General features: G+C 71.7%; 51 protein-coding genes and 7 tRNA genes (2 of these 58 only partly in view). 18 read left to right on the forward strand and 40 right to left on the reverse strand.

Features of this window, described 5'->3' with window-relative positions; all coding sequences use genetic code 11:
• Both ACQPXS_RS11480 and ACQPXS_RS11485 read left to right on the forward strand, forming a co-directional pair.
• A protein-coding gene (locus ACQPXS_RS11480) for an elongation factor G-like protein EF-G2 (RefSeq protein ID WP_433449139.1) crosses the window boundary here: on the forward strand, positions 1-26 show its 3' end. 2,176 nt of this gene lie to the left of the window's left edge; the window shows 26 of its 2,202 coding nt (coding positions 2,177-2,202); the start codon falls outside the window, past its left edge; the stop codon is at positions 24-26.
• Positions 27-238: 212 nt separating this feature from the next.
• Positions 239-1,885 carry a hypothetical protein gene (locus ACQPXS_RS11485; RefSeq protein ID WP_433449140.1) on the forward strand — a complete coding sequence of 549 codons (1,647 nt, stop codon included), beginning with the start codon at positions 239-241 and terminating at the stop codon, positions 1,883-1,885.
• Positions 1,886-1,915: 30 nt separating this feature from the next.
• On the opposite strand, the gene ACQPXS_RS11490 is transcribed toward ACQPXS_RS11485, so the two are convergent.
• On the reverse strand, positions 1,916-2,473 hold the full coding sequence (locus tag ACQPXS_RS11490; protein WP_433449141.1) for an HIT family protein: 558 nt from the start codon (positions 2,471-2,473) through the stop codon (positions 1,916-1,918).
• A gap of 67 nt (positions 2,474-2,540) precedes the next feature.
• Between ACQPXS_RS11490 and ACQPXS_RS11495 the strand changes: the two genes are divergently transcribed.
• On the forward strand, positions 2,541-3,194 hold the full coding sequence (locus ACQPXS_RS11495) for a potassium channel family protein (RefSeq protein WP_433449142.1): 654 nt from the start codon (positions 2,541-2,543) through the stop codon (positions 3,192-3,194).
• 36 nt (positions 3,195-3,230) lie between these two features.
• Here the strand turns inward: ACQPXS_RS11495 and thrS are convergent, their stop codons facing one another.
• From thrS to ACQPXS_RS11510, 3 genes are all read right to left on the reverse strand, one after another.
• Complete coding sequence (thrS, locus tag ACQPXS_RS11500) at positions 3,231-5,207, reverse strand: threonine--tRNA ligase (protein ID WP_365332254.1); 1,977 nt, start codon at positions 5,205-5,207, stop codon at positions 3,231-3,233.
• Positions 5,208-5,306: 99 nt separating this feature from the next.
• Positions 5,307-6,551: a hypothetical protein gene (locus ACQPXS_RS11505; RefSeq protein ID WP_351804449.1), complete on the reverse strand. Its 1,245-nt coding sequence runs from the start codon at positions 6,549-6,551 to the stop codon at positions 5,307-5,309.
• Complete coding sequence (locus tag ACQPXS_RS11510; protein ID WP_351804447.1) at positions 6,548-7,114, reverse strand: DUF4365 domain-containing protein; 567 nt, start codon at positions 7,112-7,114, stop codon at positions 6,548-6,550. The genes ACQPXS_RS11505 and ACQPXS_RS11510 overlap by 4 nt, the downstream gene beginning before the upstream one ends.
• A gap of 168 nt (positions 7,115-7,282) precedes the next feature.
• Here ACQPXS_RS11510 and ACQPXS_RS11515 point away from each other — a divergent pair, with 168 nt between their 5' ends.
• Complete coding sequence (locus tag ACQPXS_RS11515) at positions 7,283-8,008, forward strand: 3'-5' exonuclease (protein ID WP_356307361.1); 726 nt, start codon at positions 7,283-7,285, stop codon at positions 8,006-8,008.
• Between the two features lie 33 nt (positions 8,009-8,041).
• Here the strand turns inward: ACQPXS_RS11515 and ACQPXS_RS11520 are convergent, their stop codons facing one another.
• The 11 genes from ACQPXS_RS11520 to ACQPXS_RS11570 form a co-directional block, all read right to left on the reverse strand.
• A complete protein-coding gene (locus ACQPXS_RS11520; RefSeq protein WP_433449143.1) occupies positions 8,042-9,847 on the reverse strand; it encodes a DUF2207 domain-containing protein in 1,806 nt (601 codons plus the stop codon).
• Positions 9,848-9,904: 57 nt separating this feature from the next.
• Positions 9,905-9,976 (reverse strand) — tRNA-Val (locus ACQPXS_RS11525).
• A gap of 39 nt (positions 9,977-10,015) precedes the next feature.
• A complete protein-coding gene (locus ACQPXS_RS11530) occupies positions 10,016-10,462 on the reverse strand; it encodes an SRPBCC family protein (protein WP_433455791.1) in 447 nt (148 codons plus the stop codon).
• Between the two features lie 141 nt (positions 10,463-10,603).
• On the reverse strand, positions 10,604-13,339 hold the full coding sequence (locus ACQPXS_RS11535) for a Tat pathway signal sequence domain protein (RefSeq protein WP_433449144.1): 2,736 nt from the start codon (positions 13,337-13,339) through the stop codon (positions 10,604-10,606).
• A 98-nt stretch (positions 13,340-13,437) separates the two neighbouring features.
• Positions 13,438-14,028 (reverse strand): hypothetical protein, encoded by a 591-nt coding sequence (locus ACQPXS_RS11540; protein ID WP_433449145.1) that lies wholly within the window; start codon positions 14,026-14,028, stop codon positions 13,438-13,440.
• A 10-nt stretch (positions 14,029-14,038) separates the two neighbouring features.
• Positions 14,039-14,917 (reverse strand): carbohydrate ABC transporter permease, encoded by an 879-nt coding sequence (locus tag ACQPXS_RS11545; RefSeq protein WP_433449146.1) that lies wholly within the window; start codon positions 14,915-14,917, stop codon positions 14,039-14,041.
• Complete coding sequence (locus tag ACQPXS_RS11550) at positions 14,914-15,873, reverse strand: carbohydrate ABC transporter permease (RefSeq protein ID WP_433449147.1); 960 nt, start codon at positions 15,871-15,873, stop codon at positions 14,914-14,916. The genes ACQPXS_RS11545 and ACQPXS_RS11550 overlap by 4 nt, the downstream gene beginning before the upstream one ends.
• Before the next feature lie 11 nt (positions 15,874-15,884).
• Positions 15,885-17,171 (reverse strand): ABC transporter substrate-binding protein, encoded by a 1,287-nt coding sequence (locus ACQPXS_RS11555; protein ID WP_433449148.1) that lies wholly within the window; start codon positions 17,169-17,171, stop codon positions 15,885-15,887.
• Positions 17,172-17,418: 247 nt separating this feature from the next.
• Entirely contained in the window at positions 17,419-18,408 is a 990-nt protein-coding gene (locus ACQPXS_RS11560; protein ID WP_433455793.1) for an alpha/beta fold hydrolase, read from the reverse strand.
• Between the two features lie 1,012 nt (positions 18,409-19,420).
• Positions 19,421-19,492: transfer RNA gene (locus ACQPXS_RS11565), tRNA-Val, on the reverse strand.
• An 84-nt stretch (positions 19,493-19,576) separates the two neighbouring features.
• Positions 19,577-20,050 (reverse strand): TIGR02611 family protein, encoded by a 474-nt coding sequence (locus ACQPXS_RS11570; protein WP_433449149.1) that lies wholly within the window; start codon positions 20,048-20,050, stop codon positions 19,577-19,579.
• A 191-nt stretch (positions 20,051-20,241) separates the two neighbouring features.
• Here ACQPXS_RS11570 and ACQPXS_RS11575 point away from each other — a divergent pair, with 191 nt between their 5' ends.
• Together ACQPXS_RS11575 and ACQPXS_RS11580 are read left to right on the forward strand one after the other, a co-directional pair.
• A complete protein-coding gene (locus ACQPXS_RS11575) occupies positions 20,242-20,655 on the forward strand; it encodes an SsgA family sporulation/cell division regulator (RefSeq protein WP_004002642.1) in 414 nt (137 codons plus the stop codon).
• 282 nt (positions 20,656-20,937) lie between these two features.
• Complete coding sequence (locus tag ACQPXS_RS11580; protein ID WP_351619923.1) at positions 20,938-21,498, forward strand: CGNR zinc finger domain-containing protein; 561 nt, start codon at positions 20,938-20,940, stop codon at positions 21,496-21,498.
• 131 nt (positions 21,499-21,629) lie between these two features.
• Here the strand turns inward: ACQPXS_RS11580 and ACQPXS_RS11585 are convergent, their stop codons facing one another.
• Positions 21,630-21,782 carry a hypothetical protein gene (locus ACQPXS_RS11585; protein ID WP_165289388.1) on the reverse strand — a complete coding sequence of 51 codons (153 nt, stop codon included), beginning with the start codon at positions 21,780-21,782 and terminating at the stop codon, positions 21,630-21,632.
• Between the two features lie 212 nt (positions 21,783-21,994).
• Positions 21,995-22,432 (reverse strand): hypothetical protein, encoded by a 438-nt coding sequence (locus ACQPXS_RS11590; RefSeq protein WP_365332238.1) that lies wholly within the window; start codon positions 22,430-22,432, stop codon positions 21,995-21,997.
• Between the two features lie 233 nt (positions 22,433-22,665).
• On the opposite strand from ACQPXS_RS11590, the gene ACQPXS_RS11595 reads away from it, so the two are divergent.
• A complete protein-coding gene (locus ACQPXS_RS11595; protein ID WP_433449150.1) occupies positions 22,666-23,190 on the forward strand; it encodes a DsbA family protein in 525 nt (174 codons plus the stop codon).
• A gap of 26 nt (positions 23,191-23,216) precedes the next feature.
• Here ACQPXS_RS11595 and ACQPXS_RS11600 read toward each other — a convergent pair whose 3' ends face one another.
• The 3 genes from ACQPXS_RS11600 to ACQPXS_RS11610 form a co-directional block, all read right to left on the reverse strand.
• Positions 23,217-24,041: a GNAT family N-acetyltransferase gene (locus ACQPXS_RS11600; protein ID WP_433449151.1), complete on the reverse strand. Its 825-nt coding sequence runs from the start codon at positions 24,039-24,041 to the stop codon at positions 23,217-23,219.
• Positions 24,042-24,120: 79 nt separating this feature from the next.
• On the reverse strand, positions 24,121-24,942 hold the full coding sequence (locus ACQPXS_RS11605) for an aminotransferase class IV (protein WP_351804420.1): 822 nt from the start codon (positions 24,940-24,942) through the stop codon (positions 24,121-24,123).
• Entirely contained in the window at positions 24,939-25,994 is a 1,056-nt protein-coding gene (locus ACQPXS_RS11610) for a chorismate-binding protein (RefSeq protein WP_433449152.1), read from the reverse strand. The genes ACQPXS_RS11605 and ACQPXS_RS11610 overlap by 4 nt, the downstream gene beginning before the upstream one ends.
• 178 nt (positions 25,995-26,172) lie before the next feature.
• Between ACQPXS_RS11610 and ACQPXS_RS11615 the strand changes: the two genes are divergently transcribed.
• The 5 genes from ACQPXS_RS11615 to ACQPXS_RS11635 all read left to right on the forward strand — a co-directional run bounded on the left by ACQPXS_RS11615 (position 26,173) and on the right by ACQPXS_RS11635 (position 26,650).
• A tRNA-Gly gene (locus ACQPXS_RS11615) sits at positions 26,173-26,245 on the forward strand.
• A gap of 38 nt (positions 26,246-26,283) precedes the next feature.
• A tRNA-Cys gene (locus ACQPXS_RS11620) sits at positions 26,284-26,357 on the forward strand.
• 1 nt (position 26,358) lies between these two features.
• Positions 26,359-26,430 (forward strand) — tRNA-Val (locus tag ACQPXS_RS11625).
• 47 nt (positions 26,431-26,477) lie between these two features.
• Positions 26,478-26,549 (forward strand) — tRNA-Val (locus tag ACQPXS_RS11630).
• Positions 26,550-26,578: 29 nt separating this feature from the next.
• Positions 26,579-26,650 (forward strand) — tRNA-Val (locus ACQPXS_RS11635).
• A gap of 47 nt (positions 26,651-26,697) precedes the next feature.
• On the opposite strand, the gene ACQPXS_RS11640 is transcribed toward ACQPXS_RS11635, so the two are convergent.
• From ACQPXS_RS11640 to ACQPXS_RS11650, 3 genes are all read right to left on the reverse strand, one after another.
• Complete coding sequence (locus ACQPXS_RS11640) at positions 26,698-26,982, reverse strand: zf-TFIIB domain-containing protein (protein ID WP_351804416.1); 285 nt, start codon at positions 26,980-26,982, stop codon at positions 26,698-26,700.
• Between the two features lie 80 nt (positions 26,983-27,062).
• On the reverse strand, positions 27,063-28,025 hold the full coding sequence (locus ACQPXS_RS11645) for a phosphotransferase family protein (protein WP_433449153.1): 963 nt from the start codon (positions 28,023-28,025) through the stop codon (positions 27,063-27,065).
• A 233-nt stretch (positions 28,026-28,258) separates the two neighbouring features.
• Complete coding sequence (locus tag ACQPXS_RS11650; RefSeq protein ID WP_228618820.1) at positions 28,259-28,435, reverse strand: hypothetical protein; 177 nt, start codon at positions 28,433-28,435, stop codon at positions 28,259-28,261.
• A 603-nt stretch (positions 28,436-29,038) separates the two neighbouring features.
• On the opposite strand from ACQPXS_RS11650, the gene ACQPXS_RS11655 reads away from it, so the two are divergent.
• Positions 29,039-30,457, forward strand: a complete 1,419-nt coding sequence (locus tag ACQPXS_RS11655; RefSeq protein ID WP_433449154.1) for a protein kinase domain-containing protein — start codon at positions 29,039-29,041, stop codon at positions 30,455-30,457.
• On the opposite strand, the gene ACQPXS_RS11660 is transcribed toward ACQPXS_RS11655, so the two are convergent.
• From ACQPXS_RS11660 to ACQPXS_RS11700, 9 genes are all read right to left on the reverse strand, one after another.
• On the reverse strand, positions 30,424-31,242 hold the full coding sequence (locus tag ACQPXS_RS11660; protein ID WP_433449155.1) for a TrmH family RNA methyltransferase: 819 nt from the start codon (positions 31,240-31,242) through the stop codon (positions 30,424-30,426). The genes ACQPXS_RS11655 and ACQPXS_RS11660 overlap by 34 nt on opposite strands.
• Before the next feature lie 73 nt (positions 31,243-31,315).
• Positions 31,316-32,560 carry a uroporphyrinogen-III C-methyltransferase gene (gene cobA / locus ACQPXS_RS11665; protein WP_433449156.1) on the reverse strand — a complete coding sequence of 415 codons (1,245 nt, stop codon included), beginning with the start codon at positions 32,558-32,560 and terminating at the stop codon, positions 31,316-31,318.
• Between the two features lie 153 nt (positions 32,561-32,713).
• Positions 32,714-36,676 carry a nicotinate-nucleotide--dimethylbenzimidazole phosphoribosyltransferase gene (gene cobT / locus ACQPXS_RS11670; protein WP_433449157.1) on the reverse strand — a complete coding sequence of 1,321 codons (3,963 nt, stop codon included), beginning with the start codon at positions 36,674-36,676 and terminating at the stop codon, positions 32,714-32,716.
• A gap of 345 nt (positions 36,677-37,021) precedes the next feature.
• Positions 37,022-38,245 carry a precorrin-6y C5,15-methyltransferase (decarboxylating) subunit CbiE gene (gene cbiE / locus ACQPXS_RS11675; RefSeq protein ID WP_433449158.1) on the reverse strand — a complete coding sequence of 408 codons (1,224 nt, stop codon included), beginning with the start codon at positions 38,243-38,245 and terminating at the stop codon, positions 37,022-37,024.
• Positions 38,246-38,331: 86 nt separating this feature from the next.
• Entirely contained in the window at positions 38,332-38,970 is a 639-nt protein-coding gene (locus ACQPXS_RS11680; protein ID WP_351804401.1) for a GNAT family N-acetyltransferase, read from the reverse strand.
• A gap of 131 nt (positions 38,971-39,101) precedes the next feature.
• Positions 39,102-39,932 carry a MetQ/NlpA family ABC transporter substrate-binding protein gene (locus tag ACQPXS_RS11685; RefSeq protein ID WP_365332221.1) on the reverse strand — a complete coding sequence of 277 codons (831 nt, stop codon included), beginning with the start codon at positions 39,930-39,932 and terminating at the stop codon, positions 39,102-39,104.
• Positions 39,933-39,998: 66 nt separating this feature from the next.
• On the reverse strand, positions 39,999-40,736 hold the full coding sequence (locus ACQPXS_RS11690) for a methionine ABC transporter permease (protein ID WP_365332219.1): 738 nt from the start codon (positions 40,734-40,736) through the stop codon (positions 39,999-40,001).
• Entirely contained in the window at positions 40,733-41,767 is a 1,035-nt protein-coding gene (locus ACQPXS_RS11695) for a methionine ABC transporter ATP-binding protein (RefSeq protein WP_351804395.1), read from the reverse strand. Before ACQPXS_RS11695 ends, ACQPXS_RS11690 begins: the two co-directional genes overlap by 4 nt.
• Before the next feature lie 379 nt (positions 41,768-42,146).
• Complete coding sequence (locus ACQPXS_RS11700) at positions 42,147-42,797, reverse strand: HAD family hydrolase (protein ID WP_433449159.1); 651 nt, start codon at positions 42,795-42,797, stop codon at positions 42,147-42,149.
• An 88-nt stretch (positions 42,798-42,885) separates the two neighbouring features.
• On the opposite strand from ACQPXS_RS11700, the gene ACQPXS_RS11705 reads away from it, so the two are divergent.
• Together ACQPXS_RS11705 and ACQPXS_RS11710 are read left to right on the forward strand one after the other, a co-directional pair.
• Positions 42,886-43,245, forward strand: a complete 360-nt coding sequence (locus ACQPXS_RS11705) for a hypothetical protein (protein WP_433449160.1) — start codon at positions 42,886-42,888, stop codon at positions 43,243-43,245.
• Positions 43,246-43,252: 7 nt separating this feature from the next.
• Positions 43,253-43,672, forward strand: coding sequence for a hypothetical protein (locus tag ACQPXS_RS11710; protein ID WP_365332312.1), 420 nt, complete (start codon positions 43,253-43,255; stop codon positions 43,670-43,672).
• Between the two features lie 98 nt (positions 43,673-43,770).
• On the opposite strand, the gene ACQPXS_RS11715 is transcribed toward ACQPXS_RS11710, so the two are convergent.
• The 3 genes from ACQPXS_RS11715 to ACQPXS_RS11725 all read right to left on the reverse strand — a co-directional run bounded on the left by ACQPXS_RS11715 (position 43,771) and on the right by ACQPXS_RS11725 (position 46,088).
• The gene (locus tag ACQPXS_RS11715; protein WP_351804494.1) at positions 43,771-44,268 is read right to left on the reverse strand and encodes a GNAT family N-acetyltransferase; all 498 of its coding nucleotides are present in this window, start codon (positions 44,266-44,268) and stop codon (positions 43,771-43,773) included.
• Between the two features lie 45 nt (positions 44,269-44,313).
• Positions 44,314-44,820, reverse strand: coding sequence for an RNA polymerase sigma factor (locus tag ACQPXS_RS11720; RefSeq protein WP_365332213.1), 507 nt, complete (start codon positions 44,818-44,820; stop codon positions 44,314-44,316).
• 92 nt (positions 44,821-44,912) lie between these two features.
• Positions 44,913-46,088 (reverse strand): glycerophosphodiester phosphodiesterase family protein, encoded by a 1,176-nt coding sequence (locus ACQPXS_RS11725; RefSeq protein ID WP_433449161.1) that lies wholly within the window; start codon positions 46,086-46,088, stop codon positions 44,913-44,915.
• A gap of 365 nt (positions 46,089-46,453) precedes the next feature.
• Between ACQPXS_RS11725 and ACQPXS_RS11730 the strand changes: the two genes are divergently transcribed.
• The gene (locus ACQPXS_RS11730) at positions 46,454-47,125 is read left to right on the forward strand and encodes a lysophospholipid acyltransferase family protein (protein ID WP_433449162.1); all 672 of its coding nucleotides are present in this window, start codon (positions 46,454-46,456) and stop codon (positions 47,123-47,125) included.
• An 84-nt stretch (positions 47,126-47,209) separates the two neighbouring features.
• Here ACQPXS_RS11730 and ACQPXS_RS11735 read toward each other — a convergent pair whose 3' ends face one another.
• The 5 genes from ACQPXS_RS11735 to ACQPXS_RS11755 form a co-directional block, all read right to left on the reverse strand.
• Positions 47,210-48,733, reverse strand: coding sequence for an MFS transporter (locus ACQPXS_RS11735; protein WP_433449163.1), 1,524 nt, complete (start codon positions 48,731-48,733; stop codon positions 47,210-47,212).
• On the reverse strand, positions 48,730-49,281 hold the full coding sequence (locus ACQPXS_RS11740; protein ID WP_433449164.1) for a TetR/AcrR family transcriptional regulator: 552 nt from the start codon (positions 49,279-49,281) through the stop codon (positions 48,730-48,732). The genes ACQPXS_RS11735 and ACQPXS_RS11740 overlap by 4 nt, the downstream gene beginning before the upstream one ends.
• Positions 49,282-49,364: 83 nt before the next feature.
• On the reverse strand, positions 49,365-50,336 hold the full coding sequence (locus ACQPXS_RS11745; RefSeq protein WP_433449165.1) for an aldo/keto reductase: 972 nt from the start codon (positions 50,334-50,336) through the stop codon (positions 49,365-49,367).
• A 162-nt stretch (positions 50,337-50,498) separates the two neighbouring features.
• Entirely contained in the window at positions 50,499-51,932 is a 1,434-nt protein-coding gene (argH, locus tag ACQPXS_RS11750; RefSeq protein WP_433449166.1) for an argininosuccinate lyase, read from the reverse strand.
• A 49-nt stretch (positions 51,933-51,981) separates the two neighbouring features.
• Entirely contained in the window at positions 51,982-53,178 is a 1,197-nt protein-coding gene (locus ACQPXS_RS11755) for an argininosuccinate synthase (protein WP_433449167.1), read from the reverse strand.
• Between the two features lie 171 nt (positions 53,179-53,349).
• On the opposite strand from ACQPXS_RS11755, the gene ACQPXS_RS11760 reads away from it, so the two are divergent.
• Both ACQPXS_RS11760 and ACQPXS_RS11765 read left to right on the forward strand, forming a co-directional pair.
• Positions 53,350-54,183 (forward strand): hypothetical protein, encoded by an 834-nt coding sequence (locus tag ACQPXS_RS11760; protein ID WP_433449168.1) that lies wholly within the window; start codon positions 53,350-53,352, stop codon positions 54,181-54,183.
• 149 nt (positions 54,184-54,332) lie between these two features.
• Positions 54,333-54,774, forward strand: the 5' portion of a protein-coding gene (locus ACQPXS_RS11765; protein ID WP_433449169.1) for a pyridoxamine 5'-phosphate oxidase family protein. Its footprint extends 146 nt past the window's final position; the window shows 442 of its 588 coding nt (coding positions 1-442); its start codon is at positions 54,333-54,335; the stop codon falls past the right edge of the window.

Genomic DNA, 54,774 nt, shown 5'->3' on the forward strand with positions numbered 1-54,774 from the left:
GCGAACAGGCGGGCGACAACGGCTAGTCCGGTGCCGTCACGGGGGTGTGTGGGCGGGCGGCTTCGGCCGTCCGCCCGCCGGTTGTCGGTGGCGGCGGATACGCTGATCACGTGATCGGGTCGTGCCGCAGTCGTCCGGTTGTCGGCGGGTAATCGACGCGACGGCTGTTCAACAGGTGTGCGGGGCAGGGAAGTCGGGAAGGCCGCAGAAGCGACGCCGTGCGGCGATGGGGGCGGGAATGTCGTTGGGAACGGAGTGGGACGGACCCCAGGTGCCCGTCTCGGGCGACGAGGGGCAGGCGGCGACCTCCGCGCTGGCCTCAGCGGCGTACCGGGACAGCCCGATGGAGGAGATCAAGAAGGCCGACAACGAGTGGCACGAGTCGACCCTCAAGCCCGGCAGGATCGCACTGCTGAGGCCCAATCTCGGTGAGGCGTTCTCGCGGGCCGTGGTCGCCCGGATGCTCGCTCCCGGCCGCAAGCCGCTCATCCAGTCCTTCGGCTCCGAGCCCCAGTTCGTCGTGGAGCACTGTCTCGCGGCGAACAACATCCGCCGGGAGCGCGACAACCGCCTGACCGCCGTGACGGTCCTGTGCGGTGTGCTCTTCCTGCCCGGGCTGCTCGTCTGGCTGCTCGTCTTCCAGCTGCGCACGTTCGTCGCCAAGCGCGAGGACAAACGGGTGGGTGCGCTCGCCACCGCCCTGCTCCTCGGTGTCGGCGTGCTCGCCGCGCTGTTCCTGGTCAAGATGCCGTTCAACGGCTTCTGGGCGTGGTACGCCCGGGGGTGCGTCGTGCTCCCCGTGCTCGGCTGGTTCTGGGCCAAGCGGATCTGCGAGCGCACCGCCAAGGACCTGCGGGCCCGCTGGGGCGGTCTGCTGTCGGGCACCAGCGTCGGCGCGAAGGTCCCCGAGGCCGTGCCGCGCGGCCCCGGCCAGACCGCGGCCGAGGAGCTGCGCCAGTCGCTGGCCCGGCTCAGCGCCGAGCAGCAGTCCAACTCGGTCTTCTACGCCGGGCCCAAGGGCATACTCGGCATGGGCACCCGCTGGGGGTCCTGGCAGCTCGCCGAGGACCTGGTGCCCGCCGACCCGACCCGGGAGATCCACCCCTTCCGCAGCTGGGACGTCATCCGCGCGATCCACGACCAGCTCGCCCTGCTGGAGCGCGGCCCGCTGAACACCGGCGGTTTCCCCAAGCCGTCCATCAAGCACTGGATCGTCACGCCGATCGGTGAGAAGGCCACCGAGGTGGCCCGGCCCGAGGGCACCGACGTCGAGGCCTTCCAGGTAAAGCCGCACGCGATACAGGAGATCTGCAACAAGCAGCAGTTCGGCAGCGGCGACCGGCACTACCTGGGCGTGCAGTGGACGCTGTGGGACGGGCAGCTGGTCCTCACGATGCTGATCACGGTGACGGTGCTGCACGAGACGCTGCGCATTGAGGTGACCGGGCACGCCCTGGGACCGGTGAACCCGCTGTTCACCTCCAAGCCGGAGCCGCCGAGCAAGGAGGTCGCCAAGTCCCTCAAGCCCTGGGAGACCAGGAAGGTCATGCTGCCGCTGGTCACCACCGACGAGGTGGTACGGCTGGCCGCGCGCGCCCCGCTGACCTGGTACCCGCCGATGCTCAACTGGCTCGGCGGCTCGCTCGTCCTGCCCGAGCCGTTCGGTCTGCGGCACGCCTGGGCCGACCAGCCCTGGCGGCACCGCTTCATGGCCGACGACGCGCTGCGCGCGGCCACGCCGGTGCTGCGGGTGGTGCACTCGGCGGCGATGAGGGTGCTGGAGGAGAACGGCGTGGACACGGAGAAGTTCGGCACGCGGTCGGCGTTCCTCAGCACACAGGTGCAGGATCCGCTGCCGAAGAAGGCCGACCTCTACGACGCGTGAGCGGTGCCCTCCGCCGAGGGCACCCGGGGCCTATGCCGGCCAGGCCTCCGCGAGCATCTTCCTGGTGTCGGCCAGCAGCTGCGGCAGCACCTTCGTGTGGCCGACCACCGGCATGAAGTTCGTGTCGCCGCCCCAGCGCGGGACGATGTGCTGGTGCAGATGGGCGGCGATGCCGGCGCCCGCGACCGTGCCCTGGTTCATGCCGATGTTGAAGCCGTGCGCGCCGGACGCGGTGCGCAGGGCGGTCATCGCCTGCTTGGTCAGCTCGGCGAGCTCCGCGGTCTCCGGACCGGTCAGGTCCGTGTAGTCGGCGACATGGCGGTAGGGGACCGTCATCAGATGGCCGCCGTTGTACGGGTAGAGGTTGAGGACGGCGTACACGTGCTCACCGCGCCGGACGATCAGCCCGTCCTCGTCGGATTTGGCCGGGAGCGTGCAGAAGGGGCAGCCGTCGTCGGCCCCCGGGCCGCTCGGCTTGTTCTCGCCCTGGATGTAGGCCATCCGGTGGGGCGTCCACAGGCGCTGGAACGCGTCCTGCGTCCCCACTCCGATCTGCTGCTCCGGCTCACTCGTCATGCTAGGCAGCATATGGCTTCGCCCGTTCGCGGCGTGTCGCCGGGGCGGCGGGAAGAAGGGCACCGGCCAAGCTTGGCCGGTGGACGAAAGCCGTTCGGTGCACTGGGCGCAGCGCACCGAGATCCCCCTCTTCGTGGCGTCGCTGGTCTTCCTGGCCGCCTATGCCACGCATGTCCTGGCCACGGGTATCTCCGCCTTCTGGCATGTCGTGTGCCTGTCCGTGATCCTCGTCCTGTGGCTGGTGTTCGCCGCGGACTACGTGGTGCGCTGGCGGCTCAGCGGACAGGGCCTGCGGTTCGTCCCCGCGCACATGCTGCACACCGTGGTGGTCATCCTGCCGCTGCTGCGCCCGCTGCGGATCGTTCCCCTGTACGACGCCGTTCAGCGGAAGGCCGGACAACCCCGGCTCTCGCTGCACGCACGCGTGATCTCCTACGCCGGCCTGTCCACCCTGCTGCTCGGCTTCTCCGGTGCCCTCGCGGTCTACCAGGCGGAACGCGGGGCGCCCCGCGCCACCATGCGGACGTTCGGGGACGCCGTGTGGTGGGCCGCGTCCACCCTCACCACGGTCGGCTACGGCGACATCACCCCGGTCACCCCGATGGGCCGGACGATCGCCACCGGGATGATGATCGGCGGTCTCGCCCTGCTCGGCGCGGTGACCGGCTCGTTCTCGTCCTGGCTGATGCAGACCTTCACCCGCGAGGGAGACGAAAGGCCCCCGGGGCGCTGAACCTCCCGGGGGCCTTCGTACGCGGCGGGCGCCGGATCAGACCTGGGCCCGCTCCTGAACGACCTGCGCGATCTTCGCGATGGCCGCGTCGAACGGGATGCCGTTCTCCTGCGAGCCGTCGCGGTAGCGGAACGACACCGAGCCGTTCGACATGTCCTCGTCGCCCGCGATGACCATGAAGGGCACCTTCTGCTTCTGGGCGTTGCGGATCTTCTTCTGCATGCGGTCCGAGGAGGAGTCCACCTCGACGCGCAGGCCCTGCTTGCGGGCCGCGGCGGCGAACTTCTCCAGGTACTCCACGTGCGCGTCGCCGATCGGGATCCCGAGCGCCTGGACCGGGGCGAGCCAGGCCGGGAAGGCGCCCGCGTAGTGCTCCAGGAGGACGGCGAAGAACCGCTCGATGGAGCCGAACAGCGCGCGGTGGATCATGACCGGGCGCTGCTTGGAGCCGTCGGGGCCGGTGTACTCCAGGTTGAAGCGCTCGGGCAGGTTGAAGTCGAGCTGGATGGTCGACATCTGCCAGGTCCGGCCGATCGCGTCCTTGGCCTGGACGGAGATCTTCGGGCCGTAGAAGGCGGCGCCGCCCGGGTCCGGGACGAGGGGCAGGCCCTGCTTCTCGGCGACCTGGCGCAGCGTCTCGGTCGCCTCCTCCCAGACCTCGTCGGAGCCGACGAACTTCTCCGGGTCCTTGGTGGACAGCTCCAGGTAGAAGTCGGTCAGGCCATAGTCGCGCAGCAGGCCGAGGACGAAGGTGAGCGTCTTGTCCAGCTCCTCGGACATCTGCTCACGGGTGCAGTAGATGTGCGCGTCGTCCTGGGTGAAGCCGCGGGCACGGGTCAGGCCGTGCACGACGCCCGACTTCTCGTACCGGTACACGGTCCCGAACTCGAAGAGGCGCAGCGGCAGTTCGCGGTAGGAGCGGCCGCGCGCGTCGAAGATCAGGTTGTGCATCGGGCAGTTCATGGGCTTGAGGTAGTAGTCCACGCCCTCGTCGAGCTGCATGGGCGGGTACATGCCCTCGGCGTACCAGTCCAGGTGCCCGGACGTCTCGAAGAGCTTCCCCTTCGTCGCGTGCGGGGTGTAGACGAACTCGTAGCCCTCCTCCTCGTGGCGGCGCCGCGAGTAGTCCTCCATGACCCGGCGGATGATGCCGCCCTTGGGGTGGAAGACCGCGAGGCCGGAGCCGATCTGCTCCGGGATGGAGAAGAGGTCCAGTTCGGTGCCGAGCTTGCGGTGGTCGCGCTTCTCTGCCTCGGCGAGGAAGTCCAGGTGCGCCTTCAGCTCGTCCTTGGACGGCCAGGCGGTGCCGTAGATGCGCTGGAGCATCGGGTTCTTCTCGCTGCCGCGCCAGTAGGCGGCCGCGTTGCGCATCAGCTTGAACGCCGGGATGAGCCGGGTCGAGGGCAGGTGCGGACCGCGGCAGAGGTCCTTCCAGCACAGCTCGCCGGTCTTGGCGTCCAGGTTGTCGTAGATCGTCAGCTCGCCGGCGCCGACCTCGACGTCCGCGCCGTCGTCGGAGGAGGCCGAGCCCTTGAGGCCGATCAGCTCCAGCTTGTACGGCTCGGCGGCCAGCTCCTCGCGGGCGGCCTCGTCGGTGACGACACGGCGGGAGAAGCGCTGCCCGCGCTTCTGGATCTCCTGCATCTTCTTCTCGATGGCCTTGAGATCCTCGGGCGTGAACGGCTTCTCGACGTCGAAGTCGTAGTAAAAGCCGTCCTTGACGGGCGGGCCGATGCCCAGCTTGGCCTCGGGGAACAGCTCCTGCACGGCCTGCGCCATGACGTGCGCGGTGGAGTGGCGCAGGATGTTCAGGCCGTCCTCGGACGAGATCTCGACGCCCTCGACGGTCTCGCCGTCCCTGACCTCGTAGGCGAGGTCCTTCAGCTCGCCCCCGACACGCGCGGCGATGATCGAGCGCTCGCCCGCGAAGAGGTCGGCGGCCGTAGTGCCCGTCGTCACCACGCGTTCTTCCCGCTCGGAATCGCGTTGGATGATCACACGGACGTCTGACACCGGTCTCTCCTGACTGAAGGTGGGGTGCGGCGCCATACCAGGAGCGCGCGCACAGGCGATCGTACCGACCTCACGGCGCCGACCGCGAAACGGTCACCCTCAGTCCTCGTCCCCGTACTCTCCTGGCTCCCTGTCGCCGCACGCCTCCTCGAAGAAGTCGAGGTTCTCCTGCAGGGACTTCATCAGCCGGTCGCGCTCGCCCTCGTCCACCTGCACGGGTACGACCCCGGAGGCGCCGGTGAGCCGGCGGAAGCCGCCCCGGCGCTCCAGCCGGCCGTGCACCCGTACCGGGAGTCCGACGAGGTGGGCGTGGCCGGCGATGCGGTAGTCCTCCTCGTCCAGGGTGACGCGGACGTGCGGGACGTCGGCTCCGTCGAGGACGCGCAGCCGTACGGTGCCCTCGCCGCCGGGTCCGGAGCGGCGCATGCGGACGACGGCGCCGGTGATCCGGACCGGTACGGAGGGTTCCTCGCGCACATAGCGGGCGGCGGCCTCGCGCAGCACGGGCAGGTCGCCGGGTGAGAACTCGACGGGTTCGGCGGAGGGGGCGCAGCCCTCGGGGACCCCGGCGCCGGGTGCCCAGGCGACGGCGATCCGGGCGCCCTCGGTGCCCCGCACGAGCGCGGCCAGCGCCTCGGTGAGTTCGCGGCTGACGCCGGCCTCGACCGCGCCGTCGAAGGCGTCCATGCCGCCGGTGGCCCGCTGGTAGTCGACGGCCTCGCGGGCGGCGTACAGGGCCTGGTGCAGGCGGACGGCGAGCGAGCGGCCGGTGGGCACGGGCACGAAGGCGGTGAGGTGCCGGCCCTCGGCGGCGGGGCCGACGAGGACGTCCTGCAGCAGTGCGGCAGCGGCACGGCGGTGGCGGGCGCCGTAGTACCCGGCACGCGCGCGTGTGGCGAGTGCGGCGGCGAGCAGCATCTGCCGGGCGGCGCCGCGCAGTTGCTCGTCGGCCGACCAGGGCGCGGCGCCGACGGGTCCGCTCGGGGTGTCCCGCCACCAGCGGATCTCGTCGCTGGGCACGGCGAGGGAGATCAGCACCTCGCGCGCGGCGGGGGTGTGGCTGCGGGCGAGGGCGTCGAGGGCCTCGCCTAGCAGGTCGTCGCTGTCGGGGAAGGCACGGCTCTCGGGCACCAGCAGGCTGGTCCCTCCCGCGCCCGGCCCCGGCGGGGTCCAGCGGCCGTAGCGCCCGGGGGCTCCGCCGCGCCGCTGCCAGCCGTGCCGGTGCAGCAGGGCACCGAGCACGGCGGGGTCGACCTCGGCGGGCTCCGGGGGCCGGTTCCAGGCGAGGTCGTCGGGATGCGGCCGGACCTGGCGCGGCAGCTCCTCGTACGGACGGCTCCTCATGGCCTGCCTCCCGTCCCGACCCGCGTCATGATCTCGCAGAGCGCCCGGTCGTCGAAGATGCGTGTGGTCGGTATCCGCACGGTGGTCCGGTGCCGGCCCGTGACGGGGTGGCCGGCGAGGTTGACCCAGTAGCAGCAGTGCCTGAGGTCGAGCCGGTCGTGGCTGGCGCGCAGCCAGTCGTCCTGAGAGCGCGGGACGAGCATGACGACCAGGATCTTGTGCACCGAGACAGGTGTGCGGGCGAGCTTGCGCAGATGGTCGTTGTCGAGGGTGAAGGAGAAGGTGCGCCCCGGAGGGTTCGGCGCGACCTGGTACGTGGCCTTCAGCTGCACCTTGATGGTGACCTCGTCGTCGACGGTGTGTCCGGGCGCGCTGTGGCTGACGTGCCAGTCGATGCCGTTGTCCGGGAAGGGCTGGGACAGCGAGCAGCCGGCCGCGGCGGCGACCGCGTGCAGATAGCCGACCTGCAGTGTCTCCATGCAGGCGGTGGTGGCGAGCGTGCCGCGAAGGGGGCCCGTGCGATCGGGCAGCAGCCCGCCCCGCTCGGGCTGCGCTATGGCCATGACCAACAGCCTTCCAAGCCAAGAGTTTCCCCGCTGTGGGCCGCTGAACAGCAAAGACCCGTACTCCTGTTGTCTCCTCCCGGCGTACGGCGCAAACGGCCCGGGTATCACCAAACGGGCAGAAGACGGAACGTCACCTGCCCTGGGTGAACGAGGAGTTGGGTTGGGATGACGTACTGGTACGAGGGGCCGCTGGCCGGCTTCGACACGGAGACGACGGGCGTGGACGTCGAGACCGACCGGATCGTGTCGGCCGCCGTCGTCGTCCAGGACGCGCCGGGGACCCGGCCACGGGTCACCCGCTGGCTGGTGAACCCGGGAGTGCCGGTGCCCGAGGAGGCCACGGCGGTGCACGGGTTGACGGAGGAGCACCTGCACCTCAACGGCCGCTGGCCGGCGCCGGTGATGTACGAGATAGCCGAGCAGCTGGCGGAGCACGCGGCGATGGGCCGCCCGCTGGTGGTGATGAACGCGCCCTTCGATCTCACGCTGCTGGACCGGGAGTTGCGCCGGCACCGGGCGTCGTCCCTGGACCGCTGGTTCGAGTCGACGCCGCTGAGGGTGCTGGACCCGAGGGTGCTGGACAAGCATCTGGACCGCTACCGCAAGGGCCGCCGCACGCTGACCGACCTGTGCGCGCACTACGGCGTGACGCTGCAGGGCGCGCACGACGCGGCGGCGGACGCCCTGGCCGCGCTGGACGTCGTCCGGGCGCTGGGCCGGCGTTTCGCGACCCGGCTGGAGCGTCTGACCCCCGACGAGCTGCACACCCTCCAGGCCAACTGGCATGCGGCACAGGCCCGCGGGCTGCAGGCGTGGTTCGCGCGCAGCGGCTCGGAGGAGATCGTCAGCACGGACTGGCCGCTCAGGCCGGAGCTGCCGGCCGCGGCGTAGGAGGAGGAGCGGGTACCGCACCCGGTACGGCGGTCACCAGGAGCCGCCTCCGCCGCCGCCCGCTCCGCCGCCGACACCTCCGGAGGAGCTGCCCCCGCCGGAGCCGCCACCGGAGCCACCGCCGCTGGAGGACGGCGTCCGGGAGGAGAGGGCGGCGGTGACGACGAGTCCCAGGGCCAGCGCCGGCCCCAGCCGGACGGCGGGCGAGGAGGGCTGCCGGGTGGGCACGGCGGACGACTCGACGGCGTGCCGCCAGGTGTCGCCCAGGCCGAGGGCGACCGCCCAGGCCGTGTAGCGCCGGACCTGTTCGTCGTCGAGGGGCTGCTCTGCGGGAGTCGCCGACGGGTCGGCGAGGTAGCGCCGGAACGCCTCCACCCGCAGCCGCCGGGCGCTGCCCTCGGGTGTGCGGCGGTGCAGCTCCCAGGCGCGCCGCGCCAGCGCGAGGCCGGCACCGAAGACGACCGCGCCCGCGACGAGCACCGGTCCTCCCGCGGCGAGGCGGCTGCCGCCGAGGCCCGCGCCCACCGCGGCCGTGACGAAGCCGAGCACGGCGGCGGCCATGCCGGCATACCGTCCGGTGCGGGCCCGGCGCACGGACGCCGTGTCCCACAGACCGGAGTCGGTCTGCCATTGCCGCAGGTGGCGGGCGAGCGCATGCCAGCCGGTCTGGAAGGACGAGTCGTACCTGCCCAGGGTGATCCGGTCGCGCCCGGCGAAGACGTACCGCAGGACCTCCCTGGCGACCGGATCGTCGGACCCCGCGCCCCTGCTGCTGCGGCGCAGGGTCGGCGCGTGCCCCTCGCCACCGAGGACGAGGTGGCCGTCGGCGACGGCGCCGAGCAGCCAGGCGGTCTGGTGCCGGGGCTCCACCCGCTCGTCGGCCAGGATGCCGCCCTGGGCGGGACTCAGGCCCTGCGGGGGTGTGGTGCTCGGCGTTCCCCGGTTCGCGTCGGCGCCCCGCGGTGCGGGCCGGTCGCGGCCGAGGAGGCGCAGCAGCCCGATCGTGGCCAGGGCGGCGGTGAGGGCGAGGCCGACGGCGAGCAGGGCGTTCAGCAGCGGATGGCTCACGGTGGTGCCGACGGCCTTCCCCGCGGGTGGCGCGGGCAGCAGCGGCTCCATTCCGGAAATGCGGTGGCCCTCGCCGGCGTAGAGGGTGAGCCCTTCCTTACCCTTGAGCCGGTTCAGCTCGACGGTGAGCAGGCCGGGGCCGGTCGCCTCGACGGCGCAGCGGTGCTCGGAGCCGTCGGTGCCGTGCACACAGCGCGGTGCGGTGAGCAGGTGGGGCGCCAGGACATGGATGTCGACGCGGGACCGGTCGACCTGCCAGCCGGTGCCGACCGCGTCCCAGGCCAGCCTGCCCTTCTTCACGACGTCCTGCAGCGTGTACTGGACGCGGTAGCGGTGCACGCCGGTGACGGCCCGGCCGGGGTCGCCGATCTTGATGCGGGTGGCGATCTCCCGGTGGCCGTTCGGCTCGGTGTAGTAGTCGCCCGTGGTGAGTTCCCACGGGACGCGATGGCCGTCCATGCTGACGGCGATGTGGGCCTCGTCCTCGTCGAAGGGCAGGTCCGGCAGGTCGCGGTAGATGCCGTGCCGTTCCGTGTGCGGATAGCCGAAGTCGTAGTCGACGACCTCGGTGATCCGGGCGCTGCCGTCGGCGGCGATCCGTGCGCCGACCCACATCGTGGTGACCCGTTCGGTGTTGAAGGCGATCCTGGCCAGCGCCACCACGCCGCCCAGCACCAGTGCGAGCAGGAGGATCCTGATCAGACTGCGGACCCGGAGCCGGCGCACCCGCCCGCCAAGTCTCGGTCCTTCCCCGCCCTGTTCCTTGCCCATGACGCCCCCCATGGCATCAAAAGAGCCGGTCCGCTGGGCGGACCGGCTCTTTCCCGGTGGGCGATACTGGGTTCGAACCAGTGACCTCTTCGGTGTGAACGAAGCGCTCTCCCACTGAGCTAATCGCCCGGGAACGCACTGAACAATACAGGTCCCGGCGCCGATCCTTCAAACCGCTTGCAGGTGACGCAGCAGTCCGCGCCGTCCGGACCGCATCATCAGGCGGTGGTTGGCGCGGAAGACCGGGCGGCCGGGTACGGCGAGCCGGCGCAGCAGCGGCTTGTGCACGTCCACTTCCTGGTCGTAGCGGGCCAGGGTGCCGCGGCCTTGGGCGGTGACCGTCCAGCGCGCCCACCCCTCGATGTCACCGGACAGGGTGACCTCCAGCACACCGGCGTCGGGGTCGCGGCGGATCCGCCGTGCCGTGAAGGTCATGTCGTACGGCAGGACGGACCGGATGGTGATCACCCCCGTGTCGCCGTCCAGCCTCGTCACCGAGCGGACCTGCGGCCACCAGCCCGGATAGTCCTCGGGCCGCTCCAGCAGCGCGTACACGACGGCGGGCGGGGCGGGCAGGGACCACAGGCTGCGGAAGCGGTAGTGGTTCCAGTCCATGGGGTCCTTGGGGTCCATGGGTGGAGTCTGCCCGTGCGGGACCGCCGATCTGAGTACGCGTACTCATGTGCCGCGCCGTGCGCCGGGCCAGACTCGGTGGGCGAGCGCCGCCGCCCGTGCGACGGCGCTCCCCTACGCCCGCTAGGGCATCCTGTCGCCGAGCAACGCCAGGTTCTCGATGGCCGCGAGGCCGTAGAGCGCGGTGTCGTTGCTGGACACCCAGCTCGCCTCGCCGCCCTCGACCAGGGCGACGGGGCCGGTCAGCCTCTCGGTCTTCCACGGCGAGGACTCGGTGTAGCCGTCCGAGGCGTAGAACTTGGTCCAGGCGCGCTTGGCGAGGGTGGCGTCACCGGTCTGTACGGCGGCGTAGGCGTCGAGGCGCGAGTGGCCCTGGAAGAGCAGCAGGCTGCCGAAGTCGGTGCCGTAACGGGCCTTCTGTTCGGCCTTGGTGGCGTTGAAGTAGCGGCAGTAGTCCAGGTAGGCCTCCTTGAACTTGGGCATGTCGACGAGGTGGATCAGCTCGGCGCACAGCTCGCCCAGGCCGAAGACGGCCGAGAGGTGGGACACGGAGACGACCGGCTGGTCGGCGACGGCGAACTCGCCGGTGTCGAGGTCGTACAGCCCGCTGCCCTGGACGAAGCCGTTGGGCTGGGCGGCGATGCCCTCCATCGTGGACAGCACGCGTGCTTTGGCCTTCTCCCACTTGGGGCCCTTGCGTTCCCACTCCGTTAGCCAGGCCGAGACCAGGCCGCTCCAGTCCGTGCCGAAGCCGATCGACAGGGCGTGCCGGTCGGGGGTGTAGGGGTCGGTGCGGACCTTGCGCTGGGGGTCGAGGACGAGGAAGGTCTCGTCGGAGTCGACGTTGGCGTGCATGAGGTCGCCCACGCGTTCGTCGGCGGTGAGGAAGTAGTAGAAGCGCCGGTAGGTGGTGTTGGCGATGCGCTGCTGTTTGGCGCTGTCGCCGAAGTGCTGGACCCCGTGCCGGGTGCCGAGGCCGGCCCACTTGCCGAGGTGGTAGACGTCGACCTCGCCGGTGTGCCGGGTGAGTGCCTCGGCGAAGCGGAAGAGGTCGCTGCGGCCGCTTCTCAGGTACGCGTACCAGAGCCAGAGGTCCGGCGAGAGCTCGGAGTTGTCCCAGGCGTAGCCGCCGACGTCGTACCGCCACTGGTGGCGCACGGTGTCGTAGGTGTGCATGAAGTCGCCGTAGTCCCAGAAGCCGTACCAACGGCGTTGTTCCACCTGGTCCTTGTAGTAGGTGAAGAGGAAGTCGAGGTGGTCCTCGATCTTCGCCTTGGCCGGGGTGGAGCGGTCCGGCTCGGAGAACAGGCCGGGGCCGAAGACCCTGGCCTTGATCAGCTGCTTGGGTGGGGCCGCGAGCTGCGGCAGCACCCGTACCGCCTGGACCTGCCGGGCCAGGGTGCCGGCGTCGGGGGTGGAGTCGTTGGCCCAGAAGAGGAGTTCACAGGTGCGGGCGATGCCGTAGGGGGTGCCGAACCCGGGCTCGTAGTCCTCGTAGGTGACGTTGAGGCCTTCGAGCTGCTCGGCGTAGGTGTCCTGGCCCATGCCGTCGTGGTAGAAGCGCAGGTCCATCGGCTGGGCCTCGGGCGACCAGAGCCAGAGGGTGACGGTGGCCTCGTCGGTGTGGGCGTCGCGGATGTCGAGCTGGGCGGGGAACTTCTCCCAGAAGTCGCGCAGTCCGAAGGAGAGTCCGCCGCTCGCGCCGCCGACGTACCCGAAGCCGGAGGCGCGCTTGCCGCCGCCGGCGGCGATCCAGCCGTGGCCCTTCTTGGTGCGCTTCCTGACGGTGAAGCCGTCGGCGGAGAGCTGGGCGAGGGTGTAGTCGCCCCAGTGCGGGACGTACTGCAGGCGGCTGGTGACCCGCTGGTCCCAGGTGGACGGGTCGGGCAGCTTCCTGCCCTCGTACTGGGCCGTCTGCACGGCGGCGCCCGGGTCGCGGCGCAGTCCGGTGATGCCCTGCACCGCCTCGCGCAGCAGGCCGGTGCCCTCGCCGCCGATGCGGATGTGCCGGTCGTACGCCGCGTCGCGCATCGGCACGGTGAAGCGGACGCCGAGCCCGCGGACGAAGTCGCCGCTGCTCTCGCCGGGCTCTTGCTTCCCGTCGTAGGTGATGGTGTGCACCATGCGGAAGGAGTCCGCGCCGGCGTAGAAGTACAGGCGGATGGAGAAGGGCAGCCACGCGCGGTCGCCCTTGCGGTGCTTGCCGTCGATGCGGACGACCGCGCGGACCGGGCCGTCCTGTTCGACGGTCACCTCGTCGAGGGCACCGTCGAACCGCTCGGTCTTCACCGTGCCCTGGTCCCCGTCCTCGATCTCGGGCTGCCGGATGAGGACGAGCCTGCCGTTCCTCGCGATCTCGGTGGAACCACAGGTGACGGACTTGATCAGCGTGGCGCCGTCCTTGCCGATTCTCACGGTGATGACCCCGGTGGAGACGTCGACGGTGCCGCCGCTTCGGTCGACGGTGACCTTCTTGCCGGGTGCGGCGGGCGTCCCGGCGCTCAGCGTCAGCTTTCCGCTGCCGGAACTCACTGCGTGGGCCGTCCACTTGAGGGAGCCGTCGGGCCAGTAGGCGAGCGGCCAGGTCTGCACGGGGACGTCCTTGCCGTCGGCGTCCGTGAGCGCGAAGGTCCGGTCGTCCTGATGGGCGCCCATGGGCCAGGGCACGCCGACCGTGCAGCCGGGCGCGGCGCCGAGGCCGCCGTCCTCCAGCCAGTCCAGGGTGACGGGGTCGGCGTCACCGGCGGCTGCGGCGGGCGCGGCCTGCGCGGCCTGTGCCCCGAGCGCCCAGCTGACCTGGGTGGCGGCGCCGACCGCGGCGGCCGCCTTGAGGAGGGACCTGCGGGGGATGGGAGACATGGCCTTCCTTCCAGGGTGATCCAGGGTGAATGGTCAGGGGCATGACAGGGAGAGGTGCGGCGCTCGGGGCGGCGGCCTCGACCGCGGGCACCGCCGGCTCAGCGGCGCATGTACCGCTCCTCCACGGCGACGGCCGCCGCCGCGACGGCCCCGAGCACCGGGACCGCCAGCGGGGCGATGAGCACGGCGGAACAGACGACCAGGACCGCCCCGCCGACCAGCAGGAAGGATCCGGCGGGGTCACGTACGGTACGGCGCCCGGCCGCGGCGAGCAGCACCCGCCAGCGCTCCCCCGGTGCCCAGACGGCCGCCGCCCGCAGTCCGGCGACGGCGAGCCCGATCAGCGCGAACAGCCCCACGGCCCCCGCCGCCGGCCCGCCGGGCAGCCCGGCGCGTACGGCCAGTACGTCCACCTGGGCCAGCGCCGCGAGGATCCAGCCGGCGAGTCCCACCGCCCAGCCCCCGCGCAGGGCGGCCCGGAAGTCGGCGGCGAACTCCCGCCGGCCGCCGCCCTGGTGGCCGGTGCGTCGGCGCAGATGCCGGGCGCCGGCGGCGAAGGCGGCCGGGTAGGTGACGACTCCGATGCAGGCCACCGCGATCCACACGCCGGTGAGCAGGCACTCGGCGAAGACGGCGAACCTCTCCGCGAACACGGACTCCTTGCGTGCCTTCACACGTGCTTCGGCCATGCCGGTCGCCTCAGCCCTTCAGTCCGGAGGTCGCCATCCCGTCGATGAGGTATCGCTGGAAGGCGAGGAAGAACAGCAGCACGGGCAGCAGCGCGACCAGGGACATGGCGATCATGCCGCCGTAGTTGGCGGCCACGCCGTCGGAGTCGCGGAACATCATCAGGCCCAGGGAGACCGTGTACTTGCCGGGCTCGTTGAGGTAGATCAGCGGGCCCATGAAGTCGTTCCAGGCGTTGATGAAGGTGAAGATCGCGCTGGTGATCAGCGCGGGCCGGCACAGCGGCAGCACGATCGACCAGTAGATCCGCAGATGCCCGCAGCCGTCGAGCCGGGCGGCCTCGTCCAGTTCGCGGGGCAGGTTCCGCATGAACTGCACCATGAGGAAGACGAAGAACGCCTCGGTGGCGAGGTATTTGCCGATCAGCAGCGGGGCGTAGGTGTTGATCCAGCCCAGTTTCTGGAACATCACGTACTGCGGGATCAGCAGCACGTGGTACGGCAGCAGCAGCGTGCCGATCATCAGGGAGAAGAGCAGGTTGCGCCCGGCGAACCTGATGCGCGCGAAGGCGTACGCGGTCAGCGAGCAGGAGATCAGGACGCCGACGACGGCACCGACCGCGTAGACGAGCGAGTTCTGGAAGAAGGTCCAGACGCTGATATCCGCTATGCCGTCGGCGAGGCCCTTGAAGTTGGACAGGATCGGGTGGGACGGGACCAGCGTGAGGCTGTTGATGATGTCCTTGCTGGGCTTGAACGAGGCGCCGATCACCCAGACGACCGGGTAGAGGATGACGGCCAGGATCGCCAGGGCGCCGAGGTGCCAGGCGAGCGAGCGGGTGCGCTTGCGGGTGAGTCCCCCGCCGAGGGGCTTGGTGGTGGTCGCACTCATCGGGCGTCCTCCTCGTAGTGCACCCACTTCTTCTGGGACCAGAAGAGGACGGCCGTCACCAGGGCCACGGCGAGCAGCAGCATCCAGGCCATGGCGGCGGCGAAGCCCATCTGGGCGTTCTTGAAGCCCTGCTGGTACAGGTAGCAGGTGTAGACGAGCGTGGCGTCGGCCGGCCCGCAGGAGGTGTTGGAGACGACATAGGCCGAGCCGAAGATCTGGAAGGAGTGGATGGTCTCCAGCAGGACGTTGAAGAACAGCACCGGGGAGATCATCGGCAGCGTGATGTTCCAGAACTTCCGGAACGGGCCCGCCCCGTCCATCTCGGCGGCCTCGTACAGCTCCTTCGGCACCTGCTTCAGGCCCGCCAGGAAGATGACCATGGGTGCGCCGAACTGCCACACCGTCAGCGCGACCAGGCAGTACAGCACCCAGTCGGCGTTGCCGACCCAGCCTCCGACGTGCCAGCCGAAGAACGTCTGGGTACGGTCCACGATCGCGCCGTCGGAGAACAGCGACCGCCAGACGAAGCCGACCGAGACGCTCGCCCCGATCAGCGAGGGGGCGTAGAAGGCGGCCCGGTAGAAGGCCTGGCCGCGGCGGCTCTGCGCGAGCAGCAGGGCGACCCCGAGGGCGAGCAGCAGCTTCAGCGGGGTGCCGATGACGACGTACTTCGCCGTCACCTCCACCGACTTCTCCCAGCGGGGGTCGTCGAACATTTTGGTGAAGTTGTCGAACCCGACCCACTTCGGCGTGTTGAAGAGGTTGTAGTCGGTGAACGCGAAGTACAGCGAGGCGACCATGGGGCCCGCGGTCAGCAGCAGGAAGCCCGCGATCCACGGGGACATGAAGAGGTAGCCGGCGAGGTTCTCGCGCCGGCGGCCCGGCCGCCCCGAGGTGGCGGTGGCGGCCGGGCGTGCCTTGCGGGTGGCGGGCACGGAGTCCTTGACGAGCGTCACGGCACGTCCCATCAGGCCTGGAAGGCGGCCTCGGACTCGGTGAAGAACTGCTTCACCGCGTCCGCGACCTTGGTCTTTCCCTGTCCGAGGTCACCGCCGATGCGCAGGAAGGCGGCCTCGACGGTGTCCGCCCCGGAGGGGTGCGGGGTGATCGTGCCGAGCACGCCCGCCTTGGCGGTGTCGACCTCGTACTGGGCGATCTCCTTGTTCACCGCATCGGTCGGCTTGTACGCGTCGTACTGCTCGGTGCCGGCGAGGATGCCCCGGTCGTAGCCCATGATCCTGCCGACCTCGGGGTCGTGGACCATGAAGTCGATGAACTGGGCGGCCTCCTTGGGGTGGGAGGTGCGGGCGGAGGCGCTGAGCATCAGGGAGGCGAGGTACTGCCCGGTGTGCTTGCCGTCGGTGGTGGGGATCGGCGCGAGACCGTAGGTGCTGTCGCCCTCCGCCGAGTAGCGGACGGTGAAGTTGTCCCAGGTGAACTCCGAGGCGCCGTGACCTGCGGAGAGGGAGGACTTGGGCATGTCCTGCTGGACGGCCTTCGGGTCGGTGACGATGCCCGCCTTGACGCGGTTGTAGCCGTCGGTCCACCACTCCGTCAGATCGGCCTTGTCGAAGCCGAGTCCGTCCTTGGTGAAGAAGGCCTTGCCGTTCTGGCGGAGGTAGAGGTCGTACAGGTACATGATGGTGAAGTAGCCGGTGTCCCCGGGGACCTTCGTCCTGTCGTGGATGGTCTTCAGGGCCTTGAAGTAGTCGTCCCAGGTCCACCCCGGGTGCGGCTCGACGCCGGCCTTCTGGAACACCTTCTTGTCGACGACGAGCGCCATGGTGTTGGAGCCGACGGGAATTCCGAGCTGCTTTCCGTCGACCTCGCCGACCTTCGTCACGCCTTCCCGGAAGTGATTCAGGGTCAGATTACCTGCCTGGACCTGTGACTTGAGGTCGAGGAGAATTCCTCGCTTGTCGTATTTCCGGAGAAAGGTGACGGCATTTTGGAAAACGTCCGGGGGATTTCCGCCGGCGGCCTGGGTCTGGAACTTCTCCCAGAAGGACGCGTACGTCTGGAAGTCGGTCTTGACCTTGATCTTCGGGTACTTCTTCTCGAAGAGCGCGATGGTCTGGTTGATCTTCTTGGCCCGCTCCTCGGCACCCCACCAGGAGTAACGGATCGTCACCGTCCCGTCCCCGGAGCCGCTTCCGCCTCCGCACCCGGTCGTCGCGGCGAGCCCGAGCGTGGCCGCCGAGGCCCCGGCCGCCTTCAGGATCGTACGCCTCTCAAGATTCCTGCTGGTTCCCATGGTGGGGCCCTCCCCGCAGCGTCGTCTCCGCCGTCATGAAGCCGTCATGAGCGCGATCATGAAGCGGTCATGAATCGTTTCAAGTAAGCGCTTGCTGGCACAAGTTACGGAGGGGTCCGGGGTGCGTCAATGATTCGGACAGGATTTTCTTGCCGACGGCACGGGTCCGGAGCCGGTCTGCCGGCCGTTTGCGCAGGTGAGCGGCGTGTGACCGGCAGACCGAACGGAGGGGCCGGGCGGGTGGGGTTCAGCTGGGCAGGGCGGCCAGCCAGTCGATCAGGATCCGGTTCGTCTCCTGCGGACGCTCCTGCTGGACGAAGTGGCCGCAGCCGTCGAGGACGTGCGAGCCGAGCAGGCCGGGCAGGGTCTTCGGGTACGCCTCGACCGCGTCGGCCAGCCAGGCGAGCGAGGCGTCCAGGGCGCCGCCGACGAACAGCGAGGGCTGCGTGATCGGGGCCCCCGCGTGACCGGCCAGGTCCGCCCAGTCCCGGTCCATGTTCCGGTACCGGTTCAACGCCCCGGTCATCCCGGTCCGCTCGAACTCACCCGCCAGAAAGTCGAGGTCGTCCGCGCTCAGCCAGGCGGGCAGCGAGCCGGCCGGGAAGCGTTCGCGCAGGGTGCCGCCGCGGCCGACGAAATGCGGGTCGGGGGCGCCCGGCGGGGGCATGGTGCCGGCGGACAGGGCGGCGTAGAAGCCCGCGAGCCAGCCGCGCACGTCCGGCTCGATCTCCGCCTCGGCCCGGCCCGGCTGCTGGAAGTACGAGACGTAGAACTCCTCGTCCCCGCCCATCCGCGCGAAGACCTCGCTGGGCCGCGGGCCGCCGGGCGGGGCGTACGGCACGCCGAGCAGAGCCACGGCCCGGAACACGTCGGGCCTGGTCAGAGCGGAGGTGGCGGCGATGGTGGCACCCCAGTCGTGCCCGACGACGACCGCGGACTCCTCCCCCAGGGCCTCCACCACGGCGACGTTGTCCGCGACCAGTTCGAACATGCGGTACGCGTCCACGGCCCCCGGCTTCGACGAACGGCCGTACCCCCGCACGTCGACGGCCACGGCGCGGTAGCCGGCGGCGGCCAGGACCGGCAACTGGTGCCGCCAGGAGTACCAGGACTCGGGGAAGCCGTGCACCAGCAGCACGAGGGGGCCGTGACCCTGCGCTACGAGATGCAGGCGTCCGGCTGGGGAGGGGACCAGGTGGTGGGTGGGGGTGGGGGCATGGGCGGGGGGCTTCGGCATCGGGGCTCGCGGGGAGGTGGGCTCGGGCCGCATGGGGGCTCCTTGGCGCTGGGGGCGTGGGCTCTTTGGGCGCGGGGGCGAGGGTCAGGGCCTCTTGGGGTCGCTGGTGCCTGGGTGCCGGGCACGGGTGCGCGAGTCGGCGGACTGCCGGCCTGGGGGACGCAGGTCGGCGGGCTCTGGAGCTTCTGTCGGTTTGTCGGCTTGGGGCGTGTGGGCAGCCGGCTGTCGATTTGTCGGTCTGTCGAGCCGTTGGCCTGGTGAGCTGCTTCGGCTTTCTGCTGGTCGGGACGGGTATGAGAGGGCCCGAGCGATGCGGGGTGGGTGGCGGTGCACCGGTTGTGGATGCGGTACGACGACGACTTGGACGGCCGTACCGGTGCGGTTGAGCCGGTTCCGACGATGGTGCGGTGAACGGACCGGTGGGCACGAGGGATGTTGCCGGTTCGGCAAAAGGGCGGGCAGCTCGCGCGCCCTCGGCGCACGGAACCTTGCGGGCGGCGGGCGCCGGTGCAGGCGTCCCTGCGGGCGGCGCGCCGACGCGCAGGGGTGGGACCGCGACCAGCGAGGCGGGCTCGGCGACTCGGGCACCGGCCGCCATGAGCCCGGCCGATCGCCGACCTCGACGGAGGCTGGGAAGCGCCGCTCGCCCCCCGAGCCGGAGCAGGGGACGGAGGTGGTGCTCACACCTGGTAGTCGGCACACAAGGCGCCAGCGCCGCCGCTCTCGCCACCAAGCCCGCACGGCAGACCCGGAACCGCAGCCCCCACCCGAAGACGCCACACAAGGCCCGACACCGCCGCTGACGCCGCCACAGCCTGCACGCGGCCAAGAACGGAAGCCCGCACTCGGAGTCGGCGCACGAGGCGCTGACGCCGACGCTCGGCGTCGAGCCCGCGACGAGACCCGGATCCGGGCCCCACCCTGGGTCGGCCCGCGTGGGTCCGCAGGGCCGTTCGGACGGGTATACGCCGACGACCCACCTGCTCTTTCGCAGGTGGGCCGTCGGTCCGGGTGGGCGATACTGGGTTCGAACCAGTGACCTCTTCGGTGTGAACGAAGCGCTCTCCCACTGAGCTAATCGCCCGGGCGCAGGAAGAACATTACCCCATGTCAGGTGGTGCTTCCGACCAGCGGGCGGGGCGCCGGACGCCCGGGCCGCGGAGCCGGGTCACTGGTTCTTGATCTTCCACGGCATGACGAGACCGAACTTCCACATGTAGATCCCGACCAGCACGGCAACGATCGCCAGCCCGACCACGGTAAGCGTGATGTTGCGGCGCCGCACCTTGGGGTCCAGGGCCCGCTGGGCGACCTCGGTGACCTTGCGCTTCGTCCAGCGGAGCACGAGCTGGGCCCAGACGAACTCGGTCGCCCAGATCGCCATGCCGCCGAAGATCACCACCCAGCCGGGTCCCGGCAGCGGCAGCATGACGATGCCGGCGCCGACGACGGCGAGGCCGACCACGAAGACGCCGACCTGCCAGCTCAGGTGCAGCAGCCGGCGGGCCTTGATGAATTCCGGCGCCCGGGAGCCGAGCCCGCCACCCGTCTCGCGCCCGGTCTGCCCGGATTCCTGCCGGTCCGCCCTCGCCTTGTCCGCCGCCACGATGACCTCGCCCGGCTCGTCACTCCCCGTATTCATACAGACAAACCCTACCGGAGTGAATCCAGTCACCGGAATGGTCGTAGATCTCGTACGAGTTCTCGGCCGGAAGAGTTACGTAAACACACGCAAAACCCTCAGAGGGGTTTACAACGGCATCGTAGGTGGCATGTCGATTTCGCCGACGTGCGAATCCCCGAGCGCACACTGAGCGAAAGGCCCTGGCGCTTATGAACACCACGGTCAGCTGCGAGCTGCACCTGCGCCTCGTTGTGTCGAGCGAGTCCTCCCTGCCTGTCCCCGCAGGCCTGCGGTACGACACGGCCGACCCCTACGCCGTGCACGCCACCTTCCACACCGGAGCCGAGGAGACCGTCGAGTGGGTGTTCGCCCGCGACCTCCTCGCCGAGGGGCTTCACCGGCCCACCGGAACCGGCGACGTCCGTGTCTGGCCGTCGCGCAGCCATGGTCAGGGGGTCGTGTGCATCGCCCTAAGCTCCCCGGAGGGGGAGGCCCTGCTCGAGGCCCCGGCGCGGGCCCTGGAGTCCTTCCTGAAGCGAACCGACGCCGCCGTGCCGCCCGGCACGGAGCACCGGCACTTCGATCTGGATCAGGAGCTCTCGCACATCCTGGCGGAGAGCTAGGTCGCGGCCTACGAAAAGCAGCCCGGCGCCGTCCACTCGGGGAGACGGCTCGGGCCAAGACAACCGCATACGGCACAGCCCGGCGCCGTCACCGTGACTGATTTACGCGGGACGGCGCCGGTCTGTACGCCGGTTTCCGCCGCGGGCGGGAACCAGCTCGGGCGCTGAGGCGTTCCACCGGCAGTCGAGGTCGGGCGGGGACCGGTGCGGCGGGCGGCGTTGTCGCTACCATCGGCCAGCATCGGCGGGCGTCCGCCCGACCCTCAGGCCAGGGAGCGAAACGTGCTGATCACCCACGACACCCGGTGCGCCCTCGACACCGTGGTGGATCTGGTGAACACCGCGCCGGAGGACGACGCGGCGGCCGACGGACTGCCCGATGTCCCGGCTCTCGCGGATTTCGTACGAAACCACGAGATCAGCGATGTCGGCGTGCTGTCGGAGTTCGATCTCTCGGCGGTGCGCAGGGTCCGGGGTCGCTTCGCGGCGATCTTCGCCGCGCCCGACGCCCGCTCCGCCGCCGGGCTGATCAACGAGCTGGTCGCCGCGGCGGGCACCACCCCGCGCCTGACGGACCACGACGGCTACGACTGGCATGTGCACTACTTCGCACCCGGCGCCTCCGTGGCCGACCATCTCGCCGCCGACTGCGGCATGGCGCTCGCCTTCTTCGTGGTGGCCGGGGAGCGGGAGCGACTGCGGCGCTGCGAGGCACCGGACTGCCGGCGCGCCTTCGTCGACCTCTCCCGCAACCGCTCGCGCCGCTACTGCGACAGCCGCACCTGCGGCAACCGACTGCACGTCGCCGCGTACCGGGCCCGCCGCAAGGAGGCGACGGGCTGACCTCGCCGCGTACCGGCCGACGGCACACCCGTCGCCGGGCGGACCGGCCTGCACCGAGCCAGTTCGGCTCCGGACGTGAGGCCGGGGCGACGTCGGTCCCGGCGGGTGGCGCCGGGACGGACGTGTACGGCTCACAGCAACAGCAGGTCGTGCAGCGCAGCCATGAGGAGCAGACACCCGATCACCGCAAGGAAGATCATCAGCGGTGGCTGGGATAGGGCGAAAAGGCACCCGCGCGGCTCGTCCTTCGGCGGCGCGGCCTCGCTCTGTCTCGTGTCCAGCATCTCGCCGCAGATCATGGCGCAGGAGGGGCCCCGAACGCGATCTAGGTACACGTGGATGCGGGAGTTGCCGGATATCGCGCCGTTCCGTCCGGCTTGCTTCCGGTTGTGAACGGTTCCGGTCGTCCGCGCGACACCCTGCGTCGTTTCAGTCCGAGGGCGTCAGCCTGAGACCCACGACGCAGTCGTGACGCCGCCCCTCGGCGTGCCGCCGGTCATATGCCGTGCTTCTTGAGGATGGCCTCGATGTCGCTGAAGTCGTCGCCGGCGCCCGTCGCGCGCGGGGCGGAGCCGGTCGCGGGCCGGGTGGCCGGGCCCAGGGAAGGCGCGGAGGCCCCGGGGGCCACGGCTCCGGAGCGGTCGCCGCGGGCCGCCTTGCGTTCGGCGCGGGTGCCGCCGCGCCGGCGCTCGACCGTCCGGGTGCCCGCGAACAGGAGCCAGGCCGCGCCCAGCACCCCGAAGCCGGCCCACGCGGTGGGGCTGAAGGCGGTGTCCGCGAGCCAGCCGACGACCCCGGTCATCACCAGGCCGACCGGCACCAGCGCATAGGCCGCGATGCGGGCCGCCGCGAGGAAACGCTTGCGGTAGGCCGTGACCACCGCGATGCCCAGGCCCGCCGCGGACACGGCGGAGCAGACGGTCTCGGCAATCATCCGGTCCTCCTGGCGGGCTCGGTCGGGGGGCGAGGCTCGGCGGACGTGGAACACCGGCACGGCGCCCCGCCTCCGTCCCCTCCATCCTGCACCTCCCCGTCCTCGCGATGCCATGCCCCCGGTGGACATCAGGGACATCTCCGGGTCGTCTCCTACTGGAGTGCCGGTGCGGTGCCGTACGTCCGCACCGTCCCGATTGGGTCGCCCGCGTCCGGCCTGGAAGACTGGTCGGCATGAGCGACTCCTCCCCCGCACGCACCGATGCCCTGGTCCTCGACGTCTGGTGCGAACTGCAGTGCCCCGACTGCCGCACCGCCCTGGACGACGTCCGCGCCCTGCGCGCCCGCTACGGCGACCGGCTGGAACTGCGGCTGCGGCACTTCCCGCTGGAGAAGCACAAGCACTCCTTCGCCGCCGCCCAGGCCGCCGAGGAGGCGCTGGCGCAGGGCCAGGGCTGGGCGTACGTGGAGGCCGTGCTGGGGCGGGTCGAGGAGCTGGACCGCAAGGGCGAGCCCTTCCTGGTCGAGGTGGCCCGTGAACTCGGCCTGGACGCCGAGGAGTTCGACACCGCGCTGATCGACGGCCGGCACATCCTGATCGTGGACGCCGACCAGGCCGAGGGCACGGCGATCGGGGTGACCGGCACCCCGACGTACGTCATCGGCGGCGAACGCCTCGACGGCGGCAAGAGCCAGGAGGGGCTGCGCACGCGCATCGAGGAGATCGCGGACCGGCTGCTCGGCGGCCAGGAGGCCTGAGCCCCACCGCAGGATCCCGGCGGCACCTACACCAGGGGCTTGGAGAGGGAGCGGGACGTCGTCTCGTAGCCCAGTGACTCGTACAGCCGCTCGGCCGGGGTGTTGCCCGCGAACACGTTGAGGCCGAGGACCGGCCGGCCGGCCTCGATCGCCTGGCGCTCGGCCAGCAGCATGAGCGAACGGCCGTGTCCGCGGCCGCGGTGGGCCGGGTCGGCCTCGACGTCGAACACGAAAGCCTTGGTGTCCTGCAGGGCCAGCCACAGCGTGCCCACCCGGGCCCCTTCGTGCTCCAGGACGCTGAAGACCATGCCGTCGGTGGCCAGACCCCGTGGCAACAGCCTCTCGTGGTCACCGCGAGCCTTGGCGCGGGCCGTGGCCTCGGGGAGACCGCGCTCGATCCACATGCGCGCGTAACGCTCGCTCTCGTCGGCCTGCCACGCGGCGAAATCGGCCTCGGTCATGGGCCGCGCCCGGCTGCCCGCCGGCAGTTCGGGCGGAGTGGTGCCGAGGCGCTTCTCCATGCCGCGGTTGCGCAGCGTGTAGCCGAGGGCGCCGAACAGCCGCAGGGCGATGCCGGCCGAGGCGGGGACCAGGGTCTCGATCTGCGTGCAGCCCCAGTCGCGCGCCACCTCCTCGGCGGCGAGCGCGGCCACCGTGCCCCGGCCGCGCCGCCGGTCGGGCTCGGCTATCCGCAGCTCGATGACGCGGGCCACCGAGTCGCCGAGGGACGGCGAGGTGCCGAGGTGGATCTCGCCTACGGGGCGGCTGTTCACACATACCTGGTAGCGGCGGGACCGGGTTCCGTCGGCGTTGCGCTGGAGCGGCTCGGTCGGCCGCAGAGTCGTGGTCATCACCGGTGTTCTACCCGCGGCCGACCGTCAAGTCAGCCCGTTTTCCGGAGCCGGGTGCCGCCGGCCCGGCCTGCCGGGCTCAGGGGTCGAGGTCCTGCCCGGACCGCTCGTCGAAGAGCCGCATGGCCTTGGCGGTCACCGGGCCGGGGGTGCCGGGCAGCTCGCGGTCGTCGACCCGGTGGACGGCCTGGATGTCGCGCAGGGTCGAGGTGAGGAAGACCTCGTCGGCGCGGAGCAGGACGTCCAGCGGCAGGTCGGTCTCCTTGGCGCCGGTCCACTCGACGGCCAGCGCGCGGGTGATGCCGGCGAGGCAGCCGGAGGCGACCGGCGGGGTGTGGATCTCGCCGTCCAGGACGACGAAGACGTTCGACCCGGTGCCCTCGCAGAGCTGTCCGACCGTGTTGCCGAACAGCGCCTCCGAGGCGCCGTGTTCATGAGCGCGGGCGAGGGCGACGACGTTCTCGGCGTACGAGGTGGTCTTCAGGCCGGTGAGGGCGCCACGCTCGTTACGGGTCCACGGGACGGTGATCACGGCGGTGGTGTCGGGACGGCGGGTGGTCTCGCCGAGGGCGACCACGAGGGTCGGGCCGTGCTCGCCGCGGTCGGAGCCGAGCGGGCCATGGCCGCCGGTGTAGGTGATCCGCAGCCGGCCGAGCGGCATCGGGTTGGCCTCGAGGACGGCCGCGCAGGCCTCGCGGACCTCGTCGTGGTCGGGGTCGGGCAGGCCGAGGCCCCGGGCCGAGCGGGTCAGCCGGTCCAGGTGCCGGGTGAGGGCGAACGGCCTGCCGTGGACCGCCTTCACCGTTTCGAAGATGCCGTCGCCGACGGTCAGCCCGTGGTCGAAGACGGAGACACGGGCGGATTCCAGGTCCCGCAGCCCGCCGTCCAGCCAGATCCTCATGACAACACCCCTCCACTTGCCTCGTACGCCCCCGACGCTACCGCGAGCAGCCGGGCAGCCTTCAGCTCGGTCTCCCGCCACTCCCCCTCGGGGTCCGAGCCCCAGGTGATGCCGGCGCCGGTGCCGAAGCACAGGACGGCCTCGGCGCGGTCGATCCAGAAGGTGCGGATGCCCACGGCCAGCTCGCCGGTGCCCCGGTCGGCGTCGACCCAGCCGATGCCGCCGCAGTACGGTCCGCGCGGGGCCGTCTCCAGAGCCTCGATGATCGTGAGGGCGCTCGACTTGGGCGCACCGGTCACCGAGCCGGGCGGGAAGGCGGCGGCCAGCAGCTCCGGCCAGCCGGCCCCGTCCCGCAGCTCGCCGCGGACCGTGGAGACCAGGTGGACCAGGCCCGGGTGCTTCTCCACCACGCACAGATCGGGGACGGCCACGCTGCCGGTGGCGCAGACACGCCCGATGTCGTTGCGGACCAGGTCCACGATCATCACGTTCTCGGCGTAGTCCTTCTCCAGGAGGTCCGCCTCGGTGCGTCCGGTGCCCTTGATCGGCCCGGACTCCACGACACGCCCGTGACGGCGCAGGAAGAGCTCGGGCGAGGCGGTGGCGATCTCCACGCCGTGCTCCGGGAGCCGGATGGTCCCGGCGTACGGCGCCGGGTTGCCGCGGGCCAGCAGGGCGGTCAGGGCGTCCACGTCGGCGTCCGGGGCGACCGGCGCGCTGAGCACCCGGCAGAGGTTGGCCTGGTAGACCTCGCCGGCCGCGATGTGCTCGCGTATCCGCCGGACGGCGGCCGTGTACGCGGCCCGGTCCAGGGAGGAGGTCCAGTCCCCCACCGCCGGTCCCCGCCAGCCGCCCGGCACCGGGGCGGGCACCGGCTCCTCGCGTACGTCCGCGAAGCGGGCGCAGGTCAGGCGGCCCTCGAAGTCCGCGCATACGGCCCAGAAGCCCGCGGAGTCCAGGGCGGCCGGATCGCTGGTCACGTCGAGGAGGCCGGTGGCGAGGCGGTCGCCGAAGCGGGCCAGGGGAGGGAGTCCGGAAGGGTGGTGAAGCACGTGGTCGAGTCTAGGTCGGGTGTCCGACAGGTGGCCCCGGGATGTCCCGGGGGCGGCTGTGACGACGGGGTCCGCCGGGGGCAGCGCAGCACGCTGCGCAAACGCGTTTTTGTACTGGCCCGGGAATCCGCTAGAGTTCAACACGTCGCCGGGACGCGCAAGCCGACCGAAACGACAGGCGGACGTAGCTCAGTTGGTAGAGCGCAACCTTGCCAAGGTTGAGGTCGCGAGTTCGAGCCTCGTCGTCCGCTCGAAGGAAGAAGGGGTCATCCCGATCCCCTACACTCCTGGTGGAGTGGCCGAGAGGCGAGGCAACGGCCTGCAAAGCCGTCTACACGGGTTCAAATCCCGTCTCCACCTCCAAGGACGATTAGCTCAGCGGGAGAGCGCTTCCCTGACACGGAAGAGGTCACTGGTTCAATCCCAGTATCGTCCACTGGATCTTCTCGCAGGATCCATGGATCTTCTCGAAGATCCCTACCCGCGCGATTAGCTCAGCGGGAGAGCGCTTCCCTGACACGGAAGAGGTCACTGGTTCAATCCCAGTATCGCGCACTGTCCGTGACCCGCGGGTCACCGGCTGCGGACGATTAGCTCAGCGGGAGAGCGCTTCCCTGACACGGAAGAGGTCACTGGTTCAATCCCAGTATCGTCCACACACCAGGAAGCCCCCGGTCTCGCGACCGGGGGCTTCTTCGTGCGCTCAGCTGGAGAAGAGCATGTGCGCCCAGCTCTTGTGGTGACCGTGATGGCCACCGTGGTGACCGCCGTGGTGACCGCCGTGCGGGGCACCCCAGGCGGGCGCGGGCGCCGCCGGGTACGCCTGCGGGGCGGGCGGGACGGGCTTGGACCACTGGGCCTCCAGCTGGGTCAGCGCCTCCAGCTCGCCGTAGTCGAGGAAGATGCCGCGGCAGCCGCTGCACTGCTCGATCTGGACGCCGTTGCGGTTGTAGGTGTGCATCGGCGCGTGGCACTTCGGACAATGCATGGTCGGCTCAACTCCTCGCCGGTCGGTCCCGCTTCGTGCTTCCCCAGGACAGACTCCGTCCAGTCCTGGCCGGTTGCAGCCTAGTCCGTGATTTCCGGCGCCAACTGGTGCGGAATTGGGACCATTCGGGCACATGCCTCGACGACCGCCTGTTCCACCTCGTCCAGCGGACGGCCGGCCGTGAGGGCCTTGGTGACGGCGAGGGCGGCCGTCTGCACGGTCAGCGCGCGGGCCGGGACGTCCAGGGCGGGCCAGGGATCGCCGGCCGCGGGTACGGCCGGGCCGCCGGCCCGCTGGTACGTGCCGAGGAAACGGGTCCACTCGTCCGGCGGGAGGAGCCCGCAGGCGTACCAGGCGGCCGGACGGGCCAGATCCCAGGCCGGCGCACCGGTGCCCAGGTCGTCGACGTCGATCAGGCGCCACGGGCCGCGCGGTGCCGGGTGGCGGACGAGCTGGCCGAGATGCAGGTCGCCGTGGCAGAGGGCGGGCGGGCCGGGCATCGGCGCCTCGGCACGGGCCCAGGCGGGAAGGCCGGCCCAGGCGGCGAGGACGGGACCGGCCGCCGTATGGGGCTCGGCGCGCAGGGCCGAGCGCAGCCGGGCGACGGCACGGGCGGCCTTGACGGGGCCGCGCATCGGGGGCAGGCCGGCGGGCGGGGGCGTGCGGTGCAGACGGGCGAGGAGGGCGGCGGTGGCCTCCCAGGGCGCCGCGTCCGGGTCGTCCGGGTCCACGGGGGCGCCGTACGGCCAGAAGGTCACCAGGCGGTCCCGCACGGGGCTGGGGGCCGGGGCCAGCGGCGCCAGGAGGACGTCCGGGAGGCGGGCGGCCACGGAGAGGCGCCGGGTCAGCTCCGCGCGGTCCGTACCGGGGGCGTGGGCCTTCGCGACGGTGTCGGCGTGCCGTACGACGGTGGCGTCGGGGCGGTCGGCGAGGAGCGCCGGGCCGGCCGCGCAGACGCAGGGGGCTCCGTCGTCGTCCGGGTGCGCGGCGGCTCTGGCCTTTGCGGTGAGCGCGGGTATGAGGGCGGGGCTGTCTGCGTTCAACGGTGCCTCGGGAAGGTGGGCTGCGGACCTGAGCGTACTGCCGCCGGGAGCGCGCCCCACGGCGTGACCCCGCTGCCGGGCCCGAGAAACGTCCCGCGCCCCGAAAACGGCGCATGCCGGCGCAGCTCCCCAGCTGCGCCGGCATTTGTGCCGTCCGCCGCACCCCCGTCCCCACGGGGTTTCCTGGATGGATGTCCCCGCCCGGACCGCTCTTCCGGGCCTGGGGTCGCCGCTCAGCGCCCCAGCATCGCACCCACGGACGACGCCTGTGTGGCCACCGTCTCCCAGCCGTCGCAGACGAGCAGGAGCAGGGCCGCCAGGGGAAGGGCCATGAGCGTCGCCACCAAGGGGTGGCGGCGGCCCGTCCGGCGCGGTGCGAACGCCGGGCGTCGCGGTGCCGTGTGGGCCATGGTCCCTCTCCTGACCGTGTCGGTTGTCGTCGGCAGCGGCGGGTGTCTGACCTCGGGGGACGAGTGCTGCACCCGCCGCTTGACCTCAAATCTAGGCGCGGGGCCGCCAACCGGCGTCATGCCCTCGTATCGATTGCCGGGCCTCCCCGAGGATGAGCCACAACTCGGGACGTACTCCCCTGGGTGGAGACGCGGGTCAGGGTCTCGGGGTCATCCCGGAAGGGGCCGCCCGCTGTGTCCGGCCATTTCCGAAGGGTCCGACGTCCACAATGAGTGACTTCGATCACTCCGGACGAGTGTGGGACCTGCGCCGCGTCCGGTGCCCGGCCCGTCCCGCACCCGGGTCCGCGGGCGGTGCGCGGTGCGTGCCGGACGGCCTCCCGAACCGGCACCACCTGCCGTCTCGCGACCTCAACGCCCGCTTCTGCTGGGCCGGTTGAGAGTGCCGTCGGCTCAAGAACCCCGTGCCCGCTTGCTTCCTGACCGCGTTTCACGTCGTACCGGCGGTGCGCACAATCCGTCCGGCCCGGAGGGCGCGGCCTCTGCGCGCAGGCGGCCGTGGAAACGTAAGCTGTGCCACGTCACAGGGACCGGGCAGCGGGGATGAACATGGCGATGATGCGCCTGAGGCGCGAGGACCCGCGCGTCGTCGGCTCGTTCAGGCTTCACCGACGGCTCGGCGCGGGCGGGATGGGCGTGGTCTACCTCGGCTCCGACAAGAAGGGGCAGCGGGTCGCCCTGAAGGTGATCCGGCCCGATCTGGCGGAGGACCAGGAGTTCCGGTCGCGGTTCGCCCGTGAGGTCTCGGCGGCCCGGCGGATCAGGGGCGGCTGCACGGCCCGGCTGGTCGCCGCCGACCTGGAGGCCGAGCGGCCCTGGTTCGCCACGCAGTACGTACCCGGGCCCTCCCTGCACGACAAGGTCGCCGACGAGGGTCCGCTGAGCGCGGCCGACACCGCGGCGGTCGGCGCGGCGCTCTCCGAGGGCCTGGTCGCGGTGCACGAGGCCGGTGTCGTCCACCGGGACCTCAAGCCGTCCAACATCCTGCTGTCCCCGAAGGGGCCGCGGATCATCGACTTCGGCATCGCCTGGGCCACCGGCGCCTCCACGCTCACCCACGTCGGCACGGCGGTCGGCTCCCCCGGGTTCCTCGCGCCGGAGCAGGTTCGCGGCGCGGCCGTCACCCCGGCGACGGACGTCTTCTCCCTGGGCGCGACCCTCGCCTACGCCTCCACCGGTGACTCGCCCTTCGGGCACGGCAGTTCCGAGGTGATGCTGTACCGGGTGGTGCACGAGGAGCCGCAGCTGCACGGCGTGCCCGACGCGCTGGCCCCGCTGGTCCGGGCATGCCTGGCGAAGGATCCCGAGGACCGGCCCAGCACGCTGCAGCTGTCGCTGCGGCTGAAGGAGATCGCCGCCCGCGAGGCGCAGGGCCTGACCGACGTACGGCCGCCGGCGCCGCGGGCCGCGGATGCGGACCGGCCCACCGGGCGCCTCGCCGACACCTACCCCGAGCAGCAGCGCACCCAGCGGCGCACCGCCCCCGGCACCCCGGTGCCGCGCGCCGGCACCCCCGCCCGGGGCGGTGCGCCCTCGCGCGGCGGAGCGCCCTCGCGGACCGGCAGCGGCCCGCGCGGCAACGGTACGGGGGCCCCCGCGCGGCCGGGCTCGGCGCGCCCGACCCCGACGCCGCGCGGCGGCACACCGCGCTCCGGCAGCGGCAGCCGTCCCGCCGCCCGGGGCGGTTCCGGGCGGCCGGCGCAGCGTACGACGGGCACCGGACTGCGGCCGGCCAATCCCCGGCTGCTGCGCCAGCGGCTGTTCGTGTTCGTCGTGGTGACCCTGCTGGTGGCGCTCGGCATCGCGGTGGCGCAGGGCTGCCAGGGCCCGGCCCGCGGCCTCGGCGGTCCGACGTCCGACCGGTACGGGGCCACGCCGCGCCAGGACTTCCCGAGGCAACCGGCGGTCCGGGAGCCGGCCGGGGAAGGTCAGGCCTCCGGGCGCCCGGTGGTCACCGCGTAGAAGGCGACCGCCGCGGCGGCGCCCACGTTGAGCGAGTCCACACCGTGGGACATCGGGATGCGGACCCATTCGTCGGCGGCGACCAGGGCCTGGGTGGACAGCCCGTCCCCCTCGGCGCCGAGCATCAGGGCCACCCGCTCCATCCGGTGCGGGGCGGCCTCGTCCAGGGCGCGGGCCTTGTCGTCCGGGGTGAGTGCGAGCAGGGCGAAGCCGGCCTCGCGGACCGACTCCAGGCCCTTCGGCCAGGTCTCCAGACGGGCGTACGGCACCGAGAACACCGCGCCCATGGAGACCTTGACGCTGCGGCGGTACAGCGGGTCGGCGCAGTCGGGCGACAGCAGCACCGCGTCCATGCCGAGGGCGGCGGCCGAGCGGAAGATCGCGCCGATGTTGGTGTGGTCGTTGACCGACTCCATCACCACGACCCGGCGTGCGGAGCGCAGCAGTTCGCCGGCCGTGGGCAGCGGCCTGCGCTGCATGGAGGCGAGCGCGCCGCGGTGCACGTGGTAGCCGGTGACCTGCTCGGCGAGCTCGGGGCTGACGGCGTAGACCGGGGCGGGAAGTTCGTCGATGACGTCGCGCATGACGTCGATCCACTTGGCCGAGAGCAGCATGGAGCGCATCTCGTAGCCGGCTTCCTTGGCCCTGCGGATGACCTTCTCGCCCTCGGCGATGAACAGGCCCTCTGCGGGCTCGCGCTTGCGGCGCAGCTCGACGTCGGTCAGGCCTGTGTAGTCGCGCAGGCGCGGGTCGTCGGGATCCTCGACGGTGATGAGATCGGCCACAGGGTGATACTGCCTTGTCCTGGGTGTGCTGCCAACGGCTGGGAAGGGGTGGGTTACCCCGGGTTACGCATGATCAAGCCAGAGGTCGGGCGGCCGGCTGCGGGCCGACCTGCACGACCTCGCCGATGACGATGACCGCCGGGGGCTTCACTTCCTCGGTCCGTACCGTCTCCGCGACCGTGGCGAGGGTGGCGTCGACGCGGCGCTGCGCGGCCGTCGTGCCCTCCTGCACCAGCGCGACGGGTGTCTGCGGGGACTTGCCGTGCGCGACGAGCGTCTCGGCGATCTTCCCGATCTTGTCCACGCCCATCAGGATCACGAGCGTGCCGGTGAGCCTGGCCAGCGACGGCCAGTCGACCAGCGAGCGCTCGTCGTCCGGGGCGACATGGCCGCTGACGACCGTGAACTCGTGCGCCACGCCCCGGTGGGTGACCGGGATGCCGGCCGCGCCCGGCACGGAGATCGAGCTGGAGATGCCGGGGACCACGGTGCAGGGGATGCCGGCCTCGGCGAGCGCCTGGACCTCCTCCATGCCCCGGCCGAACACGAACGGGTCGCCGCCCTTGAGCCGTACGACCGACTTGCCCTGCTTGGCGTGCTCGATGAGCGCGTTGTTGATGGCCTCCTGGGCCATGAAACGGCCGTACGGGATCTTCGCCGCGTCGATCACCTCGACGTGCGGCGGGAGTTCGTCGAGCAGGTCGCGCGGGCCGAGCCGGTCGGCGATGACGACGTCCGCCTCGGCGAGCAGCCGGCGGCCGCGCACCGTGATCAGGTCGGGGTCGCCGGGGCCGCCGCCGACCAGGGCGACGCCGGGGGTGCGGGTGCGATGGTGGGGCGCCACCAGGGTGCCGTCGCGCAGGCCCTCCACCACCGCGTCCCGGATGGCGGCGGTGTGGCGGGGGTCTCGGCCGCGCGCGTCCGTGGTCAGCACGGCGACCGTGACGCCCTCGCTGTGACCGGTGGCCGGGGTCCAGGCGGTCGCCTGGTCGGCGTCGTCGGAGCGAACGCACCAGACGCGGTGGCGCTCCGCTTCGGCGGAGGCGGCGGTGTTGGTCTCGGGGTCGCTGGTGGCGATGAGGGCGTACCAGGCCTCGGCGAGGTCGCCGTCCTGGTACGGGCGCCGGATCCAGGTGATCTCGCCCGCGTCCGCCATGGCCTCGACGGAGGGGGTCGCCTCGGGGGACACGACGACGATGTCCGCGCCGGCCGCGATGAGCGCCGGGAGGCGGCGCTGGACCACCGTGCCGGCGCCGAGGACGACCACGCGGCGGCCGGAGAGGCGGAGGCCTACGGGGTAGGCGGGGTGTTCGGCCATGAGGGACGGCTCCTCGTGCAGGGCGGTGCGGTGGGCCCGCTGCGGCGTCGGAGCGGCCCTGACGTGCGGATTTTAGCTGTGGACAGGGGTGAGGGCACGGGGTGGTCCGGCTGCTGGAACGCCGGACCACACCTCCTGTGACCCCGGTGACGCCTACTTCTCGGTGACCCCGGCCGAGTCGAACGTGGCCACCTCGTGCATCGCCCGCGCCGTGCTCTGGACCAGCGGAAGGGCCAGCAGGGCGCCCGTGCCCTCGCCCAGCCGCAGGTCCAGGTCGACCAGCGGGCGCAGGCCCAGCTTGTTGAGGGCGGCCACATGGCCGGGCTCGGCGCTGCGGTGACCGGCGATGCAGGCCGCGAGGACCTCGGGGGCGATGGCGCGGGCCACCAGGGCCGCGGCGCCGGCGCTGACGCCGTCCAGGATCACCGGCGTACGCAGCGAGGCGCCGCCGAGGAGCAGGCCGACCATCGCGGCGTGCTCGAAGCCGCCGATGGCCGCGAGGACGCCGATGGGGTCGGCCGGATCCGGCTGGTGGACGTCCAGGGCGCGGCGGACCACCTCGGTCTTGCGGGCGAGGGTCTCGTCGTTGATGCCGGTGCCGCGGCCGGTGACCTCGGCCGGGTCGGCGCCGGTGAAGACGGAGATCAGCGCGGCGGACGCGGTGGTGTTGGCGATGCCCATCTCTCCGGTGAGCAGCGCCTTGTTGCCGGCCGCCACCAGGTCGCGGGCGGTCTCGATGCCGACCTCGATGGCCGCCCTGGCCTCCTCGCGGGTCATCGCGGGGCCGGTGGTCATGTCGGACGTACCGCCGCGGATCTTGCGGGGCAGCAGTCCGGGGGTGGCGGGCAGGTCGGCGGCCACGCCCACGTCCACGACGCACACCTCGGCACCGACCTGGTTGGCGAAGGCGTTGCAGACCGCTCCCCCGCCCAGGAAGTTGGCCACCATCTGGGCGGTGACCTCCTGCGGCCAGGGGGTGACGCCCTGGGCGTGCACGCCGTGGTCACCGGCGAAGATCGCGACGGCGGCGGGCTCCGGGATCGGCGGCGGGCACTGCCGGGACAGGCCGGACAGCTGCGCGGAGATGATCTCCAGCATGCCGAGCGCGCCGGCCGGCTTGGTCATGCGCTTCTGGCGCTCCCAGGCCTCGCCGAGGGCCTTGGCGTCGAGGGGTCGGATCTGTGCGACGGTCTCGGCAAGCAGGTCGTGGGGTTCCTCTCCGGGCAGGGCGCGGCGGCCGTACGTCTCCTCGTGCACCACCCAGGACAGGGGGCGTCGCTTGGACCAGCCGGCCTGCATCAGCTCGGGCTCGTCCGGGAACTCGTCGACGTACCCGACGCACAGGTAGGCGACGACCTCCAGGTGCTCGGGAAGACCGAGCGCGCGGACCATCTCCCGCTCGTCGAAGAAGCTCACCCAGCCGACGCCGAGGCCTTCGGCGCGGGCGGCGAGCCAGAGGTTCTCCACCGCGAGCGCCGAGGAGTAGGGCGCCATCTGCGGCTGGGTGTGCCGGCCGAGGGTGTGCCGGCCGCCGCGGGTGGGGTCGGCGGTGACGACGATGTTGACCGGGGTGTCGAGGATGGCCTCGATCTTCAGTTCCTTGAACTGCTTGGCCCGGCCCTTCGGCAGCGACTTGGCGTACGCCTCGCGCTGACGCATCGCCAGTTCGTGCATGGCCCGCCGGGTCTCGGCGGAGCGGATGACGACGAAGTCCCAGGGCTGCGAGTGGCCCACGGAGGGCGCCGTGTGGGCGGCCTCCAGGACGCGCAGCAGCACCTCGTGCGGGATGGGGTCGCTGCGGAAGCCGTTGCGGATGTCCCGGCGCTCGCGCATGACCTTCAGGACGGCCTCGCGCTCGGCGTCGGCGTAGCCGGGCGCGGCGGGGCCGCTGGGCTGTCGTGCTTCCGCCACCGCGACCGTGCCCTCTTCCTCCTGGTCGGCGGCCCTGGTCTGCAGGTCCTCCGCGTGCTGGACGACATCCGGGGCCGCCGCGGACACGAGTTCGGCCTCGCGCGGTACCGGCACCGCGGCCGCCGGCTCCTGCGCGTCCTCCGTGGGCAGGACCAGGGGCTGCGGCGGGGTCGGCGCCAGGTGCGGGGTCGTGGGCACCTGGCCCTCGACCGGCACGAACTGCCCGAGCGGCTGCTCCGGGTGCGCCTCGAGCGGAACGTTGGACGGCAGCGGCTCGGCCTGCTCGGCGGTCTCCGGGTGCGCGGGGGAACCTTCGGCGGCGTCGCCCGGCGTGGCGACGGCCTCGGCGGGCTGCGCCTGCGGGCCGGCGGGCAGGTCCAGGCCGTGCGCGGGGGTCGTCTCGGCGGCTGCGGCGGCCTGAACGACCTGGTGGACCGCGTCCTCGGCAGCCGGCTCGGCCTGAGCCGTCGGCTGCGGCGCGACGGGGTGCTGCGCCGTGTCGGGCGCGGTCTCGGCCGTGGCCGCGACCGGCTCGGCCAACTGGGGGCCCTGCGCCGGGTAGGGCTGCGGAGCGGCGCTGCCGTCAGTGGCGTCCTCCGCCGGTGTGGGCTCCGGGGCATCGGCCACAGTGCCGGGCTCCGGCACGGCCGACGGCTCGGGCGCCGGTACGGCTTCGGCGGCGGGCTCTTCCTGGGGGGCGCCGGGCGCGTCCTGGACGGCGGCGGGCTGCGGCTCTGCGGCAACGGGGCTGTCCGGGTCCGGCTGTGCCGGGGCGGCGGCCCCGCCCGCGGCGGGGGCGGCCTCCTCGGCGAACTGGGCCGCGCCCGGCACCTGTTGTGCGGGATCGGAGTCCACCGCATCAGCCGCTGCGGCCTGCCCGGCGTCGGCGACCGGCGTGTCCTCGCCCTGCTCCGCGGCCTCGCCGGGATGGACGGGGGCCGAGGACTGAGCCGGAGCGGACGTCTCGGCGCCGGTGGCCGCACCCGCGTCCTCCGACACGTGACCGGGCACGGACTCGCCCGGAACCGCCTCGGCCTGGGCCGCGTGCGCGGCACCCGGATCGGCGGGGTCCACCGGCTCGGGGGCGGCGTCGGCCCCCGGCGCAGCCGCAGCCGGATCGGCTGCCGCGTCGGGCTCCACGGCGGCGGCCTGCTCGGCCTCGGGCGCCACCACGGCATCCTCGGCACCCAGGCCGGCCTGGGCCAGGGGCGCACCGGCACCGGCGGTGCCGTCCTCGGCGCCGAAGTCACCGTCCACGGCGGCCGTGACATCCACCGGCTGCGCACCGGTCGCGCCCTGCACACCCTCCGGGCCTACGGCCGCGACAGGGTCGAAAGCGCCCTCGGGCCCGTGACCCGCGACAAGCGGCTGGACGCCTTCGGGCACCGCGCCGGGAGGAGCGGCATACACACCGTCGTGGTCATGCACCGGCTGCATGCCGTCATGGCCGTGGACCACCTGCCCGGCGCCCGGTGCCTGGGCGGCGGCCTGGTTCGCGAGGCGGGCGACGGCGGCCTGGGCGGCGCCGGACGGGTCGGCCTGGGCGGCGGCGTCCGTGGAGGTGGCGGCCGGGTCAACCGTTTCGGCAGCCGGCGTCTGCACGCCGACCTGGGCCACCGCGGCCGGTGCCGGTACGGCGGCCTCGGCCACCGCGGCGGCGGGCGCCGCACCCCAGGGGGCCGCGCTCTGCGGCGCCATGTCGCGCAGTGGCTGGGCGTCGAGGTACTCGGGGCCGGCCGGCTGGGGCCCGGGCTGCCGTACCGGCGCTCCGGCCGGGCCGCGGTCGGCGAGGGAGCGGACCGGGCTGGCGGAGGTGTCGGGGATCGGCGGGCCGAGGTGCAGCGGACGGCGCGCCGGCTGCGGGACGGCCGGCTTCTCCTGCGGGGCCGAGAGGATGGGTGACGGCGGCACGGACGCCGGGGCCGGGTTCGGCAGGCGGACGCCGCTGAGGTCGACGGAGCCGCTGTCGCGGCCGGCCGTCTCGTGCGGGCCCGGCTCGTGGACGGCCTCGACGACCGGTTCCGGAGCGGGTGGCGGCACTTCGTTGCCCCACGCGCCCTGGGCACCCGGCAGCAGCAGGTCTTCGTCCTCGGCGGGTGCCTCGGAGAGGTAGGTGTACGCACCGTGCGCGGCGACGCCCGGCTGCTCCACCATGCCTGCGCTCTCCGGCTGCCCCTCGGCCGGGACCTGGCCGGTGTCGGTCATGCGTACCCCTCGCCCATCGGTTTAGTGCTCCTACGACCAGCTCACCCGGAACGGCGCACCGACCGCCCGTAGTGAAGAACGAGCGTCCGTGCCCAGCGGCACGAACGACCCTCCGGAAAAGGCGACAAAGCCATTCAGTGGCATTGTCCCGGCCGTTGCGCCGTCGCGACAGCATGATCCGCGACAGCGCGCTGTGGACTGCGCCACGTTGCGCGTCCTCCGGTTCCGCAGTACCACACCCACCCCAAAACGGGCGCGCTTTCCGGACATTGACGAACGAAGTTCCGGGCCGCCCGGTGTGGCACAACGATCGGCCAGCCTACCGCGCGCGGTACGACAACAGGATCACGGGGCGCGATCCGGAAGAATCCCGGTGAGCAGGAATGCGACGCTCCGCTCGGTCTCGGTCCAGGCGCGGGTGTCGAGTTCGACGGACTGCAGCAGGGCGCACTCGACGCGGTATCCGTGCTCGGTCAGGTCGCGGCCGACGAGTTCGGCCGCGTCGCGGGTCGCCGCGTGCGTGACGATGCGCTGCGGGCGCCGGTCGGCGACCGCGGAGACCACGGCCGCGCCCCCGCCGCCGACCCGTACGACGTCCGGTTCGGGCAGGTTCTCCAGGACGTGCGGGGCGATGCCCTGGACCACTTGGAGCTGGACGCCGTACCGGCGCGCGGCCGCGTCGGTACGGGCGCAGGCGCCCGGGTCCCGGTCGACGGCGATGACGGCCGCTCCGGCGCGTGCCGCCTCGGTGGCGAACGCGCCGGAGCCGCAGCCGATGTCCCAGACCAGGTCGCCGACCCGCGGCCCGAGGCGGGCCAGTTGGGCGGCGCGCAGCAGTTCCGTCTCGCCCTCGCCGAGACGGCGACCGGGTCCGTCGCCGTACGACGCGTCGGGCTGCACCCAGCCGCGCGGGCCGGCGCCCGGGTCGCGCCCGGCGATCCAGCCGCCGCTGCCGCCGGCCGCCACGGGTCCGCCGATGGCGATGACGACGTTGGGGTCGCGCCAGGTGTGGTCGGCGGCCTTGTCGGAGGTGACGACGGTGACCTGCTCGCGTTCGGTGCCCAGTTCCTCGCAGATGACGAACGTCCGGTGGACGCCTTCCAGGAGCAGTCCGAGTTCGGCCGGTCCGGCGCCGGGTGCGGTGAGGACGGCGACCTTGGTGTGGGCGCGGCAGACGTTCACGGCCCGGCGCAGGGTGCGCGGGTGGGCGACGACCACCTGGGCGTCGTCCCAGGGCATGCCGGCCCGGGCGAAGGCGGCGGCCACGGCGGAGACGGCGGGGACGACCTCGACCTCCAGGCCGAACTCCGGAGCGCGCAGGGTGCGTACGACGCCGAAGAAGCCGGGGTCGCCGTCGGCGAACACGACGGCGCTGCCGCGGTGGGCGGCGATCCGGCGGGCGGCGAGCGCGACGCTGCCCAGGCGGACGCGTTCGGCGCTGAGCGGGACCTCGGGCAGTGCCAGGTGGTGGGCCGCGCCCGCCACGAGCGTGGCGGCGCCGAGGGCGGCGCGTGCCGCGTCGGTCAGCGGCGAGCCGTCCCAGCCGATCACCGTGACCCGGTCGGCCATCGTCGTTTCTCTCCAGGTCTTCGCAGGTCGTCAGGGGTGCGGGCCCATAGCGGGCACCCTGAGCGTACCTGGTGAGGCCGCGGGGCTCAGTTCCAGTCGGAGTACGACGTGAAACCGCCCGTGTCGGCCAGCTGCTCGCCGGCCCCGGCCAGGTCTTCCGGCAGCAGGCTCCAGACGATGACGTCGGTGCGGACATCCGTCCAGGTGCCGTCCGCTGTTCTGCTGCGCGCTATCCAGGCGCCGCGCAGGACGCCCTCGCTGATGCAGCCGATCTTCTGGGCGACCTGCTGGGAGGCGGTGTTGTCGGCGGCGGTGCGCAGCTCCAGGCGTTCGAACCCCTGGTCGTGGAACAGCCACTGGGCGGTGGCCAGGGCGGCCTCGGAGGCGTAGCCCTCGCCGCGGGCCCAGGGCGCGACGACGTAGGCGATCTCCGCGGAGCGCACCCGCCAGTCGGTGTTGCTCAGATGGACGGTGCCGACCAGGCGCTGGGTGAGGAACTCGTCGACGGCGAACACGATGCCGCGGCCGTCGGCGCGCTCGGCGGGCGCTCGCGTGGTGATCCAGTCCCGGGCGTCGGCCTCGGTGTAGGGCTGGGGGACCGAGGTCCAGGTGGTGACCAGTTCGTCGTTCATCATCTCGGCGAAGGCCTCGATGTCCGACTCCTCGAAGGGGCGCAGGACCAACCGCTCCGTGCTGATGGAGATGTTGGGAAAGGTGCCAGTCATGCGCCGCTCCGTAACTTCTGAAAAACATTCAGGGCCTGCTGAACTGCCCAGCATGCAGCATGGAACCACTGAACCGCACGACGGGGTCCACCCCGGGTGAGGGAGTGGACCCCGTAGCCGTGCGGGGCGGATCAGAAGGACGGGATGACCGAGCCCTGGTACTTGTCCTCGATGAACTTCTTGACCTCGGGCGAGACGAGCAGCTTGGCGAGCTTCTTGACCCGCGGGTCCTTCTCGTTGCCCTTCTTCACGGCGAGGAAGTTGCCGTAGGGGTTGTTCTTCGCGGACTCCAGGACGATGGCGTCCTTGGCGGGCTTCAGACCCGCGGAGATTGCGTAGTTGCCGTTCACCACGGCCGCGTCCACGTCGTCCAGGGAGCGCGGGGTCTGGGCCGCCTCGACCTCCTTGAACTTGAGGTTCTTGGGGTTCTTGGTGATGTCCTGCGGGGTCGCCTCGTTGCCGACGCCGGACTTGAGGGTGATGAGCCCGTTGTCGGCGAGCAGCTTCAGGGCGCGGGCCTCGTTGACGGCGTCGTTCGGGACGGCGATGGTCGCACCGCTCTTCAGGGCGTCGGCCTTCTTGACCTTGTGGGAGTACAGGCCGAGCGGCTCCAGGTGCACCGTGACGACGGGCACGATGTGGGTGCCGCGCTTGGTGTTGAAGTCGTCCAGGTACGGCTGGTTCTGGAAGTAGTTGGCGTCCACCGAGCCGTCCTCGGTCGCCGTGTTCGGCGTGATGTAGTCCGTGAACTCCTTGACCTCCAGGTCGAGGCCCGCCTTCTTCGCCAGCTTGTCCTTGACGAAGTTCAGGATCTCGGCGTGCGGGGTCGGGCTCGCGGCGACGACCAGCGGGCCGCTGTAGTCGGAGGAGGCGGAGTCCTTGCCGGAGCCGCAGGCGGTCAGCCCGAAGGTGAGGGCTCCGGCGGCGAGGACGGCGGTGGTGAGCTTGGCGGTGTTACGCACGAAAAGTGCCTTTCCTTAAGGGTGGTGCGACCCCGTGTATGGGTGTACGGGGAGTCTTTGAGGGCCTCAGGCGGCCTTGCTGACGTCGGCCGCGGCGGGCTCCGTCGCCTTCAGCAGGCGGAGCTTCGGTGCCGGGCCGGAGCGGCCGCCGCGGGCGTGCAGGGAGCGGGCCGCGAGGTCGCCGGCGAACTGGATCAGCGAGATCACGACGGCGAGGATCGCGACAGTGATCCACATGAGCTCGGTCTCGAAGCGCTGGTAGCCGTAGCGGACGGCGAGGTCGCCGAGGCCGCCGCCGCCGACCGTGCCGGCCATGGCGGAGTAGCCGATGAGGGCGATGACCGTGGTGGTGGTGCTGGCGATCAGCGAGGGCAGGGCCTCGGGGACGAGGACCTTGCGGACGATCGTCCAGGTGTTGCCGCCCATGGACTGCACGGCCTCGACGAGACCGTTGTCCACTTCGCGGACAGCCGTCTCGACCAGCCGGGCGAAGAACGGGATGCCGCCGATGGCGAGCGGCACGATCGCGGCGGTGGTGCCGATGGTCGTCCCGGTGACCCAGCGCGTGAAGCTCATCAGGGCGACCATCAGGATGATGAACGGCATGGACCGGCCGATGTTCACGATCTGGCCGATCACCTTGTTGGCGACGACGTTCTGGAGCAGGCCGCCGCGGTCCGTGAGGACCAGGAGGATGCCGAGCGGCAGACCGGCGGCGACGGCGATCAGGGTGGACCACAGCACCATCTGGAACGTCTCGGTACACGCCTGGGACAGCAGCGGCTGCATCTCGGACCAGGTCACTTGGCACCTTCCTTCACCAGCGGAGCCTCCTGGCCCACCACGTCGATCTGCAGGCCCTGTTCGCGCAGGAACCCGATCGGCACCACGTTGTCCTCGTAACGGCCGGGCAGTTCGATGCGCATGCGGCCGATCTGCAGGCCGCCGACGGTGTCGATGGCGGCGCCGAGGATCGAGATGTCGATGTTGTAGGTGCGGGAGAGCTGGGAGATGACCGGCTGGGTCGCGGCCTCGCCGTGGAAGGTGACGTCGACGACGGTCCGGTCGGCGCCCGTGCGCTCACCGCTCACCGGGAACAGCGCGGCGGCCAGCTCGGAGCCGGGGGTGGCCAGCAGCTCGCTGACCGTGCCGGACTCGACGATCCGGCCCTTCTCCATGAGGGCGGCGGAGTCGCAGACCGCCTTCACGACGTCCATCTCGTGGGTGATGAGCAGGACGGTCAGGCCCAGCTGCCGGTTCAGGTCGCGCAGCAGCTGGAGGATGGAGCGGGTGGTCTCGGGGTCGAGGGCGCTGGTGGCCTCGTCGGAGAGCAGCACCTTCGGGTCGCCGGCGAGGGCGCGGGCGATGCCGACGCGCTGCTTCTGGCCGCCGGAGAGCTGGGCCGGGTAGGCCCGCGCCTTGTCGGCGAGGCCGACGAGGTCGAGCAGCTCCAGCGCCTTGCGGGACCGTTCCTTCCCGGACTTGCCGAGGATCTCCAGCGGCAGCTCGACGTTGTCCTGCACGGTCCGTGAGGAGAGCAGGTTGAAGTGCTGGAAGACCATGCCGATGCGGCTGCGCGCCCGGCGCAGTTCCTTGCCGGCGCGCGGGCCGCGGCCGGCGAGGGCGGTGAGGTCGTCCCCGGCGACGGTCACGGTGCCGGAGGTGGGGCGTTCCAGCAGGTTGACGCAGCGGATGAGGGAGGACTTGCCGGCGCCGGACTGGCCGATGACGCCGTAGACCTCGCCTTCGCGGACGTGGAGATCGACGCCGTCGAGGGCGGTGACCTCACGGCCGCGGGAGCGGTAGACCTTGGTCAGGCCCGAGGTGGTGATCACAGGATTTCCGTCACTGTCGAGTGCGCGGGCGTGGGTCTGCCCGGGCACGGGTGCATGCGGTTCAGGCATGGGAAGTGGAGGTGCGTCTCGTGCGGACTGCGCGCACGGACATGCCACGGCTCTCGCTTCGGGGCTCCCCCACTCTCGGCTTCGCTCGAGCGGGGGGACCCCCATGGCTCAGCTGATGCGGGGGCCCTCTAGAAGGCGCACATTCGACACATCAGGCGACACATACAACGAGCACCGGGCGTCATGGTCGCCTCGGTCGCAAGGGTGCGGCAGCTCGTCGTGGTCATGCGATCAGTAAAGCAGACGTATGGCCCTGACCGGTCGCCGCTGTCCGGATAGTGGACAGCGGCGGACAGCTGATGACGGGCACTCAGTGGCGCACGGAGATCTCCACACCCGCGTCGGTGACCAGTGCCGACAAGGCCGACAGGTCCTTGACCACGAGGTCGGCGTCGAGTTCCTCCGCCCGGTGGGTTGTGGCCAACGCCACGGTGGTCATTCCGGCGGCGCGGCCCGCCTGGAGTCCGGCCGGGGCGTCCTCGAAGACGACGCAGCGGGCCGGGTCGACGCCGAGCCGTCGGGCGGCGAGCAGGTAGGGCTCGGGGTCGGGCTTGCCGCGGGTGATGTCGTCGGCGGCGATCAGCGTCTTGGGCAGGATGCCGACGGCGTCCAGCCGGGCCTCGGCGAGCCGCCGGGTGGCGGAGGTGACGACGGCCCAGCTTTCCGCGGGCAGGGAGTCCAGGAAGTCCCGTGTGCCGGGCAGCAGCCGTACGCCGCCGTCGGGTACGTCGTCCACCTCCAGTTGCTCGACCCGGGCGACCGCCTCTCCGACCAGGTGGGCGGGCAGCAGGTCGGCGACTATCTCGGCGGCGGGCCGCCCGTGCAGGGCCACGCGCCCGAACTCCTCGGCGGTGATCCCGTACTCCCGGGCCCAGCGCGTCCAGCAGCGCTCGACGGATGCGAGGGAGGAGACGAGGGTGCCGTCGTTGTCGAACAGGAGGGCGTGCGCGTGGATCGTCATGCACAGACCCTACGATGTGGTCTAGACCCCATGACCTACGGGCGGGGTCGGCGGTCGGCGCCCGTTTCGGCCGTAATAAGGTCACCGCATGCTCAATGCCCTGACGCTGGTGACCGGGGTCGCCGCGCTGCTGCTCGCCGCCTGGTGCGGCTGGGCCGCCTACCGGGACCAGCCGACCAAGGACTGGCACTTCATCGGCATGGCCGTGGTGTCACTGCTGGCCGTGGTCCAGCTGGTGGTCGGGATCGTGCAGCTGGCGCGGGGCGAGAGGCCGGATCAGGGCACGACGATCTTCGTGGCGTATCTGCTGGGCGCGTTCGCGTGCGTTCCGGCGGCGGGCTTCATGTCACTGGCCGAGCGGACCCGCTGGGGCTCGGTGACGGTCGCCGCCGGCGGTGTGGTGCTGGCCGTGCTGGAGGTGCGGCTCTATGACATCTGGGGAGGCTGAGGCCGAGATGACGGCGCTGGAGGAGAAGCCGGCCCGGTTGATCAGCGGGCCGGGCATGCTGCTCGTCTGGTTCTACGGCGTGATGGTGGTCGGGGCGGTGTCGCGTTCCGCGTACCAGATCTCCACGGAGTTCGACCGGGCGCCCCTGGCCTACTCGCTGTCGGCGGTGGCGGGCGTGGTGTACGGGTTCATCACGTACACGCTGATCCGGGGCGGGGAGACCGCCCGGCGGGCGGCGTTGGTGTGCTGCGCCGCCGAGCTCGCGGGGGTGCTGATCGTCGGCACGTGGACGCTGGCCGACCGCTCGGCGTTCCCGGACGCGACCGTGTGGTCGTACTACGGGGCGGGGTACATCTTCATTCCGGTGCTGTTGCCGGTTTCCGCGATGTACTGGTTGCGCAAGGCACGCAAGAACAGGGACGCCTGAGGGTGCGCCGGCGGCCGCGGGTGCTCCGCGGCTCGTCGCGCCCACGCGGCACAGCCGTACGTTGACACGGCCCCGCGCCCCTTTCGGGGCGCTTCGGCTCACGCCGTCTGGACGAACGCCCCCGCCGGCTTCTCCAGGACGATCATCTCCACGCCGTCCGCGCCCTTGGACCTGCCCACCGTCTCGTAGCCGGAGCGGCGGTACAGGCGGAGGTTGCCCTCGCTGCGGTGGCCGGTGAAGAGGCGGAAGCGGGTGGCGCCGCGCTCCTCCACCAGCGCCGCCTCGGCCGCGCGCAGCAGCCGCGCGCCGATGCCGTGACCCTGCAGGCGGGGGTGGACGCAGAGTTTGCCGATGGCCGCCGCGCCGTCCTCGGCGACCTTGCCGCGCACCGAGCCGACGACCTCCTCGCCGAGCCGGGCGACGAACACGCAGTCGGAGACGACCTCCTGGCGGACGGAGTCCAGGGTTTGGACGAGTGGGTCGATGCGGTAGTTGCCGTACAGCGCCGCCTCGCTCTGGAAGCACAGGTACTGGAGCCTGAAGATCTGCTCCGCGTCCTGTTCGGTCGCCACCGAGATGGTCACGCTCATGCCCATGTGCGCACGCCTCCCGCTCACCTGATCACCTGTCGTCCCTCACTCCTATCCCCGCACTTCGCGGGCCGCAACCTCCGGCGTGAGCAATCGGCGCAGACATCCCAGACATCTGGAGCGTTCCGGGCCAAGACTGCCCTGTGAGATACCCAACTCCCCTGCGATCTCCCGGTATGTCAGGTCCTTCGGGGACAACAGGGCCTCGATGAGCCGGGGGCAGCGGCCCGGCAGCCGGCGCACCGCCTCGCGCAGCGCGCGGTACCGGGCCGCCGTGAGGACGTACTGCTCGGGGTCGGCGCGGGTGTCGTCGGGCGGCTCGGCGCCGTACGGGCGTTCCCGGCGGGTGGTACGGCGGCTGCGGCGGGCCTCGGCGCGGACGGCCCTGCGCAGCCAGCCCTGCGGGTCCGGCGGCGGCCCCTCGGTCTCAAGCCGCTCCAGCAGGCGGAGCCAGACGGCCTGCTCCAGGTCGCCCGGCTCGCTCCCGGCGGCATATGCCTCGGCCGAGGCCTCGGCGGTGAGCAGCGGGCCCAGGGCGGCTACGAGGTCGTGCGTCATATGCGGAACGACGCGCCGCCCCGGGAACAGGTTTCCGGGGCGGCGCACAGTCACCCCGAACGGAGTGGCGACAGGGCTGCGGGTTGACGGCCTCAGCCGGCCAGGAAGTCGGCGCGGGCGAGCAGGCCGGTGTCGGCGTTGTCCGTGAAGACGCCGTCGATGCCGGTCGCGAAGTACGTCTTGAAGGCGCCGAAGGAGTCGCCGTAGCCGTCGGCCGCGCTGCCCTTGCGGTACTCGGCCGGGAGGAAGGGGTTCTCGTTGCGCATGGTGTACGGGTGCAGGACCAGGCCCACCTTGTGCGCGTCCGGCACCAGGGTCGTGGGCTTGCCCAGGGTGCCGTCCGCGTTCCTGGGGATGATCAGGTCCAGGGTCGGGCCGATGCCCTCGGCGTAGCCGGCGATCTCCCGGAGGCCCTTGGGCGTGATCAGGTCGGCGACCGTACGCGGGTCGCCCGCCTCGACGAAGTCGTAGGGGCGGCTGTTGGCCGAGGAGAGCAGCACGACGAGCGGGTTGTCGACCAGCTGGTTCAGCTTCTGGATGCTGCTGGGCTCGAAGGACTGCAGGATGACCGGCGAGTTCCGGCCGTCCTTGCCGTACTTGTGCAGCAGCTTCGCCACCCGCTCCTCCAGGCCGAGGCCCAGCTTGCGGAAGTAGGTGGGGTGCTTGGTCTCGGGGTAGATCCAGACCTGCCTGCCGCGCTTGCGGGTCTGCTCGTCCTGCCACTTCAGGACCTCTTCGAACGTGGGTATCTCCCAGCGCCCGTCGTAGAGGGTGTTGTGCGGCCGGTTGGCCGGGATGCGCTCGACCGCGCGCAGCGTCTTCAGCTCGGCGAGCGTGAAGTCCTCGGTGAACCAGCCGGTCGTCGCGACGCCGTCCAGCGTCTTGGTGGTCTTGCGGTCGGCGAACTCCGGGTGCGAGGCGACGTCCGTGGTGCCGCCGATCTCCGGCTCGTGCCGGCAGACCAGATGGCCGTCCTTGGTGGGCACCAGGTCGCCGGCCTCGACGACGTCGGCGCCCAGGTCCAGGGCCAGGTTGTAGGAGCCGAAGGTGTGCTCGGGGCGGTAGCCGCTGGCGCCGCGGTGGCCGATGATCGTCGGCACCGGCAGGCTCTTCAGGCCCCGGCCGCCCTGCCCGGCCGGCCGGGTCTCGGCGGCCTCGGCCGCACCCGGCAGCCCGAGGGCCGCCCCGCTCACGCCGAACACCGCCGCGCCGAGGATCGCCCGTCGCCCGGTGCCCTGAGTCTTCTGGTTCGCCTGGTCGCTGCCCATCAGCGCCCTCCTGCCGTCGGCTCTTTGGTCCGGGCCGATGGTAGGGGCGTGCACATGACCGCAGGGAGGCACTCGACGGAACGCGCGGGTGACGCCGTATGTCCTGTGGGGGGCGGGTGGTGACGGGCCGTCGCATCGGCGGCCGGGGCCGTGCGGCCGACCGGGTGAGAGCTTCGCGCGATCTCCGTCACACCGTCGCAGTCATGTTACGGCGCGTCCCCGGGACGTCACCGCAGGTAAACCCGCGTCAACACTTCGTAAGACCTCGGTGAACCGGCCGTACCCGATGTGCGCCGGGCCCGGGGCCGCGAGTAATGTCCTCACCTGCACAGACTCATATCGACCCCTCGACATCGGAGGCCCCGTTGTCCCGCTTCGCGCTCATCAAGGCAGTGCTCGGACCGATCATGCGCCTGATGTTCCGCCCACAGGTGGAGGGCGTGGAGCACATCCCCGGCGACGGCCCGGTCATTCTGGCCGGTAATCACCTCACCTTCATCGACTCGATCGTGCTGCCGCTCGTCACCAAGCGGCAGGTGTTCTTCATCGGCAAGGACGAGTACGTCACCGGCAAGGGCGTCAAGGGCCAGCTGATGGCGTGGTTCTTCACTGGCGTCGGCATGATCCCGGTGGACCGGGACGGCGCGAGCGGCGGTGTGGCCGCGCTGATGACCGGACGGCGGATCCTGGAGGAGGGCAAGATCTTCGGGATCTACCCCGAGGGCACGCGGTCGCCCGACGGCCGGCTGTACCGGGGGCGCACCGGTATCGCGCGGCTGACGCTGATGACCGGTGCGCCGGTGGTTCCGTTCGCCATGATCGGCACGGACAAGTTGCAGCCGGGGGGTCGTGGGATCCCGCGGCCCGGGAAGGTCACCGTCCGTTTTGGCGAGGCCATGGAGTTCTCGCGGTACGACGGGATGGACCGGGACCGGTATGTGCTGCGGGCGGTGACCGATTCCGTGATGGCCGAGGTCATGCGGCTGTCGGGGCAGGAGTACGTGGACATGTACGCGACCAAGGCCAAGGCGGCCTAGCGCCGCTGGCAGTTCGGCCGGTTGTTCGGGTGCGGGTGCGTTGTGGTTTCTCGCGCAGTTCCCCGCGCCCCTGACTTGGTCGGCTCATCCGGCACTTTCCAGTTTCTGTCCCTTCAGCAAGAACCAAGCCACCAGCGCCGTTCCCAGCAGGACCGCCGCTCCCGCGCCTGATGCCAGATGCAGGCCGTGGAGGAAGGCGTCCCGGGATGCATTCAGAAGTGCCTCCGCTGTGTGCGGGGGCATTTCTGTTGCCGCCTGCACTGCCGCGCCCAGGGACTCGTGGGCCTGGGCCGGGGTGCCGGCCGGGCCGGTGAAGCCGCGGTAGGCGCCCGTGACGATGGAGCCGAGCAGAGCGATGCCGAGGGCCGCGCCCAGTTCGTACGCCGTCTCGGAGACCGCCGAGGCGGCGCCCGCCTGGTCCTTGGGCACGCTGGAGAGGATCACGTCGGCGGTGACGGTGAAGGAGAAGCCCGCGCCGATGCCCACGACCAGGAGCGCGGCGCCGAGCAGGGGGTAGCCGGTGGACGGGCCGAGTGCCGTGAGCGCGGCCAGGGCCAGGCCGACGGCCGCGAGACCGCCCGAGACCACGGCTCGGACCGAGAACCGGCGGGCCGCGCGGCCCGCGATCAGTCCGGCCGCCACCGCGCCGGCCGCGGCGGGCAGTTCGGCCAGGCCCGCCTCGAACGGGCGCCTGCCCTGGACGAGTTGCAGGTACTGGGACAGGAAGAACACCAGCCCGGACATGCCGAGCACGGTCAGCAGGTCGGCGAGGACCGCCCCGCTGAAGCCACGGTGCCTGAACAGCCTCATGTCCAGCAGCGGGGCCGGCATGGTGAGCTGGCGGTGGACGAAGCCGTAGAGGGCCGTCGCCCCGAGCAGTGCCGTGCCGAGCACCGGCCAGGTGAACCCGTGCGTGGCGGCCTCCTTGACCGCGTACACGACGGCGATCATGCCGACCAGCGACAGGACGACGCTGATCAGGTCCCAGGGGCCCGGGTTCGGGTTGCGGGACTCGGGCAGCGTGCGGATGCCGACCAGGACCAGGACCGCCATGACCGGCAGGTTGATCAGGAAGACCGAGCCCCACCAGAAGTGCTCCAGGAGGAATCCGCCGGCGATCGGGCCGACGGCCGTGCCCGCCGAGGCGGTCGCGCCCCAGATGCCCACGGCGAGGCTGCGCTCGCGCGGGTCGTGGAAGAGGTTGCGGATCAGGGCGAGGGTGGCGGGCATCAGGGTCGCGCCCGCGACACCGAGCAGCGCCCGCGCCAGGATCATCAACTCCGGTGTGGTGGCATAGGCGTTGAGGACCGAGATCGCGCCGAACGCCGTGGCACCGCCGAGCAGGATCCGCTTGCGGCCGATGCGGTCGCCGAGGCTGCCCATGGAGACCAGCAGACCGGCGATGACGAAGGAGTAGACGTCGCCGATCCACAGGAGCTGGGTGCCGGAGGGGTTCAGGTCTTCGCTGATGTAGGGGGTCGCCAGGCCGAGGACGGTGGCGTCGACGGCCACCAGCAGCACGGCCAGGACGAGGACGGAGAGCGCGAGCCAGCGGCCCGGGCGCGTCACCGCCTCCGTCGTCGCGGCCGGCTGCAGGGTGCTGGTCATGATTCCTCTCTTCGCAGAGCGCCGCCGAGCAGCAGCTCGGCGACCATCGTCGGGAAGTCCCTGCCGGCCACACGGCCGTCCAGGGTGGCCCAGGCGCAGGAGGCGATCAGGCCGTACAGCGCCTCGGTGAGCCAGACCGGGGTGAGGTCGATACGGAACTCGCCCGCCTGCTGGCCGCGCTGGAACACCGCGCCGATGCGGGTGTCCAGGCGCAGCCATCCGTCGTTCTGCCGCTCGCCCTCCCACAGCTGGCTCTCGCCGTACAGGAAGGCGAGCAGTCCGGCCGCGGGCTGGACCTCGCGCACCAGCCTGCGTACGGCCTCGCTCGCGGGTCCCTCGTCCAGCCGGGCCCGGTCCACGGCCGCCTCGCACTCCTCGATGCCGAGCGCCTCCAGCGCCCGTACGAGGGCATCGCGGCCGGCGAAGTGACGGTGCAGCGTGGCCCGGCTGATCCCGGCGGCCTTGGCGACCTCGTCCATGGTCGCGGTGGATTTGCGGGTCAGCAGAGCGGCCGCGCTGCGCAGCACCTGGTCACGGTCGAGAGCCATGAGACAAGGATAGCCCAGATGAGACAATCGTGTCTCACAGTGGGCGTGCGTGGCTCATAGCCGCTGATCGGGGCCGGTTCCGGTCAGTGCCAGGGCAGCTGTGCGCGCCGCTCCCAGTAGGCGTGCGGGTCCTCGGCGAGCGTGGCGAGGCGGGTCAGCTGGTCCGCGTCGAGGTCGACGGCGGGAGCGTGCAGGTTGGAGACGAGCTGGGTGACCGTCGCGGCGCCGGAGAGCACGACGCCGGCCCACGGCCGGCACAGGATCCAGGCCAGGGCCACCGCGTCGCAGCCGAGGCCGGTCTCCTCGGCGACGGCCCGGAGCATCTCCGGGGCGTGCGGCGCGGCCAGCCGGCCGTTGGCCATGCCCTCCTTGACGATCACGGTGAGCCCGGCGTCGTGCGCCTCGGCGAGGGCGGGGGCCGCCGAGGTCTCGAGCACGTTGTACGTCGACTGGACGGTACGGAAGAGGGGCTCGCCGTCGGCGGTCAGCTGGAGGGCGGCGCGGATCGTGTCCGCCTGGGCGGGGCCGCTGGTGGAGAACCCGATGGTCAGGCCCTGGGCGGCGGCCTCGGCGAGCCGGGCGTGGAGGTCCTTGTCGGTGAGGGCCGGGCTGTCCGGGGTCACCGAGTGGATCTGGTAGAGGTCGAGCCGGTCGCCGAGCACGGCGTCGGTCTCGGCGCGCTGGCGCTCGTACGCGGCGAGGCTGTGGTCCTTTACCTCGTGCCGTTCGGCGTCGGTGGACCAGCCGGCGGTGTAGGTGTAGCCCCACTTGCTGCCGACGACCACGTCGTCGATGTCGGGGCGGGCGTTCAGCCAGTCGGCGAGGAACTCCTCGGAACGGCCGTAGGAGCGGGCCACGTCGAAGTAGCGCACGCCCTGGGCGTAGGCGGCGTCGAGGAGTTCGTGGGTGCGGGTGCGCAGCGAATCCGCGCTGCGGTTCTCTCCGAGGTCTTCTTCGCGGCCGAGGTTGATGTAGCCGGGGCGACCTACTGCGGCCAGGCCGAGGCCGATGTGGCAGGTGGGGGTGGTGGCGGTGGCGAGGCGGGAGAAGGGCATCGCGGGTTCCGTTCGGTCGGCTCCGGTACGGCTTCCGACCAACGTAACCTGCGATGCCCTTCGGGTCCGCCTGAGAACGCGGTCCGTTCGGTGCTTTGGCGAGTGCGGGTGCGATGTGGTCGCTCGCGCGGTTCCCCGCGCCCCTTTCAGGGGCGCTGCAGCTCAGCTCTTCTTCTTGGCTTCCGCCCACTCGTGCTGGGCCGCCACGTCCGCCCTGACCTCCGCCAGCTGTACGGCGACCGCGCTCGGGGCCGTGCCGCCCCGGCCGTTGCGGGAGGCGAGGGCGCCCGGGACGTTGAGGACGGACCGGACCTCGGGGGTGAGGTGGGCGGAGATCTTCGCGAACTGTTCGTCCGTCAGCTCGTCCAGTTCCTTGCCCTCGGCCTCGGCGGCCTTGACGCACTCCCCGGCGACCTCGTGGGCCACGCGGAACGGCACGCCCTGCTTGACCAGCCATTCGGCGATGTCGGTGGCGAGCGAGAAGCCGGCCGGGGCCAGTTCCTCCATGCGCTCGCGGTTGACCGTGAGGGTGGCGATCATGCCGGTGAAGGCGGGGAGCAGGACCTCCAGCTGGTCGCAGGAGTCGAAGACCGGCTCCTTGTCCTCCTGGAGGTCGCGGTTGTAGGCGAGGGGCAGGGCCTTGAGCGTCGCCATCAGACCCGTCAGGTTGCCGATCAGCCGGCCGCTCTTGCCGCGCGCCAGCTCCGCGATGTCCGGGTTCTTCTTCTGCGGCATGATCGACGAGCCCGTGGAGAACGCGTCGTGCAGGGTCACGAAGGAGAACTCCTTCGTGTTCCAGATGATGATCTCCTCCGCGATCCGGGACAGGTTCACGCCGATCATCGCGGTGATGAAGGCGAACTCCGCCACGAAGTCACGCGAGGCCGTGCCGTCGATGGAGTTGCCGACGCTGCCGTGCTCGAACCCGAGGTCCTGGGCGACCGCCTCCGGGTCCAGGCCGAGGCTGCTGCCCGCGAGGGCGCCTGAGCCGTACGGCGACACCGCCGTGCGCTCGTCCCACTGGCGCAGCCGCTCGGCGTCCCGGGACAGGGACTGGACGTGGGCGAGGACGTGGTGGGCGAAGAGCACGGGCTGGGCGTGCTGGAGGTGGGTGCGGCCGGGCATCGCGACGTCCGGGTGGGCCTCGGCGAGGCCAACCAGGGCGTCCTGGAGGTCGGCGATGAGGCCGCCGATGGTCCGGGCGTGGTCCCTCAGGTACATCCGGAAGAGGGTCGCCACCTGGTCGTTCCTCGACCGGCCGGCGCGCAGTTTGCCGCCGAGGTCGGGGCCGAGGCGCTCCAGCAGGCCGCGCTCCAGGGCGGTGTGGACGTCCTCGTCGGCGATCGTGCCCACGAAGGAGCCGTCGGCGACATCGGCCTCCAGCTGGTCGAGGCCGGCGATCATGCGCTGGAGTTCGTCCTCGGTGAGCAGGCCGGCCTTGTGCAGCACGCGCGCGTGGGCACGCGAACCGGCGATGTCGTAGGGCGCGAGCCGCCAGTCGAAGTGGACGGACGCGGACAGCTTGGCCAGGGCCTCGGCGGGGCCGTCGGCGAAACGGCCGCCCCAGAGCCGTACGTCACCGCTGTTGCTGCTCACTTGCGCTGCTCCTAGGGAAGTGGGTCGGTCGGGCGAGGTGTGCGTCAGGCTATGCCTGGAGATCGCGCCGGGCGGCGATCTTCGAGGACAGGCTGTAGATGTCGATGAAGCCCTTGGCCGCGGACTGGTCGAACGTGTCGCCCGTGTCGTACGTCGCCAGGTTGAAGTCGTACAGGGACTCGGGCGAGCGGCGGCCGGTGACGACCGCGCGGCCGCCGTGCAGGGTCATCCGGATGTCGCCGGTCACGTGCCGGCTGGCCTCGTCGACGAAGCCGTCCAGGGCGCGCTTGAGCGGGGAGAACCACTGGCCGTCGTAGACGAGTTCGCCCCAGCGCTGCTCGACCTGCCGCTTGTAGCGGGCGAGTTCACGCTCGACGGTGACGTTCTCCAGCTCCTGGTGTGCGGTGATCAGGGCGATCGCGCCCGGAGCCTCGTACACCTCGCGGGACTTGATGCCGACGAGGCGGTCCTCGACCATGTCGATCCGGCCGATGCCCTGGGCGCCGGCGCGCGCGTTGAGCTGCTGGATCGCCTGCAGGACGGTGACCGGCCGGCCGTCGATGGCGACCGGGACGCCCGCCTCGAAGGTGATGATCACCTCGTCGGCCTCGCGGGGCTCCGCCGGGTCGGCGGTGTACTCGTAGATGTCCTCGATTGGGGCGTTCCAGATGTCCTCCAGGAAGCCCGTCTCGACGGCGCGCCCGAAGACGTTCTGGTCGATGGAGTACGGGGACTTCTTGGTGGTGGCGATCGGGAGCTGCTTGGCCTCGCAGAAGGCGATGGCCTTGTCCCGGGTCATCGCGTAGTCGCGGACCGGGGCGATGCACTTCAGGTCGGGGGCGAGGGCGACGATGCCGGCCTCGAAGCGGACCTGGTCGTTGCCCTTGCCGGTGCAGCCGTGGGCGACGGTCGTGGCGCCGTGCTTCCTGGCGGCGGCGACCAGGTGCTTGACGATCGCCGGCCGGGAGAGGGCCGAGACCAGCGGGTAACGGTCCATGTAGAGGGCGTTGGCCTTGATCGCCGGGAGGCAGTACTCCTCGGCGAACTCGTCCTTGGCGTCGGCCACTTCGGCCTCCACGGCACCGCAGGCGAGGGCGCGCTTGCGGATGACGTCCAGGTCCTCGCCGCCCTGGCCGACGTCCACCGCGACGGCGACGACCTCGGCGCCCGTCTCCTCGGCGATCCAGCCGATGGCGACGGAGGTGTCCAGACCGCCCGAATAGGCGAGTACGACGCGCTCGGTCACGGGTTTCTCCTCACACTGCACGTGCTGTCATGCATGAGTATGCAGAGCTCTGCATGATTCGTCAATGCGCCGGGTCCTTGAACATGTGAAACCGCTTTCTCGTACTTCCCGCCGAGCGCAGGCGCCGCGTTCGTCCGACGACGACACTCCTGACCCAAGTGAGGCATCCGTATGTCCAGGGCTCTTCCGAAGTACAACAAGCGTCGCGTGGCGGTCTTCGGGGGCGCCGCCGCCGTGGCCCTGTCCGGCGCGGTGATCGCCGGCACCGCCCTCGCGGGCACCCCCGCCAAGAGCGGCGGGGCGGCGCAGGCCCGGACCCTCGCGAGCCCCGGCACCATCTCCTGCCCCGACGTCGCCGCCAAGCTCCCGGCCGTCCCCGCCTCCGCCCAGGCCGAGGTCGACCGCAACCTCGCCCTCCTCCAGACCCAGATCCAGGAAGCCGGCAAGCGCCTGCAAACCACCGTGGGCCAAGGCGGACCCAACTTCGTGAACAACGCCATCCTCGGACCCCTCAAGGACAAACGGACCTCCACCATCGACCGCATCGCCATCGCCATCGGCCGCACCACCAAACCCACCGGGCTGGACTCCCTGGCCACCTGCACCCTGAACGCGAGCGGCACCGGCGCGGCGGGCGGTGGCGCCGGCACACCGAGCACGGCCGCGACCCGGCAGTCGGGCACCGGTACGAGTACGGCGGCCGGCGGCGGCCCCGGCACCATCTCCTGCCCCGACGTCGCCGCCAAGCTCCCGGCCGTCCCCGCCTCCGCCCAGGCCGAGGTCGACCGCAACCTCGCCCTCCTCCAGACCCAGATCCAGGAAGTCGGCAAGCGCCTGCAAACCACCGTGGGCCAAGGCGGACCCAACTTCGTGAACAACGCCATCCTCGGACCCCTCAAGGACAAGCGGACCTCCACCATCGACCGCATCGCCATCGCCATCGGCCGCACCACCACCAAACCCACCGGGCTGGACTCCCTGGCCGCCTGCACGCTCACGAAGTGAGGTAGCGGGCAGCGTGGCCGCCCCGACTAGCGCCGGCCGGGGCGGCCACGACGGGTCCGGGCGCGTGCGTCCGCAAGCGCGGGTCCGGACGGGGGCTCTTCGGTGAAATCCTTAGACAGCCGAAGGAACTGCGCCGATAATCCTTAGACATGGGAAAGACCTATGAGCGCATCGACGGCAGGCTCCGGACGTTCATCGAGGAGCAACCCCTCTTCTTCACCGCGACCGCCCCGCTGTCCGGCGACGGCACGGTCAACCTCTCCCCCAAGGGCCTCAAGGGCTCCTTCGCCGTGCTCGACGAACTGACCGTGGCCTACCTGGACGTCGCCGGGTCCAACGCCGAGACCATCGCGCACCTCAGGGAGAACGGCCGGATCACCCTGATGTGGTGCGCCTTCCAGGGCCCGCCGAACATCGTGCGCGTGCACGGCCGGGGCGAGCCGGTCTTCCGGGACGACCCGCGCTTCAAGGAGCTCCTGAGCCATTTCCCGGACATCGACCCGCGCGCGCACGGGCTGCGCGCCGTCATCGTCGTGCACGCCGAACTGGTCCGGGACACCTGCGGGTACGCCGTCCCCTACATGGCCTACG

The sequence above is a fragment of the Streptomyces sp. CA-142005 genome (assembly GCF_050942335.1).
Taxonomy (GTDB): domain Bacteria; phylum Actinomycetota; class Actinomycetes; order Streptomycetales; family Streptomycetaceae; genus Streptomyces.

Excerpts from the sequence above, each read along its gene's own strand:
- ACQPXS_RS11600 (WP_433449151.1), bottom strand. The coding sequence starts at position 24,041 with ATGACCACGACTCTGCGGCCGACCGAGCCGCTCCAGCGCAACGCCGAC.
- ACQPXS_RS11575 (WP_004002642.1), top strand. The coding sequence starts at position 20,242 with ATGAACACCACGGTCAGCTGCGAGCTGCACCTGCGCCTCGTTGTGTCG.
- ACQPXS_RS11485 (WP_433449140.1), top strand. The coding sequence starts at position 239 with ATGTCGTTGGGAACGGAGTGGGACGGACCCCAGGTGCCCGTCTCGGGC.
- ACQPXS_RS11590 (WP_365332238.1), bottom strand. The coding sequence starts at position 22,432 with ATGATTGCCGAGACCGTCTGCTCCGCCGTGTCCGCGGCGGGCCTGGGC.
- cobA (WP_433449156.1), bottom strand. The coding sequence starts at position 32,560 with ATGGCCGAACACCCCGCCTACCCCGTAGGCCTCCGCCTCTCCGGCCGC.
- ACQPXS_RS11555 (WP_433449148.1), bottom strand. The coding sequence starts at position 17,171 with ATGGGAACCAGCAGGAATCTTGAGAGGCGTACGATCCTGAAGGCGGCC.
- ACQPXS_RS11535 (WP_433449144.1), bottom strand. The coding sequence starts at position 13,339 with ATGTCTCCCATCCCCCGCAGGTCCCTCCTCAAGGCGGCCGCCGCGGTC.
- ACQPXS_RS11715 (WP_351804494.1), bottom strand. The coding sequence starts at position 44,268 with ATGGGCATGAGCGTGACCATCTCGGTGGCGACCGAACAGGACGCGGAG.
- ACQPXS_RS11545 (WP_433449146.1), bottom strand. The coding sequence starts at position 14,917 with ATGAGTGCGACCACCACCAAGCCCCTCGGCGGGGGACTCACCCGCAAG.
- ACQPXS_RS11530 (WP_433455791.1), bottom strand. The coding sequence starts at position 10,462 with ATGGACTGGAACCACTACCGCTTCCGCAGCCTGTGGTCCCTGCCCGCC.
- ACQPXS_RS11510 (WP_351804447.1), bottom strand. The coding sequence starts at position 7,114 with ATGGCCATAGCGCAGCCCGAGCGGGGCGGGCTGCTGCCCGATCGCACG.
- ACQPXS_RS11560 (WP_433455793.1), bottom strand. The coding sequence starts at position 18,408 with ATGCCGAAGCCCCCCGCCCATGCCCCCACCCCCACCCACCACCTGGTC.
- ACQPXS_RS11515 (WP_356307361.1), top strand. The coding sequence starts at position 7,283 with ATGACGTACTGGTACGAGGGGCCGCTGGCCGGCTTCGACACGGAGACG.
- cbiE (WP_433449158.1), bottom strand. The coding sequence starts at position 38,245 with ATGGCCGACCGGGTCACGGTGATCGGCTGGGACGGCTCGCCGCTGACC.
- ACQPXS_RS11735 (WP_433449163.1), bottom strand. The coding sequence starts at position 48,733 with ATGACCAGCACCCTGCAGCCGGCCGCGACGACGGAGGCGGTGACGCGC.
- ACQPXS_RS11680 (WP_351804401.1), bottom strand. The coding sequence starts at position 38,970 with ATGACTGGCACCTTTCCCAACATCTCCATCAGCACGGAGCGGTTGGTC.
- ACQPXS_RS11540 (WP_433449145.1), bottom strand. The coding sequence starts at position 14,028 with ATGGCCGAAGCACGTGTGAAGGCACGCAAGGAGTCCGTGTTCGCGGAG.
- ACQPXS_RS11570 (WP_433449149.1), bottom strand. The coding sequence starts at position 20,050 with ATGAATACGGGGAGTGACGAGCCGGGCGAGGTCATCGTGGCGGCGGAC.
- ACQPXS_RS11720 (WP_365332213.1), bottom strand. The coding sequence starts at position 44,820 with ATGACGCACGACCTCGTAGCCGCCCTGGGCCCGCTGCTCACCGCCGAG.
- ACQPXS_RS11520 (WP_433449143.1), bottom strand. The coding sequence starts at position 9,847 with ATGGGCAAGGAACAGGGCGGGGAAGGACCGAGACTTGGCGGGCGGGTG.
- ACQPXS_RS11700 (WP_433449159.1), bottom strand. The coding sequence starts at position 42,797 with ATGACGATCCACGCGCACGCCCTCCTGTTCGACAACGACGGCACCCTC.
- ACQPXS_RS11760 (WP_433449168.1), top strand. The coding sequence starts at position 53,350 with ATGTCCAGGGCTCTTCCGAAGTACAACAAGCGTCGCGTGGCGGTCTTC.
- ACQPXS_RS11595 (WP_433449150.1), top strand. The coding sequence starts at position 22,666 with ATGAGCGACTCCTCCCCCGCACGCACCGATGCCCTGGTCCTCGACGTC.
- ACQPXS_RS11705 (WP_433449160.1), top strand. The coding sequence starts at position 42,886 with ATGCTCAATGCCCTGACGCTGGTGACCGGGGTCGCCGCGCTGCTGCTC.
- ACQPXS_RS11605 (WP_351804420.1), bottom strand. The coding sequence starts at position 24,942 with ATGAGGATCTGGCTGGACGGCGGGCTGCGGGACCTGGAATCCGCCCGT.
- ACQPXS_RS11490 (WP_433449141.1), bottom strand. The coding sequence starts at position 2,473 with ATGCTGCCTAGCATGACGAGTGAGCCGGAGCAGCAGATCGGAGTGGGG.
- ACQPXS_RS11710 (WP_365332312.1), top strand. The coding sequence starts at position 43,253 with ATGACGGCGCTGGAGGAGAAGCCGGCCCGGTTGATCAGCGGGCCGGGC.
- ACQPXS_RS11505 (WP_351804449.1), bottom strand. The coding sequence starts at position 6,551 with ATGAGGAGCCGTCCGTACGAGGAGCTGCCGCGCCAGGTCCGGCCGCAT.
- ACQPXS_RS11740 (WP_433449164.1), bottom strand. The coding sequence starts at position 49,281 with ATGGCTCTCGACCGTGACCAGGTGCTGCGCAGCGCGGCCGCTCTGCTG.
- ACQPXS_RS11725 (WP_433449161.1), bottom strand. The coding sequence starts at position 46,088 with ATGGGCAGCGACCAGGCGAACCAGAAGACTCAGGGCACCGGGCGACGG.
- ACQPXS_RS11745 (WP_433449165.1), bottom strand. The coding sequence starts at position 50,336 with ATGCCCTTCTCCCGCCTCGCCACCGCCACCACCCCCACCTGCCACATC.
- ACQPXS_RS11640 (WP_351804416.1), bottom strand. The coding sequence starts at position 26,982 with ATGCATTGTCCGAAGTGCCACGCGCCGATGCACACCTACAACCGCAAC.
- cobT (WP_433449157.1), bottom strand. The coding sequence starts at position 36,676 with ATGACCGACACCGGCCAGGTCCCGGCCGAGGGGCAGCCGGAGAGCGCA.
- ACQPXS_RS11655 (WP_433449154.1), top strand. The coding sequence starts at position 29,039 with ATGAACATGGCGATGATGCGCCTGAGGCGCGAGGACCCGCGCGTCGTC.
- ACQPXS_RS11650 (WP_228618820.1), bottom strand. The coding sequence starts at position 28,435 with ATGGCCCACACGGCACCGCGACGCCCGGCGTTCGCACCGCGCCGGACG.
- ACQPXS_RS11585 (WP_165289388.1), bottom strand. The coding sequence starts at position 21,782 with ATGCTGGACACGAGACAGAGCGAGGCCGCGCCGCCGAAGGACGAGCCG.